Raw genomic sequence first — 57,671 nt, 5'->3', positions numbered from 1 at the left:
GAAAGCGCAATACGCAAGGAAATTCCTGAAATTTACGACATTGTAATCCATGTTGAGCCAAAAAATTCCGATTTGCATCAGCCCAAGGAAGAATTCGGCTTGAATCCTCAAAATTTGTGAGGAAAATTTAATATTCTTCTGGAAAATTCAATATTCTTGAGGAAAATTTAATATTCTTGAAGAATAGCTTATATTCTTGAATATTTATACAAAAAACTCAGGAATATACAATATTTTTCAAGAATATGCATAAAAATACAAGAATATCTCTTATTCCTGAAAAAAATTCCTTAAAATTGAAAATTCACACTTGAATGAAGCGTTCATGAGGCTGTTTTTGAAAATAATCACGAATTTCATTCCGGCTTTCTTCATTTGACTTGTAATTAAGCATTTTTGTCTGAAAATAATGGGCGAACTCGAACTGTGCGCAGTAGTATGAAAAAAATCTTTGAATCCGCGTCTTGTGGAATTCCTTTGGCTGGAATTTTTCAACATTGTCTATAAAATTCAAGGCAGTCTGCATTCTGTCAATGCTGATTTTTTCCGCTGAACCTTCAAGGTCTTTTTTTATTTGCGTGAAAATCCAGGGACGTTCGGCGGCGGCTCTTGCAATCATAATTCCGTCTGCTTCCGGGGCTTTTTGAATGGCAAATTTTGCGCTGGCGGTGTCCTTTATGCAGCCGTTTACGTAGACTTTGATTTTTTTTGCGTACCGCTGTGAAAGTTTTTGCGCGAACTCGTATCTTGGAAGTCCGCGGTATTTTTCCTTGATTGTGCGCGCGTGAAGCGTTATAAGCTCAACTCCGTTTTCTACAAGCATATCTGTAAAGTTGAAAAAACTTTTTTCCGTGAAGTTTTCATCTCCAAGCCTGCATTTTACGCTTAGCCTGAAGTGTTTTTGCATTTTTTCTTCTATCAAGCTCAGCGATTTTTTTACTTGAATGACCGCTTCTTTGGTTTCATTTAGCGGCTTTAGCATCCAGGCGATTCCGGCTCCTGTCTTGTAGATTTGCGGAGCGGAGCAGCCCATGTTCAAGTCGATTCCGATTCCGCCTTTTTCGCATACTGTTTCTGCCGCCTTTGCCAAGGATTCTGCAGAAGTTCCCGTTAGCTGCCACACGATTTTTTTTGGGCAAGGTCCGTTCAGAAGGTAATATTTTTCAAACGGTCCCATGTTCAAAAGCGAAGATGCGTTTATCATTTCTGTAAAATATTCGTCGCAGCCTCCGAATTCTTCCACGGAAATTCTGAATGCTTCGTGGCTCAAGGTTGCCATTGGCGCGCAGATAAGGTTCATTTTGTATTCAAGTATTCCGCAAAAAGTTCAGCGGCATCGGCGCAAAGTTCCGGGCAAGGGCGTTTTTTGTAGTATTCTTCTGTTCTTTTTTCTGAAACTGGAGAATCTGCTTTTCCTTCCACGGAATTTTTTCGCAGGTAGCTTTGAGATTGTCCGAGCGGCGAAAGTCCAAGAAGTTCCCGGCAGATAAACGAACCGTTCTTTTCCCTGAACTTTTCGCACAAAATTTGTCCGTCTTTGTAAACTGAATCTTTGGCCTCTTTGTCCTTTGGATCTGAACTACCGCTTTTTATGCTTAATGCAAGCAGCATTCCGTTTACCGCGCCGCACATTTCACGCAGCCTGCAAGTTCCGCCGCCAAATGCCTGGGCAGATTTTAATGCAAGCTCCCGGTCAATTCCAAGTTCTCCGCAGAAAACTTCAAGAACTGACTGGGCGCAGTTGAAGCCGCTTAGAAAATTTTCCTTTGCGCGTTTTTTTGCTTCTTCCGCGGAAATCATAAAGCCTCAACAGCTTTTGCAGCTTCTTCAATGAAAGGCGCGTCAAGAGATTCAATTTCGCCTTTGTCAACTGCAGCAGACATATTCTGTTCGATTGGAATGCGCGCAAGAACTTTTAAATTGAATTCTTCCGCGATTTTTGTGATGTTGCTTTCACCGAATACTTTTATTTCTTTTCCGCAGTCCGGGCATTTTACGTAGCTCATGTTTTCTACAAGCCCCAAAACTGGAATATTCATCATGTTTGCCATGTTTACGGCTTTTTCAACGATTACGCGCACGAGCTGCTGCGGTGAAGAGACAATTATAATTCCGTCTACTGGAAGCGACTGGAAAACTGTGAGCGGAACGTCTCCAGTTCCCGGCGGACAGTCAACAAACATAAAGTCAACGTCTTCCCAAAGAACATCTGTCCAAAACTGGCGCACTGCCCCGGAAATTACAGGACCACGCCAAACAACCGGGTCAGTTTCGTTTTGCAAAAGGAAATTCATTGACATAAGCTGAATTCCTGACTTTGACTTGACTGATTTTAAGTATCCGCCTTCGCTTCCGTCGCTGTTTTTTTCTGAAACACTTTCCGCGCGGACGTTGCCAAGCCCGAATGAAGTTGGAATGGAAGGTCCTGTAATGTCTGCATCAAGAATTGCTGTCTTGAATCCGTCTTTATTTACTTTGCAGGCTAAAAGGCTTGTTACAAGCGATTTTCCGACTCCGCCTTTGCCGGAAACAATTCCAATAACTTTTTTTACAGAAGAGCCTGAATGAAGATTTTCCTTTAAAGGCTTTTTTTCACATTTGTCTCCGCAGCTGGAGCAGCTTCCACCACAAGCCATTTTTCACCTCGATTTTTTTGTGTTTAGTTTGCAATGAATATAATCAAATTTCCGCAAAAATACAACAAAAGAGTTGCGCAATGATAGGGCAAATGTATTATAAATGTGTTCAGCATAAAACTGGCTTCCAGTCACGGTTTCGTGGTTCAAAATCGCGCAATAATGCGCTACACGCTGATTGTTGTAAAGTAACTATAGAATTGCCAGCTCATGCGGTTGCAACAATCAGAGTGTTTTTTCCCCAGAAACCGTTCCTTCGTGCAAACTTTACTTAAATTATTTATAATGCGTTTGCCCTGTATGCAATGATAATATGTGTTATATACAGCCGATATATTGAACTAAATATAAAAAAATGTTAATCTATAATTCACTCTCAGTAAAAAGCGGTAAAATAAACTTTTTAGTGGGGGGGGGGAGGTACTTGTTGATATTTTATTTTTCATTGCTGACTTTTGTTTTGAGCCTTTTGCTGACTTGGTTTATAATAAAAATTTGCAAAAGATACGAAATTTATGATGAAATAGATCCTCGTAAGATTCATAGCGGAAACATTCCTCGTTTGGGAGGAGTCGCAGTCTTTGTGTCTTTTTTTGTTTGCGCAGGAATTTTCGTCTGCCTTTTTCAGAAGGGAGCATTTAATTTTGCCTGGCAAGCATTTTTAGGTCTGCTTTTGATATTTGCCTTTGGATTTATTGACGACCTTGTTGATTTGCATGCGCGGTTTAAGTTTTTAGTTCAAATTGCGGCGGCTCTCTTGGTTGCGCTGAGTCCTGTTGGAATCAACAAAATATTCTTTGTCAACTTAAACCCAGTTTTGGGGAAAATTTTTACTTTCTTTTGGATTTTGGTTTGCGTAAATGCTTTCAATTTAATTGACGGAATTGACTGGCTTTGCTCTGGAATTTCATTTCTTTCTATTATAACGCTTGGCGTTTTAAGCCTGATTTTTAGAACTGATTCATTTTCGCTTTATTTTATTCTTGCGGGCGCGATTGCAGGCTTTATGGTTTTCAACAAGCCTCCGGCAAAAATTTTCCTTGGAGATTCTGGAAGCCAGACTTTGGGATTTGCAGTTGCAGTTTTTCCGCTTATTTATGAAGAATCGCTAAGCTTTGAATACAATAAGATGCTCATAATGCTTCTTATTGCGTCTATTCCGCTGACTGATGTTATTGCCGCCACTTGGAGAAGGCTTCGCGACCATCGTTCTATTTTCAGCGCGGACAGATCTCATATTCACCACAAAATGCTGAACGTCGGATTTTCCCGCGGTGCGACAATTCTGTTCCTTTTGTCTCTTCAGCTTCTTATTTGCTTTTCAGTTTTGATTTCGTACAAGCTTACTGTAAGAGTTGCGACTGCCGAACTTTGCCTGTTTTTGGCGATAGTTGAGCTTGTTTTTATTACTTTCCATTATCTGAATCATTCTGTGAATCTTAGAAAGACAGGGCATCTTCAAGACCATCCAATGGAAGAGCATTAACCATATATTTTTTGCTTCCTGTTGTAGGCGGAACGAGCTTCCTATTGGAACAGGAACGCTGTTTTTTCTTTAAGCGGAAAGCTCTTCCTCTTCTAATAGGAATGCTTCTTTTGTTTGAGCAGGAATTTAAAATTATATATTTTACTGTCATTATCGGGCTTGACCCGATAATCTATTGGATTGCTGTGTCAAACACGGCAATGGTACTTAATATGAGTATTCATTTTTCTTCAAAATTCCTGTGCTTTTCACTTTGTTTTTATTTTGTTATACTTTCTAAAAATAAATTGCTGTCCGCTTGATTTTTGGACAAAGAAAATTTTTAAGGAAAAATTATGTTAAGTCAAAAAGATTTGTTTAAATCCGCTGTGTTGAATGCTGTGAATCAGTTTAAAATTGAAAATAAAATAGATTGCCCTGAAATTGACGAAAAACTTGTGCGTGTGGAAAATCCGCCGCGCCCTGAAATGGGAGATTTGGGAAGCCCGATGTTTCCTTTTGCAAAAATGTTCAGAATGGCTCCTCCTGCAATTGCCGCCGCCGTTGCCCAGTCGCTTAAAAAATCCGCGGAAACTGATAAGGAGCTTGCTTCTCTTGGCGAATTTGACGCTGCTGGTCCTTATGTGAATGTAAAGCTCAACAAGGCTGCTTCTGCCGCAGGAATTTTGGCTTCGATTGTTTCTCAGGGAGAAAATTACGGCTCTTTTGATTCCGCAGGAAAAAAGCCTCTTGAAGGTCAGCGGATTATGGTTGAATTTTCTTCGCCGAACACAAACAAGCCGCTTCATCTTGGACATCTTCGCAATGACGCTCTTGGTGAAAGCGTGAGCCGGATTCTAAAGAAAGCTGGCGCAGAAGTTTTTAAAGTTGACCTTATTAATAACCGCGGAATCCACATCTGTAAATCAATGCTGGCGTACAAGCTTTTCCACGAGGCAAAAAACGAAACTCCTGAATCTCTTGGAATGAAAGGAGATCATTTTGTTGGCCAGTGCTATGTTGAGTTTGATAAGTATTCCAAGGAGCACCCGGAAGCCGTTCAGCAGGCGGAAGAAATGCTTGTAAAATGGGAACAGGACGACAAAGAAATCCGCGAGCTTTGGCAGAAAATGAACGGCTGGACTTTGGACGGACTAAAGGAAACTTACAAAAGAACTGGAATTGCCTTTGACAAATTCTACTTTGAAAGCGACACTTATTTAAAAGGCAAGGACGAAATCTTAAAGGGACTTGAAAAAGGCGTGTTCTTTAAAGCTCCAGACGGTTCTGTAAGAATCGATGTTACCGATGTTGTTGGAAAAGGCAAAGATGAAGACAGTCACGAAAAAGTTCTTTTAAGAAAAGACGGAACTTCTGTTTATATAACGCAAGACATTGGAACTGCAATCAGCCGCCACAATGACTGGCCTTTTAATCAGCTTGTTTACGTTGTTGCAAGCGAGCAGAACTATCACTTTAAAATTCTTTTCCATATTTTGAAAAAACTTGGATTCAGCTGGACTGAAAAACTGTTCCATTTGAGCTATGGACTTGTAAACCTTCCGAGCGGAAGAATGAAAAGCCGTGAGGGAACTGTTGTTGATGCCGATGACTTGATTGACAATCTTCATGCGCAGGCTTTAAAGGCAATTGAAGAGCGCGGCAGAGACAATTCAGTTGGAAGTCCTGATGATGTCGCTGAAAAAATTGCGCTGGCTGCCTTGGATTATTACCTTTTGAATGTTGCTCCGGTAAAAGATATGCTTTTCAACCCGGAAGAATCGCTTAGCTTCAACGGAAACACAGGACCTTATCTTCAGTACATGGGAGCGCGCATTGCTTCAATTTTACGCAAGGCAAAAGAGCAGGGACTTGAGCCTTCAGTTTCGGCGGAAGATTTTTCACTTTTAACTGCGGAAAGCGAATGGGCTTTGATAAAGGACTTGGAAAGATTCCCTTCCGTTGTTCAAAAATCTGCGGAAACTTTAGATCCAAGCGGAATGGCTTCTTACCTTTACGATGTAAGCAAAAGTTTCAGCGCGTTTTACCGGGACTGCCCGATTGTCGGAACTGCTTCTGAAAATGAACGCCTTGCAAAAGCCCGCCTTGCTCTTGCGCAATGCACTTTGACCGTTTTAAAAAGCGGAATGGAACTTGTTCTTGTTCCTTACTTGGAAAGAATGTAAAGAAAAAACTGCCTGCGTAAAAAGTTATGCGGGCGGAATTTTTGAATTTTAATAAAACTGAATTTTTGCAATTATTCTCTCTTATTGAATAAATACTTAATTTTTTGTATGCTGATATAGTTTTTATAAAAAAAAGTGCATATTTATACAAAAATGGAGGCTCGTCTATGAACGAAAACAGTCAGAATTCAAATTTTATCGACAAACTTTCAAAACTTACTGTGGACAACGATCCCATAGATCCAGCCCTTTATGAAAAATACAATGTCAAGCGCGGTCTTAGATATGCGGACGGACGCGGAGTTTTGGTCGGACTTACAAAAATCGGAGATGTTGTAGGCTATTACATCGATGATGACGGAAACAAAGTCGCCATTCCTGGAAAATTGATTTACCGCGGATATAATGTTGAGGATATTGTAAAAGACGCGGAACTTCATCATCAGTTTGGATTTGAGCAGTGCGTTTATCTTCTTTTGTTCGGGCAGCTTCCAACTCAGTCGCAGCTGGATGAGTTTTCAAGTTTCTTGGGAAGCTTAAGATCTCTTCCTGAATATTTTACAGAAGACATGATAATGAAAGCGCCTTCAAGTGATATTATGAATAAAATTGCGCGCGGAGTTCTTGCTTCTTATTCTTATGACCCGGATCCAGAAAACCGCGATGTTGCAAATATTCTTCGCCAGTGCATTGAACTTATTTCCCGCTTTTCAACATTGGCGGCTTATGGCTATCAGGCAAAACGCCGTTATTATGACGGAAAAAGCATGTACATTCATAATCCGCTTCCAGAGCTTAGCACTTCGGAAAATTTCCTGCGCCTTACAAGAAACGACAAAAGCTATACTCATCTTGAAGCTGAAATCCTTGACCTTGCGCTTATTCTTCATGCCGAGCACGGTGGAGGAAACAACTCTTCTCTTACAATTCACGTAGTTTCTTCCGCGGACACAGATACTTATTCCGCTGTTGCCGCCGCAGTTGGCTCTTTAAAAGGCCGTCGCCATGGTGGAGCAAATATCCGCGTTATAGAAATGATGGACAATATCAAGGAAAACGTAAAAGACTGGAGCAACGAAAAAGAGATAGAAGATTATCTTTATAAAATCGGAAAAAAAGAAGCTTTCGACCGCACAGGACTTATCTACGGACAGGGACATGCCGTTTATACAATCAGCGACCCACGCGCAATTCTTTTAAGAAACAAGGCTGCGGAACTTGCAAAAGAAAAAGGCTGCGAGGAAGAATTTAATCTTTACACTTCAATAGAACGTCTTGCTCCGGAAGTTCTTTATGAGCTTCACGGACAGAAAAAACGAATCTGCACAAATGTTGACTTTTATTCAGGCTTTGTTTATTCGATGCTTGGAATTCCGCGCGAGCTTTACACTCCGTTGTTTGCCATTGCAAGAATTGCCGGCTGGAGCGCGCATAGAATTGAAGAGATTGTCGCAGGAAAACGCATTTACCGTCCGGCATACAAAAATGTCGCGGAAGAGCGTGATTACGTTCCAATGGACGAGCGCAAATAAAAAATACATTATTGCATGACAAATTTCAAAAATTTGTTGACAACTCGATATAAATTTTATTATCTTTTTCATCAGATAGGAAAATAAAATGAGCAAAGAAAAACATCATCACCACGAGGAACACAAGCACGAAGAGCATGAAAATGTTCAGAATGCCGTAGCTCAGGAAAATGAAAAAAATGAAAATGCGGAAGTTCAGGAAGAAAAAACTCTTTCCGCGGAAGAAAAAATTGCAGAGCTTGAAAAGCAGATTGACGGGCTGAAAAAAGAAAACGCTGACTTAAAAGATCAGGTTTTGCGCCGCGCTGCTGATTTTGACAACTACAGAAAAAGAGCGATTCAGGAAAAACAGGAAGCCTTTGATTTTGCAAACACAAATTTGCTGAAGGATCTTCTTGAAAGCCTTGATAACTTTGACCGCACTGTTGAAGCCGCGGCTACTGCCACAGATCCAAAGTCTATTGCGGATGGCGTTACAATGATAAACAAAAGCCTCATCAGTATGCTTGAGAACAAATACAATCTTGTTTCTTACGGCGTTGCAGGCGATGCGTTTGATCCTGATATTCATGAAGCCATTGGCTCTTCTCAAGACCCGGTTGCTTCTCCTGTGCTGAAAGTAGTTTATCTAAAAGGCTACAAACTTAAGGACAGAGTTATTCGCCATGCAAAAGTAATGGTGAGCATGCCGGACGGAACTGTAAATCCGCCGTCAGAAGAAAAGAAAGAAACTGAAGAACAGAAATAATTTCTTCAGAAAAAATAAATTGAATATAAAAAGAGGTAAATATTATGGGTAAGATTATTGGAATTGACTTGGGAACAACAAATTCTTGCGTCGCTGTAATGGAAAACGGCGAGCCTGTTGTAATCCAGAACTCAGAAGGCGGACGCACAACACCTTCAATCGTTGGTTTTACTGCAAAAGGAGACCGCATTGTTGGTCTTCCTGCAAAAAACCAGATGGTTACAAATCCAAAAAACACAATTTATTCTATTAAACGTTTTATCGGACACCGCTACAATGAGCTTTCAGGTGAAGCAAAGCTTGTTCCATACACTGTAAAAGACCACGGTGAAGATGTCCGTGTTGAAGTTGAAGAAAACGGAGCAAAGAAGGAATACAGCCCGCAGGAAATTTCAGCGTTTATTCTTCAGAAAATGAAGAAGACTGCGGAAGATTATCTTGGCGAAACAGTTACAGAAGCTGTAATTACAGTTCCGGCTTACTTTAACGATGCCCAGCGTCAGGCTACAAAAGATGCTGGTAAAATCGCAGGTCTTGATGTAAAGCGCATTATCAACGAGCCTACAGCCGCATCTTTGGCATTCGGATTCAACAAGGATCAGAAGCAGGAAAAAACAATCGCTGTATACGATCTTGGCGGCGGTACATTTGATATTTCAATTCTTGAACTTGGCGACGGCGTTTTCGAAGTAAAATCTACAAACGGAAACACTCACCTTGGCGGAGACGACTGGGACCGCTGTGTTGTAAACTGGCTTATTGAGCAGTTCAAGGCTGATACTGGAATCGATCTTTCAAAAGACAGCATGGCTTTGCAGAGACTTCGTGAAGCTGCTGAAAATGCAAAGATTTCTCTTTCAAACCAGACAACAACAGAAATCAACTTGCCGTTTATTACAGCTGATGCCACAGGTCCAAAGCACTTGCAGAAAACTTTGACACGCGCCCAGTTCGAGCAGATGACAGACCATTTGTTTGAAGCTACACGCGAGCCTTGTATGAAGGCAATGAAAGATGCTGAAATCACACCAGATAAGATTGACGAAGTTCTTCTTGTCGGCGGTTCAAGCCGTATGCCAAAAGTTCAGGAAATTGTAAAGTCAATTTTCGGAAAAGAAGGAAGCCGTGCTGTTAACCCGGATGAAGCAGTTGCGATTGGTGCTGCAATTCAGGGCGGTGTTCTTGCAGGAGATGTAAAAGATGTTCTTTTGCTTGATGTTACACCGCTTTCTTTGGGAATTGAAACAATGGGCGGAGTATTTACACGCCTTATCAACCGCAACACAACAATTCCTACAAAGAAGAGCCAGGTTTTCTCTACTGCGGCGGACAATCAGACTGCTGTAAGCATCCATGTTCTTCAGGGTGAGCGCGAAATGGCAGCCCAGAACAGAACTTTGGGCAACTTTGACCTTACTGGAATCCCTGCGGCGCCTCGTGGAGTTCCTCAGATTGAAGTTACATTCGATATTGATGCGAACGGAATTGTCCATGTAAGCGCAAAAGATATGGGAACTGGCAAAGAGCAGCATATTCAGATTACTTCTTCAAGCGGACTTTCTGAAGAGGAAATCAACCGCATGGTAAAAGATGCCGAGGCAAATGCTGATGCTGATAAAAAGAAGAGAGAGGCAATCGATGCAAAGAACGAAGCTGACAGCCTTGTTTATGCAACTGAAAAATCTCTCAAGGATATAGGCGACAAGATTTCCGCTGACGAAAAGTCAAAGATTGAAGCTGCCATGAACGAGCTTAAAGAAGCTCTTAAGGGCGACAATATTGATGACATCAAGGCTAAGGCTGAAAACTTGAAGCAGGCTTCTTACAAGATGGCAGAAGAGCTTTACAAGTCTCAGGCTGCACAGCAACAGCAGGGCGCGGCAGGAGCACAGAACGCTTCAAATCCAAATCCTGATGAAGGAAAAGACGGAAATGCTTCTGGCTTCAAGGGCGCAAACAACGCTGATGATGTTGAGTACGAAGTAAAAAACTAAAATCTAATCTAAAGTAAGAGAAACGGGGTTGCCTTGAAAGAAATTTCGGGGCAACCTCGATTTTATAGGAAGACAGTATGTCTGCAAAACGTGATTATTATGAAGTTTTAGGTGTTGATAAAAGCGCGGATAAGGACGCAATAAAAAAAGCTTACAGAAAACTTGCCATTCAGTATCATCCAGACCGAAATCCGGGTGATAAGACCGCGGAAGAAAAATTCAAGGAAGCAACAGAAGCTTATGAAGTTCTAAGCGATGACCAAAAACGCCCGATTTATGACCAGTATGGCTTTGCCGGTTTGGAAGGAATGGGCGGCGGTGGAGCTGGCGGCGGATATAGCCATGCTTTCCATGACTTTAGCGATTTGTTCGGCGGCTCAAGCGGATTCAGCGATATTTTTGAAAATCTTTTTGGCGGCGGATTTGGCTTTGGCGGCAGTTCAGGCGGAAGAGGCAGAAGCAACAATGACGGCGCGAGCTTGCGTTATGATTTGCATATTGATTTTAAAGAAGCAGTTTACGGCTGCAAAAAAGATATAACTTTCAGGCGGGACGAGCAGTGTCCTGATTGCCACGGAACTGGAGGAGCGGCAGGTTCTTCTGTAAAAACTTGTCCTAGCTGCGGCGGAAGAGGTCAGGTTGGAAGAAGTTCAGGATTCTTTGTTGTTCAGCAGACTTGTCCTACTTGCCGCGGAAAGGGAACTGTAATCGACAAGCCTTGCGCTTCTTGCCACGGAACTGGAGTTTTTACAAAATCAACAACAATGAGCGTAAAAATTCCTGCTGGCGTAGAAAACGGACGGCGGCTTTCTATCCACGGAATGGGAAACGCTGGAACGAACGGCGGTGCTGCCGGAGACCTTATAATAGTTGTAAATGTAAGATCTGACAGATATTTTGAGCGCGACGGACACGATTTGTATTGCGCAGTTCCAATAAGCATATCACAGGCGATTTTGGGTGCTACTATAGAAATCAAGAATCTTGACGGAAAAACTTTGTCTATAAAAGTCCCGGCAGGAACTCAGCATGGAAAATTTCTCCGCGTGCGTGATGAAGGAGTTCCAGTTGAAGGCTCTTCAAGGAAAGGCGACCTTTATGTAAAGATTATGGTTCAGATTCCTTCAAAACTTTCCCGCCAGCAGATTGCCGCGATGGAAGCTTTTGCCGCATTGGAAAAGCCAACGTCTTCGCCGGATCTTTTGACAAGAGAATCCTTGGGCTGATAAAAAATTGTCTGTCTTGATTTAGGCTGCTGACAGGAACATTGTTATTGTTTGCCTTGCTCAAGTTTTCTGATAAAAAGTTGTCATGGGAATATTCTAAAAGTATTTTTTAACGATTGCCGTATCAAGTACGGCAATGACGTTTTGAACTTATTGAACAGCATTGTTATTCCCCGGCTTGTTCGGGGAATCTGTTTTATTGCATTTCCAAGTTTCATATAATTTTTTCTTAAATTTCTGCCGATAGTATGATATACTGTTGTATAAACCCAAGAGCGAGGTGCAGAAATGTATAAGACTAAAAGACATGCCGTTTTAATTGCAACGGGAGCCATTTTTCTTGTAATTTTAGCTTTCTTAGTTTCAGCCGTTTCTCCTGCTGTAAAAAATGCGCGTGAAAACGTTATATTCTTTGCCTTTATAACAGCTTCTGTTGTTTTTTCAATCATCTATGTTGTTGTTACGCGTGCAAAAAACGGAATTCTTGACATAATCCGAAACAAGGCGCTTTTTACAAAGGAAACTGGCATTTTAAGTGAATTTATCGATAAAATCCGTTTCTGCTATTCGCTGGATGATTTTTACGAGGCGATTTCTTCAGTTCTTGAAGTGAAAGGCGACTGTTCTGTTCTTTTTATTGACCGTGAAAAAGACTATGTTCTTTACAACAGCCCGGACAGAATTTCCTGCTCGGAATCCGTAATGGATGCGCTTAGGCTTAACTATCCTGTTACTTGGGGCGAAGGCTATTTCTTTATGGGAAATGAATTCGGCATTGTAACAAAGCAGAGTCAGGCGCGTGGCTTTATTCTTTCAAACAATAAAAAGCATCTTTATGTTTTCTGCCGGTACACAAAGCTTTTTGATTCTGAAATTTACAAGTTGCTTTATGATGAATTCGCACGTTTTCAGGCTAGAGCGCTTACAATCAGCAACTTGTCTGAAATTTCTTCGCTTTCAAGGGAATGGAAGCAGCTTGCGGACACACAGAAGTCGTTCCTGCCGCTGAATATGCCAAAAATTGACAAGCTTTCCGTTGCGGCATATTACCGTCCGCTTGTAAATGTTTCCGGAGACTATTATTCAGTTCTTCCGATTTCGCCGACAAAAACTCTTCTTATGCTTGGGGACGTTTCTGGAAAAGGTCTTGCGGCCGCGCTGGTCATGGGACTTGTTATGAACACTGTAAAAATTCTTGGCGACAAAGAAAATCTTCCTGCCATGATTAAGGCTGTTGACAAGGCGATTAAAGGCATGAAGCTTCAGGACAAATACACGGTTCTTTTTATTGGAATTGTTGACACTGAAAAAATGACAATCCGCTACGTAAATGCTTCAATGTCCGATCCTCTGATTATCACAAATTCTCCTTCCGGCTATAGAATCAAGCCGCTGACTTCTAACAGCTCGCTTGTTGGAATTATTGACATTGACGATGTTCAGGTTGATGAGCAGCGTTTGTTCCGCGATGATGTTATTCTCATGGCTTCCGACGGTGTTTCTGAAGTTATGAATGATGAAGGCGTGGAGCTTGGAGACACTGAGCTTTATCAAAAGACGATTAAAAAGAGCGCGGCCAAGTCGCCAAAAGAATTCATTGATGATGTTGTAAATCTTATTATGGACTACAACGGTGGAAAAAAACTCAGGGACGACGTTACAATGATGGTCGCCAAGGTAGAGAGGTAAAAAATGATTTTTGCTATTATAAATATTGTTATCTGCGCTGTTCTTGTTTATATTTCATTTAGCATTGATAAAAATGTAAAGGGAAATTCTTCCAACGCAAATCTTGTAAACCTGTTTTTGTTCCTGGGAGTTATATTTTTCTTTATGGCAGTTACAATTATGCTCTGCCTGCATAACTCTGTGCAACATACTTTGCTTTCCAATCCAGATGGAACGCAGTCTCTTCATGTTGAACAACGCAATTCATTTCCAGCTGCCTTGCTTTCAGGCAGATTCACTTACCTGATGATGGGCTGGTTTTCTGTTTGCGCTTGCAGCTATATGCTTGTTTTCCCGGATTATAAAAAGTACAAGGCTGTTACATTTTTTCAGGTTTTGCTTTTTATTCTTGCAGTTTACATGGTTTTCTTTGCTCCGAACGCATTTACTTCGGTTACGCTTGCAAAAGGAAACTTCCTGCGCATTTCTTCTGGAATCGTATTTAAAGGAAAACTGAGCGGCGCATTCAATGTTTCTTGGCTTACCTTGTATAACTTTCTTTACAGAGTTTTGATTCCGGCATTTGTCTGCATCATGGTTATTGTCCGCGCTGAAAACACAAATTCAAAGCTCAAACAGCAGAATATGCTTCAGATGGTTTTTGGAATCATGCTTTCCTGGGCAGTTTTCTGGTACATGAATCTTTGCTCTGAAATTCAGCCGGTTCTTAACAACTTTGCGCCGATTGGATTTATTCCGGGAATGTATTTCTTTGCACGCTCAAACGACAACGACGAAATTGTTGACGCAAGAATTCTTTTGATGGGCTTTGTGCGCCTTTTGATTGGATTTGTTGCGCCGATGCTTGTTTCCGCAGTGTTCTTTATTCTTCTTCTGCCGATTTCAAATGCGAACATTCATATTTTTGAGCTTTTGATTTATGTTGCGATTTCGTTTGTTTTCTTTGTGTTTATGCTTTTCCGCAGGAAGTTCAAGAATTCCGAGCTTTTTAGAAACAAAATGTATTCTGAGGATTTTGAGCGCGACATAACTTCAATCGATTTCAGCCTTGAACCAAACGAAATTACAGGAAGTGTTTTCAATGTTTTCAAAAAATACGTTGGCTCTTCTTCAATGAAAATTCTTATTGATGACGGCGTTGGCAACATGAGCTGCATTTATTCTTCTGACGGCGACAAGAGTTTTACAACTCCAATTGACCAGTCTGTTTCGGATGTTCTTTTGAACAACCATCATCAGATTGTTTTCCGTGAATTTGCACAGACCAACAATTCAGTTGCCTCTGTAAGAAGCAAAATTCTTGGAGTAATGGACAGCACAAATTCAGACGCAATGATTATGCTGAACGAAGGCCGCCAGTTTATCGGCTTGATTCTTCTTGGCAAAAAAATCAGCGGAAACATTTATTCCGAATACGATTATGAAGTCTTTAACAAGTTCTATTCAAATTTCTTTGTTGTAGGATATTACGTAAAGAACATCATGAATGAAGCCGTTGTTGGAACTGTAAACCGCGAAATCAGAATGTCCGGGCAGATTATTACTTCCATTCAGGAAAACATGGATTTAATAAAAAGCAAGAAAATTGATGCTGGCTATCTTATGGTTCCGGCGCACAACATCGGCGGTGAATTTGTTGACATGATTCGCCTTACAGACACGCGGCACATTTTTGTAATCGGAGCTTTAAGCGGAAAAGGAATCGCGGCTTCAATGGGAATGGTTATCTTAAAGTCCATTATCAGAACATTCCTTTCTGAAACCACAGACTTTAAGCTGCTTGTTGCAAAAGTGAATACATTTATCCGTGAAAATCTTCCAAAGGGAACTTTCTTTGCCGGAACTTTTGGAATTCTTGATTTCAACACAGACACAATGTATTATATCAACTGCGGAATTCCAGCGTTGCTTGTATACACTCGTGCCTACAACAATGTTATTGAAGTTCAGGGCGAAGGCCATATTCTTGGATTTGTAAAGGATGTTGCTCCGTACATAAAAGTAAAGAAAGTCAAGCTTTCCGAAGGCGATATTGTTATGATTGTAACAGACGGAATCATTGACACAAAGTCTTTGCGCGGCGATATTTTCGGAAAAACAAGAACACAGAATGCGCTTATGGAAAATTCCGGCTATCCTGCTGAAAAAATGGCGAAATTCACTTACGACGCTCTTGTTGAATTTACTTCAAAGGAGCTTGAAAACGACATTACAATGCTTGTTATGAAATATTTGGGAAATCAGGCTCAGGCTTAAGATTTTTATAAAAAGATTTTTAAAAGAGGCAAAAAATGGATCAGCTTGCGCTTAAAGAAAAAATTGGTGTTAACTATATGCTGCTTGAGCTTACAGGCTCTTTGAATTCCTACACGATTACCGAGCTTCAGGAAAAGCTTTTTGAATATATTGCTGACACAAACGTTGTCCTTGATTCAAGCCAGGTAACTCAAGTTGACTCTTCTGGTGTTGGGGTTATTCTTGCGGGACACAATGACGCGGAAAGCTCTGGAACTAAGCTTTTTATAATGAATCCTTCCGAGCCTGTAAAGCACGCTTTGGAGCGGACTGGATTTTTTGATATGTTCCATATAATTCATTCAGTTACTGAGGTTTCTGATGAATAAAAAAATGCTTTTGGCGGCTTTTGCAGTTGCAGGAATTTTTTGTTTTGCTGGATGCGCAAAAAAAGTTTATGCCCAGTCTTCAAAATCGGTTGTAAAAATTCCATCTGCGGAAGAAGAAAAATTCAACAGAGTTTTGCAAAAAATGTCCAGCAGGGCAAAAGAAGCCATTTGTGTTACAGAAGAAAACAAGACGGAATTTATAAAAGATCTTTATGCGATTCTTGAAGAAGAAAAAACGTTCCGCACAGATGACAAAAGCCTTTTCTTTTTAATTGACAAAAAGCACAGCGCGTCTTCTTCTTATGCGCCAAAAGATTTGATTTCTTTGGAAAAAAACAGTCTTTTTGACTTGAACAAAGCTGGAATGAAAATCCGCCCGGAAGCTTATTCTGCTTTAAATGAAATGGCTCAAGCCGCGTTGAATGACGGAATTAGGCTTTTGGTAAGTTCTGTTTACCGCTCTTATTCTTATCAGGAGAATCTTTTTAACTACTGGGTAAGCGTAGACGGACTTGAAGAAGCTGAACGTGAAAGCGCGAGAGCGGGAACAAGCCAGCATCAGCTTGGAACTGCGGTTGACTTTGGCTCAATTTCTGATGACTTTGACAAAACCCAGATGGGGCAGTGGGTCTATAAAAATGCCGCGGATTACGGCTGGTCGCTTTCATTTCCAAAAGGATATGAAGATGTTACTGGCTACCGTTGGGAATGCTGGCACTTCCGCTACATAGGAAAAAATGCCTGCCGTTTTCAGCAGAAGTGGTTCGGCGGAATCCAGCAGTTCATGCTTGAATTTATAGACTGCTGGAAAAACACGCTTTAGAAATTTAGACTAAATATTGAGTTTTATGTCATTATCGGGCTTGACCCTGCGACGTTTCTGAAAGAAACTCGGTTGATAATCTATGAGATTGCCGTATCAAGTACGGCAATGACACAGTAAATTGGAAAAACACAAATTAAATTTTTACGCCCAAAAGTTCGGCGACTTCTTCCGCGGTTGTAAACTGGATTGCGTGAATTCCAATTGAAGCGGCGGCTTCGCAGTTGTCCTTTCTGTCGTCAATGAATACGGCGTCTTTTGCAGGAACATTTTCCGCCTCAAGGATTATTTTCCAGAAGTTTGTGTCTGGCTTGGAAACTCCCATGTTGCATGAGCTATAAGTCTGGTCAAAAATCGCATAGTCGCCGCGCTCAAGGTGATTAAAGTAATGCGCAGAAACTGTGTTTGTTCCGCAAACAACTCTGTTTCCCTCCGAACGCAAAGCCTTTACAATTGCAACAGTTTTTTCGTTTCTTACAGGATGAAAAAGCCACCTGAACCAGTCTGTTTTTACGGCGATTCCGCTTCTCTTTGAAAATTCCGCCCAGAATTCATTTGTGTCGATTATTCCGTCGGAGCAAAGGCTGAACAATCCTAGGCTTTCAAGCTGACCTTTGTTTGCGCCGTCTGTTTTTTTTCCGCAGATTTTTTCAAATTCTTCAACTGAAATTCCAAGAACCTTGCACAATTTGTCATCTAAAACCGCGGAATTTGTTACAACGCCGCCCATGTCAAAAATATAAAGCATTTTTCCTCCAGTATTTTTATTCTGAAAATATTTTTTTTAAGTCGCAAAAGTTTTCAAGTTTTTCTATGTATTTTGAAGCTTTTCCGAATCCGTAGGAAGCCCAGATAAATGGAATTCCCGCCTGTCTGCAAGCGTCCGCGTCTCCCTGTGTGTCGCCGATGTAAACTGCGGAAGTCATTCTGTTTCTTGCCATCAGAATTTGAATATTTTCCGCCTTGGATTTTCCTGTGCGCCCGAAGCATTCAAAGTCTTTTATAAAAGGCGAAAGCCCGTTTTTTTCCATTGTCAGCTCAATGTATCCGTTTTGGCAGTTGCTTACAATGTAAAAGTTTTCCGAAGATGAAAGTTCCTTTATTGTTTCAATTACGCCGGGATATGTTATGTCGAATGTATTTTCCCGGATTGCAATCTGCTCTTCCGTGCAACAGTAGGACATGAGTTTGCTTTGTTCCGCCTTGCCAAGTTCCGGCCATAAGTCGTTTGCAATTGTGTCCATTGTTTTTCCGAATTCCTGCTGAAGAATCTGGGCGTTTACTTTTTTTGCCTTTAGCCCGGACATTTCAATTGCCTTGTTCCAGGCGACTGCGACAATTCCAGTTGTGTTCCAGATTGTGCCGTCTATGTCCAGAATAATTCCGTTAAAACCGCTGTTTTTCATATTTATATTATAGCGAATTTTGCACTGTGTAAAAAGTATGCGGTGAAATTTTAACATAAATGTCGGTTTTTTTCTGAATAGTTAAATTGAATAAGCGGAAAGAAAAAAAAGCGGCAACCGAGCCATTCTGAGCGATAGCGTAGTCTGATACCTTGTACGCTCAGCATGGCGAATTGACGCGCTTTTTCTTGTAGCTGATTCAATTTTTTTGTTGAATTTATATAAAATTTGGCATTTTGGGTAACAATAACGGCAATTATTATTGAAACGTTTCTATAAAAAATGATTTTTTTTGATTTTTTTTTGTTGCAAAACAAAAATTCTGATTTATAATAAAAATCACCTTAGAAAGAAAAAAGGTTTATGCATTACTAATGAAGGAGGCAATTGCATGAAAAAGTTAGTAGCTACAGTTTTGGGAGTAGCATTGGTTGCGTCAGTAGCAACATCAGCACCTTGGGGAAAGAAAAAGGCTAAAGGTAAAACAACTGGCGGAAAAGTATTGAACATCGCTGTTTGGAACGATGAATTCCCAGCACGTTTCGAAAAATACTACAAATCAAAAGTTCCAGCTGGTGTAAAAGTTAACTTTATCCAGACTCCAAACCAGGGAAACGCTTATCAGAACAAGCTTGATGAAGCTCTTCTTGCACAGAACTCAGCTGCAGCAGACGAAAAGATTGATATGTTCCTTGTTGAAGCTGACTATGCATTGAAGTATGTTGACACTCCATATACTCTCGATGTAGTTAAAGACATCGGTCTTACAAAGGCTGATTTGGCCAACCAGTTCAAGTATACAAAAGACATCATGACAGACTCTAAAGGAGTTCTCAAAGGTGTTTCTTGGCAGGCTTGTCCGGCTGGATTTATCTATCGCCGCTCAATCGCAAAAGCTGTTCTTGGAACAGACGATCCAGCAAAAGTACAGGAAGCTCTTGCTAACTGGGACAAATTTGACTCAGTTGCTGCAAAGGCAAAAGCAAAAGGATACTTCATGCTTTCTGGATTCGATGATGCATTCCGTGTATTCTCTGACAACGTAAAGACAAAGTGGGTTGTAGGAAACAAAATCAAAGTTGATCCGATGATTCAGCGCTGGGTTGACATGACAAAGACATACACAGACAAGGGCTACAACAACAAAGCTAACCTTTGGTCAGCAGAAAGCTTCCAGGGTGCAAAGAAAGACGGAAAAGTATTCGGATACTTTGGACCAGCTTGGTTCATTGACTTCTGTCTTGCTCCTAACACTCTCGATGATCCTGCAAAGGGAAATGTTGCTGGAAACGGTTCTTATGGCGACTGGGCATTCTGCAAAGGACCTATGGGATTCTCATGGGGTGGAACTTGGATTTGTGGTGCAGCAGGTTCAGACAATGTTGACTTGATTAAAGACATCATGCTCACACTTACTTGCGAAAAAGACACAATGGTTCGCATTGCTACAGAAATGGGCGACTTCACAAACAACGCTCCTGCTATGCGCGAAGTTGCAGCATCTGACTACCAGAACCCATTCTTGGGCGGACAGAACCATATGGCAGTATTCATCGATTCTGCTGATTCTATCGACAAGAGCTGCATGTCTATGTACGATCAGGGTATGACAGAAAAACTTATGGCTGCTATGTCTGACTACTACAACGGAAAAGTTTCACAGGATCAGGCTTGGAACAACTTCTATACTTCTGTTATCGAACTTTATCCAAACTTGTCTAAATAATTGATGTAATTCTTATCACTGAAACCATGGTTGCATGGTTTCAGTCTCAAGGTTGCAGAAAGAAAGTGCCGCCTTTTTTTAGAGGTGGCATTTTTTTTACCCGTTTTTTCAATAGAAATACTTCCCTCTATGATGTGTTGCTATTATTTCTGAGAGGATTTAATGAAAAATAATGTTAAAAAAAGTGCAAATAGAAGGCATACCATCCAGTATGATAATTGGGGATATGTTTTTATTGCGCCATTCTTTGTAATTTATATTATATTTTCGCTCATTCCGCTTTTGACAACTTTTATTTTCAGCTTGTTTGAGTATTACCGTGTAGGACTTCTTACTGTTGGACCTACTTTTATTGGTTTGGAAAATTTCAAGGCGATATTTACAGCTGGCGACAGCTTGGGAAAATATTTCCTTAATACACTTATAATGTGGGTCATGGGATTTGTTCCGCAGATTATAATTTCTTTGCTTCTTGCTGTTTGGTTTACAAATACAGAGCTTAACCTTAAAGGCCAGGGATTCTTTAAGACAGTTATTTATATGCCTAACTTGATTATGGCGGCGACATTCGCAATGCTGTTCTTTACTTTGTTCTCGCCTAACGGTCCTGTAAACGGCATGATTCGCTCTATTGTTGACAAGACAAATGAAACAGCAATTGGACTTGGTGCGGCTGAGCCAATGAAGCCAATCTACTTCTTTACTTCTACGGCTTGGACAAGAACTCTTGTTGCTACAATGAACTTCCTTATGTGGTATGGAAACACAACAATTTTGCTTATGGCTGGCGTTATGGGAATTGATAACAGCCTCTTTGAAGCAGCCCGCATAGATGGAGCTTCTCCTTCACAGGTATTCTTCAAAGTTACAATGCCATTGCTTCTTCCGATTTTCGTTTATGTTTTCATTACTTCTTTGATTGGTGGTATTCAGATGTTCGATGTTCCACAGATTTTGACAAATGCTGCTGGTACTCCAGACAGAACAACAATGACTATTATCATGAAGCTTAACAATCATCTTCAGAGCAAAAACTACGGACCTGCAGGAGCTATTTCTGTACTTCTGTTTGCAGTTACTGGTGTTTTGAGCGGACTTGTTTATAAGATTACTATGAGCAAGTACCAGAATAAAAGATAGGAGATAATTTTATGGAGAAATTAAAAAGTCAGGCAAAAATGCTTTCTACCAGAAGATTTATCTGCTATGCAGTTCTGGTTCTTCTGGCGATTCTTTCATTGTTTCCATTCTATATAATGGTTATCAATGCAACTCGCTCACATCCGCAGATTCAGAGTGGTTTCTCTGCTATTCCTGGAACTCAGCTTTGGCTTCATATCAAGCAGTTTTTAAAGAGCGAACGCTGGTTTGATGTTGTTGCAGGTCAGCAGGTTGAACGCAAGGTTTACGGAACAAGCTATCCTATTTTCCGCGGACTTGGAAACAGCTTCCTTGTTGCTCTTTTTACAGCTGCGTTTACAACTTACTTTAGCGCAATGACTGCCTACGGAATTTATATGTACAACTTCAAAGGCAAAAAGAGCGCATTTAAGTTCATCATGGCAGTTATGATGGTTCCAACACAGGTTTCTACACTTGGATTCTTGCAGTTGATTACAAAGCTTGGAATTATGAATTCTTACATTCCGCTTATTATTCCTTCGATTGCGGCACCGGTTGTTTTCTTCTATATGTATCAGTCAATGGAAGCAACTTTGCCTTATTCAATTGTTGAAGCAGCCCGCGTAGACGGAAGCAATGAGTTCTATACTTTCAATGCGATTGTTTGTCCTATGCTTAAGCCTGCTTTTGCGGTTCAGTCAATCTTTGCATTCGTTACTTCTTGGAACAACTACTTCATTCCGGCTCTCGTAATCAGCGACAAAAAACTTTGGACAGTTCCGATTGTTATTGCCAACGCTCGTTCAGCTGACTACATGATGTTTGACTTGGGTGTTAACTATACACTTATGACTGTTGCTATTCTTCCTTTGATTGTGATTTACTTCTTCCTTTCAAGATACATTATTGGCGGTGTAACTGCTGGTGGTGTAAAAGAGTAGGGCTTTAATTTGCCAAGCTTTATGCCGGATTGCATTTGCAGTCCGGTTTTTTTTATTCCAAAGCCATATTCTTAATTGCCCAGTTGCTGAATATATTGTATATTATCGATATAGCAAAATTTCTACTTGAGGTAAAAATGAACGACAAAAAAGATGACGACAAGAAGCAGACTAAAAATGATCCTTATGATTTTTTCAAGCTTTCTATAGACAATGAGAAGGGAGACAAAAAGCCTTCTGGCAATGGTCCGCAGAAAGGCCCGCCTTTTTGGACAATACTTTTAGTTCTTGCCGGTGTTCTTATAGCCGTGAATATGATGTTTTCTTCCAAGCCAACTGATTTGATTGATTTTTCAGAATTCAGAAATCTTATAGATCAAGGGCAGATTGTCCGTGTTGAGCTTGGTGAAAATTATTTTACTGGCTATACTTCGCATTCTGCAGGCGCTTCTCAGCCTTCACGCTTTGGCTTTATGGGAATGCCTCTTGGAACTGAAAGCGGCGGTGTCTACAGAACTTCTGGCGTTCTTATGGAAGGCTTTATTGAATTCCTTGATGAAAAAGGCGTGGACTACAAATTTGTAACGCGGCAGAACAATTATCTTATTCAGCTTTTGCTTAACCTTGTGATTCCGTTTGGCTTTATTTTCTTAATGTATTTCTTTATTTTCAGGAAAATGGGCGGCGGAATTGGCGGAATGGGGTCTATTCTTGGCGGCGGCGGAAGATCAAAGGCTGTTGATGAAGGAAAAGTTAAGACACGTTTTCAGGATGTGGCAGGCGTTGACGAAGCAAAAGAAGAATTGATGGAGCTTGTTGACTTTTTGAAACAGCCAAAAAAATATACTGATATAGGCGGAAAAATTCCAAAGGGCGCGTTGCTTGTAGGACCTCCGGGAACAGGAAAAACTTTGCTTGCGCGCGCTGTTGCAGGTGAAGCTGGCGTTCCATTTTTTAGAATTTCAGGTTCTGATTTTGTTGAAATGTTTGTTGGTGTTGGTGCAAGCCGTGTGCGCGATTTGTTCCGTGCTGCCCGGGAAAAAGCTCCGTGCATTATTTTTATTGACGAGCTTGACGCAATAGGCAAGAGCCGTGTAAATAATCTTGGCGGAAACGATGAGCGCGAGCAGACCTTGAATCAGCTTTTGGTTGAAATGGACGGATTCGACAATGAAAAAGGATTGATAATTCTTGCTGCTACAAACCGCCCTGACATTTTGGATCCTGCGCTTTTGCGTCCTGGAAGATTTGACCGCCAGATTGTTGTTGACAAGCCTGATGTAAAAGGCCGTGAAGAAATTCTTAGGCTTCATGCGAAGAATGTAAAAATAGATCCGAGCGTTGATTTTTCTGCTGTTGCCCATGCTACAAGCGGATTTGCTGGCGCAGATTTGGCAAATATTGTAAATGAAGCGGCTCTTCTTGCGGTTCGCGCTGGAAGAAAAGTTGTCCTTATGGATGATTTTGACGAAGCCATAGAAAAAACTTTGGTCGGTCTTAAAAAGAAATCCCGAGTTGTAAAAGAAAATGAGCGCAAGATTGTGGCTTACCATGAAACTGGCCATGCTCTTGTTGCGGCGTTTACTCCGGGAAGCGATCCAGTTCATAAGATTACGATTATTCCGCGTGGAATGGGCGCTTTAGGTTATACTTTGCAGCGTTCGGAAGATGACCAGTTCTTGTACAGCAAAAAAGAGCTTATGGGACAGATTGATGTTCTTTTGGGCGGTCGCGCGGCTGAGCAGATAATTTTTGGTGAAATAAGTACTGGCGCTTCAAATGACATTAGCCGTGCAACCGATATTATCAAACGCATGATTACTGATTATGGCATGAGCGAAAAATTCAAGAACGTTACTCTTGGAAAAAGCGGCAGAGGTTATGGAACTCAGGAACCAGAACTTGTCCGCGAATTTTCAGAAGATACGCAAAAATATGTGGACGAGGAAATTGCCCGTGTTATGGAGGAACGTTATCAGTTTGTTCTGAAAACTTTGAAAAAACACGGAAATCTTCTTGAATATATTGCGCAGCGTCTTCTTGAAAAAGAAACAATGGATGGCAAGGAATTCCAAGAAATCGTAAAGGCTGAAGATCATTGCAATGAACTTGAAGCAACAGCGGTAAAAAATTCTTCTGAAGAAAAGCCTAAACGAACAAGAAAACCTCGTGCCAAAAAGACTTCAACAGAAGAAAAATAATTTCATTAAGCTCTGGTTATTTGCCAGGGCTTTTTTTTTGAAAGTTAAATAGTCTGAATGTCGAGTTTTGAAAAAATAGTCGTTTAACTGTCATTCCCGTGCTACGACACTGCGATGTTTACGCAGTAAACTCGGTCAGGAATCTGTTGTAAAAATTTTATAGATTATCGGGTCAAGCCCGATAATGACACCAAATTGTAAAATTTGAAATTAGGAGTGGAGGGATTTTACTAATTTTCTCCGAGTGTGAAGCCGTAGTAATTATGTCCGGGAAACACTTTTGTGTCGTCTGGAAGTTCTGTGTAAATTCTGTTCAGGCTGTGTTTCATATCTGCATCGCTTCCGCTGAAAAGATCTGTGCGTCCCCAAGAACGGTGAAAAACAGTGTCGCCGCTTATCAGAATTTTTTCAGTTTGATTATATAGGCAGCAAGAGCCTTTTGTGTGTCCGGGTGTGTGAAGGATTTTCCAGTTTTCAAGGAGCGGAATATTCTGTATATATGAAGAAAGAGTTGTGTTGTCAGAAACTAAAAAATCTGCTTCTGGAAGATTTGAAACAAACGGCAAAAACTCAAGGAAATTCATTGGTTCAAGCGAGATTCTTTGCAGAATTTCACTTCCGTTTCCTATAAAGTGCGCGTCGTTTGAATGAATAAGGATTTTTGCATCGGGAAACTTTTGCTTTATTGCATTCATTCCTGCCACATGGTCAAAATGTCCGTGGGTTAAAAATATAACTTTTGGAACAAGATTATTTTCTTTCAAATAGGAGAAAAACTTGTCCTCGTCATTTGAGAATTTGCAGCAGGCTGGATCTACAATCAATGCGTCAGAACCTTTCAGGCTTACAATGTAAGTGTTAACGCTGAAAGGTCCTGTTTGTATGGCATGAATCAATATGCTTCACCGTTTCCAAAGTGAGATTTTACCTGACCGTCATCAGTTGTTTCTGAATATGGCTTGTCTTCAACTGGCTGATTGTCCATTGAAGCCGCGAATGCGCTCTGTTCCGCCGCAATTTTTGCTTCTTCTGTGTTTGCCGATGTGTCTGCGTGCGCATCATTTACAACGTTTGCAGGTATTGTATCTTCTGAAACGGCAGGCTCTGTTGAAGCAGATTCTGCATTTCCAGAAGCTTCATTTTCATCCTTTTTGCGTGAATAGCTTACGCTCAATTTTCTTCCGCGGTATTCATATTCGTTCAAAGCCTTGATTGTCTTATCGCAGTCTTCCGCAAAGAGTGTTATAAAAGAATAGTTTGAAAGAACTCTGATTTCTCCGATGCGCGAGCGTTCAAGACCTGCAACGCTTACAAGAAGTCCGACTAAATCTCTTGGGAAAACTCCGCGGCTTCTTCCAACGCTTATAAAAATTGTATCTGCAACTGAAGGGTCGATTGTTACGCGTGGAGATTTTTCTGCGCGCTCCTTGCGTTCTTCTGAATTTCTTTCTGACTGGCGGCTTTCATTTCTTGAAAAACGTTCGTTTCTGTCTGAGCGTCCGAACTTTTCTGTTTTTTCTGTGCGGCTGAAGCGGTTGCTCTTGAAGCCTGAATTTGCATTTTTGATGAGCAATGCTGCTACATAGCTTCTGCGTGAAAACGGAACATTCTTTTTGAAAAGCTTTTTAATCTGCTTTAATGTTTCAATTTCTGCATTGCTTGCTTTTTCCACGCGGTTTACTGCATCTTTTAAAAATGATGCGATGTTTTCTTCGTTCAATTTAAAACCTTCACGGTTATTGTTGTATGCCATAATCAAACTCCTGTAAGTAAGGCTCTTTCTTTTCTGAAGTTGCCGCTGCATGGCTTTTCAGAATAAAAAATTAATCTTTTAATAAATCTACAATATAGCCGGATCCTAGCTTTTCAAAAGAAAATTGGCTTAATAAATGCTCCATGGATTCCGGAATAATTGTATTTGAAAATAAAACCCACTGAATTCCGTTGTTTTTTGCTTTTTCCAGACATTTTTGGAAAAGTTCCTTTCCTATGCCTAAGCCACGGTAATTCTGAAAGACAAAAAAATCAGTAACTACAGCTGTTCTTTTTGCCGAGGACGGACATGATGAAAATAAAATGCAGCCCAAAAATTCTTTTAAGTGGGAATAGCAAACAAAACCATACTTATTCTCACTTTTAGAAAAAGCTGACTGGTAACGCCACATTGCAGCAATGGAAATTCCAATCTCGCCTTCAAGGCTGTTTTTATATTCTTCTGCCATTATTTCAACTGCACGATCAACGCATTCCTTGTCCCTGGCAGAATCGTATTCCTTGAACTCAAAATCATTCCGAACAAGGTCTTCCGTTTCATCTGCGGAATCTTCTTCAAGAAGCTCAAGTCCCCAAGTCTCGCGCAAGTCATTGTACCATTCGTTGATTTTGGAAAGCATTTTCTTTGTTTTGAATGCAAACCATCTTTTTTCAACATCTGGATACGCTTTTAGAATATTCTTAAAATTTCTGAACACCCCCCTTCTGCTTTGCAAGCATCTTTTTAATTCATTCCTCGCTAAAGGTGAACGGCAGTTTTCTGAAAAGGCTTCCATAAGATCAAAACCATCATCGCTTGTCCAGTTTGGCAAGGAATAAACTTTGTTTTCATCTATTTTTAAGTCTTCTGCCGGATTGTCAAAGTTTTTTACGAAACTTACAACCTTGTTTTCCGCAGCATCAAAAGCGCTTTGGGAATTTTGGTCTTCCATGGCAAACATAATGTCATTTTTAATGGAATCTGTAAGCTCGAATGTCATTTTGAAAAAATCAGCCTAAGTCTTTGCGGTTTGTAATTACTTTACAGATAAGTCCATATTGAACCGCCTCTTCTGAATTAAGCCAGTAGTCGCGGTCAGTGTCCTTTGAAACTTTTTCCAATGAAGTTCCTGTCTGCTCTGAAATTATCTCATTTATTTTTGTGCGTGTCTTTGCAAGTTCTGCGGCATGAATTTCAATGTCTGTCGCAACGCCTTTCATTCCGCTTGAAGGCTGATGAATCAGGTAGCTTGAATGCGGAAGACCAAGCCGGCGTTCTTTTGGCACAGAAAGAAGAATCAATGCTGCCGCACTTGCAATAAGTCCTGTTCCAATTATATAAACTGGCGCATTTATAAAGCGGATTGTGTCAAAAATTGCGAATCCTGCGTAAACATCTCCGCCAGGACTGTCAATATAAATGTAAATTGGCTTGTCGTTGTCTGCTTCAAGAATCAAAAGCTGTCTTATAATTTTTTCTGCAAGTTCTTCGCAGATTTCGCCGCTTAAAAGGATTTGTCTTGTCTTTAGAAATTTTTCTGCAAGAGGATCTGGAGCTGCGTTTTCAGCCTTTTTTTCCTCTTTTTCATCTTCCAGAACGATGCCATCAATTTTTTTGATCATTTTTACTCCAAAAAAGACTGCAATATAAGGAACAGTCATGCTAAAAATATACTATAAATCTGCTGTATTTTCAATAATCTTTGCCGATTTCCAAAATTCCATCATTTTATTGTCATTTTCGGCTTTCATTTCAAGATTTTCCTGCTTCATGTTTTTTTCAACAAACTTGAATCTTGCGCTGAACTTGTTTATGGCTTTTTCAAGCGCAACTGACGGATCTACGTTAAGTTTTCGGCTTAAATTTACACATGACAAAAGCAAGTCGCCAACTTCTTCTTCTGTGTTTTCAGACAAGGATTCCTTTACTTCAGTTAATTCTTCCTTTACTTTGTCATAAGCCTGTTCGGTTTCACGCCAGTCAAAGCCTTCTTTTGCAGCTTTCTTTAAAATTTTAAATGCTTTTAAAAGCGGCGGAAATCCTTTTGGAACAGAATCAATTGCGCTTTCCTGTTTTCTGCCTTCCACATTGTCTTTTATTTTGTCCCACTGCGCTTTTACATCTGATGCGCTTTGAATTTTTGCTGAAGTTTTGGATTCGCTTGTATTTTCAAAAATATGCGGATGCCTTCGGATAAGTTTTTCGCAGACTTCATTTAAAACCTGATCAATTGTAAATTCGTTTTCTTCTTCAAAGCATTTTGCAATGAAAATAAGATTGAAAAACACATCGCCGAGCTCTTCGCGCACGTGGCTTGGGCTTTTTTCTGTTATAGCATCAACGGTTTCAAATGTTTCTTCTATTAATGTGCTTCTTAATGTCTGTGGAGTTTGAATTTTATCCCAAGGGCATTCTTTGCGCAGAATATTTGCAAGTTCAAAAAGCCTGTTGAATGAAACCGCTGGCACTGAAAGATTTTCTATTTTCTTTGTAAGTTCTGATTTTTCCATAAAATAACTTTTCTTTTATTTTGTTTCTGGAATAACTTTTTTCTTTCCCCATTCAGGAATAAGTTTTTCTGGCTGTGATGAAGTCAAAATTTTTGAAAAAAGAATATTTGCCTGTGAAAAAACTTGTGAAAGCACTATTTTTTCATCTTCTGAAAATGAGCCTAGCACAAAATCAGCGACGCTTCCGTGGACTGGCTTTCCAACTCCGAATCTTAGCCTCCAAAAATCCGCAGTTCCAAGATGTTCCTTTATTGAGCGAAGTCCGTTGTGTCCTCCAAGTCCTCCAGACCACTTTAAACTGAGTGTTCCAAGCGGAAGTTCAATTTCATCATGCAGAATGAGAATGTTTTCAGGCTTTATTTTAAAGAAACGGGCAGCTTCTCCAACTGCCTCTCCGCTTAAATTCATATAAGTTAAAGGCTTCATAAAGTAAATTTTGTCTGGAGCATTTGAAGCAACTGGCAAAGTTCCGTCTTGTCTTGGTTTTATAAGTGAAAAATCCTTTAGCCAATTTAAAAAGTCCGCATAGTCAACACAAGAAAACTCTGACTTATGCTTTGTCTGCCAAGAAATTTTTGATGCAAACGGAAGATGGTCTTCAAAAATCCAGGGAACATTATGCCTTGTGCCTGAATATTCTCTTCCGTAGTTTCCTAAAAATGCAATTAGCTGAATCATGCGTGCATTATAGGCTATAAAACTTTTGAATTCAATAATCTGAAAATTTTTTAAAGTAAAATGAGATTGTTAAAAAGCAGTTGCAGATGAAAGTCCTTCTTTTCTTACTGTTCCGGGAGAAATTCCAAATCTTGCGCGGTAAGAATTTATAAAATACGCCGGGTTCGAAAATCCGCATTCCTTTGCAATATCCTGAATTTTCATTCCTGTAAGTGAAAGAAGCTTATGTCCTTCTTCTAATCTGAAAAGACTAAGATATGCGGAAATTCCAATTCCCATTTCCTTGTGAAAAATGCGTGTAAGATAATCCGGGTCAACTCCAACTTGGTCTGCAAGTGTGTTTCTACTGATTTTTTTAGAAAGATTTTTGTTCATATAAAGAATCGCGTACTTTACAATAGAACCTGTTCTTGACGGCAGAACTGGCTGTTTCTTTGACATAAGATTTTTCAGCCGCTCAACAAACTGGCTGCATTGAGAAACAGACTGGTTGCAGATAATTACATTTGAAAAATCAGAAATTGAATTTAGATTGTTAAGTTCTTTAAAATTTTCTGCTGTAATTAGAACTGGAACAAATATTAGTTTTTCAGTTTTTCGCACTTCAAGAATGTCCGCGTCCTGTATGCTATCAAAAACAATCAAATCCGGAACAAACCTTGTGGCAACAGTGGAAAGAAAACTGACAGATGAAATTACTTCCGTTTCATTTTCTTTTGCAAGAATCTTTAAAAGAGGCGTCTGGTTGCCTATAAAAATTATTTTCCGTGGTTTCCATTGAATCATAGAAACTCCGCGCAGCCAAATTTTGCGTCATTGAAGTGCAAAAACTGTTCTATTATTTCTTTTGCTTCTTTGTTTATTTCTGAAATTCTTTTTACGCCGTTTTTTGTTTTGACGAGCGGATTTATATAGCGTCTTTTTACTTGCAAATCGACACAGTAAAAGCCTTGCATTTCGTTTTCTGAGCGGAAAATCTTTTTCATTCCGCGGAATGTCCTGAAATATTTTGAAAATTTCCAAGAAGGATTTTCTTCTGCTGATTTTGTAAATATTTCTATAAGTTTTTTTTCAGAAAGTGTAAAAAGTTCGTTTGGTTTTATTATTTTGCTTTCTTCTGCAAGTGTTAAAATGTCCGCCATAAGTTGCATTGCGATTTTGTCTTCATTCCGCTGAAGAATCATGCTTGTCTGAATGAACTTTTTTGTGTAAATCAGACATTCATTTTCTTCTGAAAAGCCCAGCTCTGGAATTCCTTTTTCATTTTCCAAGACATTTATGTGATTGTAGCTGTTTTCTATTTCAGTTAAAGTCCAGATTGAATCCAATGCCGCTCCGCTCGGATACATATATTCCAAACGGTCTGCGCTTAAGCCCGGAATTTCGTTGTCGGCAACAGGATAGATGTGATAGTCGTTTACTTCTGCAACATTTATTCCGTCTTGCTTTAAAAATTCAAGAAGCTTTGAATCATTTTCTATTAATTGCGCATTTAAATTTTCTGTGCTGCTTTGTGTAAGAGCATCTCCGTTCTTAAAATCAGAAACGTGGCTGAATGCAGGTGTTGAAACATCATGAAGAAGGGCAGATATAGTTTGCTTTTTATCTTTTGTAAAGTTCCAAACAATCAGAGCAGTTCCTATTGAATGATCAAGCCGTGAATAAAAGAATTTGTTGTGAAAAAGAGGTGTCCAGTCAGTTCCGCATAAAAGTCCCACACCTTCAAGACGCTTTAAAATAGGCAATGAAATATATTTACTTAGAAAATCCGGCGTTTTTTTGCATAGAATTTTGTGATATTTAGCTGCAAAATCTTCTTTCATAAATATATTCCATGTAGTTTCAGCAGCCTAAATGCAATAAACTGCTGAATGTGTTTTTATTTTGCAAGGCATTTGTCAAGTTCTGCGGAAATTTTTTCCTTGTCCAGATTCTGACCGATTATACAGAGCTTAATCATTCTGTCGCCTACATCTTTGTCCCATTCATCCTTTATCTTTGGATTTTCTTCAAGGATTTTTTTCTGCTCGGCAGGTGAACAGGCCGCAACCCACTGTCCGGAATATCCAGCTTGAATCTGTCTACCGGAAGTTTCAAACACCCAAGCCATCTCTGGCTCATCTGCAAACCACATAAGACCTTTGCAGCGGATTATATTGCGAGGCCAAGTGTTTGCGTATTCGTCCAAAAGCTGGCGGTCAAACGGTTTTCTTCTATAATAGATGAAAGTTCCTATTCCATATTCGTCTTCGCTTTCTCCTTCGTGGCGATGCTCATGATGATGGTGATGCTCGTGTCCTTCATGGTCATGCTCATCATGTTCGTGGTGATGATGTTCCTCATGCTCATCGTGTTCTTCTTCATGGTGATGGTGCTCTTCGTGATGTTCATCTTCAACTTCGTCTTCTTCAAGATGCTTGCACCAGCCTGCGCTTGCATAAACGCTATCAAATTCAAATGAATTTGTTCCCATGATTTCTTTTACATCTACATCGCCGTGGCTTGTTTCAATTATCTTTACACCCGGGTGAAGAACTTCAATAACTTTGCGTACTTTTTTGAATTCTTCATCAGAAACCAAGTCTTTTTTGTTGATTACGAGAGTTGAACAGAATTCAATCTGCTGAACAAGAAGGCTTTCTACGTCTTCTTCCTCTATGGAATCCTTTTTCAAGAGCTTGTCTCCGCCTGCAAACTCGTCAACAAGACGCGCCGCGTCAACAACGCCTACAACATTGTCAACTTTGCCGTTCTTTATTGTTTCAAGTTCCTGAACAATAGGCATTGGCTCGCATACGCCGCTTGCTTCAATCATAATATAGTCGAATTTGCCGCTCTTTATGAGGTTTTCGATGTTCTGGGCAAGCTGAGTTTTGAGTGTGCAGCAGATACATCCGTTTGTCAAAGGAACAATGCTTGATGTGTCTGTTATTTTTGCTCCGTCGGCAATAAGTTTCTCGTCAAAATTTACTTCGCCAATGTCATTTACAATAACTGCGACTTTATATCCTTCCTGATTCGAAAGAACTTTGTTTAGAAGAGTTGTTTTTCCTGCTCCAAGGTAACCGCAGAGGAGTGTTATAGGTGTTAATTTCTTCATAAATGCCTCTATAAATATGTTTTGGGCATCTCTAAAACTCACTTTATAGTTCATTACAGTTCATTTTTAGAGATGCCTGCGAGTTTTAATTTGTTATAATAGCACAAATTAAAACATCGCATTTTCAGAGTTGTTTCTAAAAACTGAAGTTTTTAGAAACTTCCTTTGTGTAAAAGATAATACTAAATTTTAGATAAAAAGACAAATTCAAACAGAAACAATAATCTTTCAAGGTATTGAATTCTTTGATTTTTTACCAATAAAGATTTATAATAATATAACATATTGGAATATTTTATAGGTGAAAATATGAAAAAAGGAAAACTTTCAGTCTCGATTGGAATTCAGACATCTCTTATTATAACGTTTTTAGTTGCCATTCAGCTTGTTGTTATTGTAAATTTAACAAGAAAAGATTTGCTGGAAGATGCCTATTCTAAGTATTTAGAGCTTGCAAGGTCTTATTCTTCTGAAATATCTTCAGTTCTTGAAAAATCTAAGATTGGAATGGATGTGTATGTCAATGCCGATGTTTGCAAAACTGAGAATCCGGCTGAAATAGTTTCTTGGCTGCAAAACCATTCATATTTAAGAAGATCTTGGTTTGATTATGTAGCTTTTGTTGATCAAGATGGAAACTTTAAATCTGATATGGGAACTCACACTGTTGTAACAGACCGTGATTATTTTAAAGCGATAATGCAAAATGGAGCGGATTCATTTGTAGACAATCCTAGTCCTTCTAAAGTTTCTGGAAAACTAGTTATTCACATTAACCGCGCGCTTAAAGTAAACGGAAAAACAATCGGATTTTTCTCTGGAGTAACAACTTCGGAACGGTTGAGCCGCTTTGTAGAAAATACAGAACTTGGTAATACTGGGGTTTCTGCCCTTATTTCTGGAACTGGACTTATGATAGCTTCTTCTGGAAATTCTAATGAGGTTGATAAGCTTTTTGAGACAGAAGATGCAAAGAAAATTCTTTCAAATTCAAGTGTAAACGGCGACGGCATTATAAATACTGCCAACGGAAAATATTATCTTTTCTATTCCATAGTTGAAGGAACTGACTGGCGCAACTGCATTGTTATTTCCGAGGCGGAAGTTCTTAGCATTTTTAGAAAAATTGTTTCTATTATAGTTATTTCAAACTTTATCATTGGAATTGCTGTAATTTCCGGCGTGATTGTCAATTTAATCCGCAAAACGCAGCCTCTTATTGTTCTTGAGCAGTCTATAAATAAAATTGCTTCAGGAAATGCAGATTTGACCAAGCGTATTGAACTTAAGAAAGTAAGCAATGATGAAATAGGCGGAATTATAACAAGCTTCAATACTTTTATGGAAAAACTGCAAAGCATAATTATTGTTATTAAGCAACTGAAAGATGAGCTTCTAAAAGTTGATTCAGACTTGGATGCAGGAACTCAGGATACAGCAACTTCTATAAGCCAGATAATTTCAAATATCAAAAATGTTGTAAACGGCATAAACAGCAATTCCGAAAGTGTAGATCAGACAACAAATGTTCTTGATAAAATTTCCATTGGAATTGACAATCTGAACAATATGATTGAAAGCCAGTCTGCCTGTGTTACAGAAGCATCTGCGGCTGTTGAGCAGATGATTGGCAATATAAATTCTGTAAATTCTTCTGTTGGAAAGATGGCTGATTCATTTGAAAGTCTTGAAAAAAAATCTTCTGAGGGTGTGCAAAAGCAGGATGATGTGAATTCAAGAATTCTTGTAATTGCAAGCGAGTCTCAGTCTTTGCAGGAAGCGAATGCCGTTATTTCAAGCATTGCGGAACAGACAAATCTTCTTGCCATGAACGCTGCAATCGAAGCCGCTCACGCGGGTGAAGCCGGAAAAGGATTCAGTGTTGTTGCAGATGAAATCCGCAAGCTTTCTGAAACTTCATCTGAACAGTCAAAAACAATTGGAGACCAGCTGCAGAAAATAACTGATGGAATTGAAGAGATTGTTTCCGCCTCAAAGATTGCATCCGAAACTTTTTCCGCTGTTTCAAATGAAATGGTAGAAACAAACAATCTTGTGTCTCAGATAAAAAATGCTATGCAGGAACAAGGCGAAGGTTCGCGTCAGATTTCTCTTGCGCTTACACAAATGAACGACAGCACTGTGCAAGTAAGAGAGTCTTCCAAGCAGATGTCGGAAGGCGGAAAGGCAATTCTAAATGAAATAAAAACTTTGCAAGATTCAACTTTGAGCATGAAGCAAGGAATGAGCGAAATGTCTGCCGGTGCAAGAAAAATAAATGAAACCGGAAATGCGTTGTCTGGAATTTCTAATCTTATGGCGCAGTCTATAAAGAAACTTGGAAACGAAGTTGATTTGTTCAAAGTATAAAAGAATGCAAAAAATTTATTGCTGAATAATTTTCTTAAGCTGGAAAATGACATTGTTTGTTTTCCAGCTTTTGTAATTTATTAGAAAAAACACTTGTATCTGCATAAAAAACATCTAGTTTATGACTAAATATATGTGTTTTTTCTCTAAAAACAGATGTTTTTTGTGAAAATTCATGTGTCTTTAGAGAAAAACCATCTAGTTTTACACTAAAAACAAGTATTTTTCTTTAAAAGACAGATGAATTTGAGCTGGAAACAAGTGTTTTTAATAAAAGTCAAAGTGTTTTGGCTTTAAAAATAGTTAATTCTTCTGAAAATTCGGATAATTCTTCTTCAGTTTGTTCTGCAATTGCCTCTTTTAATGCAGATTTTTTTATTTTGTAATTTTTAATTGCTTTTTTAAATAAATTTTGATTTTTCCTTGAAAATTCCTAAAAGTTTTTTTACCTTTTTATTATCGGTTTCTAGGTTGAAATCTAAGAAAGGAGAGTAAATGGAAATTGGCAGAACTTCTGTTGATTTTAATCCTTTAAAGTTTGCGTTGCAAACTATTTATCAACTTATGCTTCGCAAAATATTTTTCGAAGCGGCTTAAAAAATTAATTCTAAAGAGAGGTCTTTGTTTTAATTTTTTAAAGGAGAAGAACAATGGGCAATACGTTTGCGCAGAAAATGAGCGACGCACGGCTGATGTCGGCTGGCATTAAGGCTCACAAAGAGGAGCTTGCAAGTGTAAGCTTAGGAGAAGAGAAGGCTTTGGAACTTGATAGCATTGTTGCAAATCTTCAAAATCTTGACAGCAAGCAGGAAAAACTAAAGTCTGATCTAAAAACTTGTACTTTGGACATTGCTGAAGAAACTAGAAGACTGGATTTGCATATCAGGGATGCAAGAAAACGTGTAAAGCTGACTATTCCACAGACGGGATGGCAGGAATTTGGAATAGCTGGCAAGAAATAGCGGTTATTTAAAACTAAGCAGCAGACTGTCTATGAGAACAAGTTTTTAGGCAGCCTGCTTTATTTTATAATGCATTTATTTTTTTAGTAAAAAATCACTTTATCGAAAAAAAATTCTATCAAAAATTTAGTTTTTGTCTAAAAATAAGAAATTATGTGCTATATTATTAGTCTATGAATTTCAGCGAAGAGAAGATTTCAGAAATTATTGCGGCAAATATAAAGAATATTGATTCACTTTTTGTTTTTCCAACTGATGTTGTTCAGACAAGCTGGATAAACTGGGCTGTAAAAAATCCGGATGAATCTGGTGTGCGGGCTTTTAACCTTGACCAGTTTACGGCGTGGGATAAATTCAAGTCTGATTATTTAAAAGCTGCCGATGAAAATCTTATTTGTATTCCTCCTGCTGTGCGGAAAGTTTTTGTTCAGAAAATTCTTTCAGAAAATAATGAGCGACATTTCTTTAAAAGGATTGTTTCTTCTGCGCCAGAGTTCAAGGACAATGTTTTTAGCTTTACAGACTGGATTGCAAAGATTCTTCCGTCATTAAAACTTTGGAATGAGCAGTTTAAAAAATATTGCGCCACAGGAAAAATTCCTGATGATGAAGATAATGACTATAAAAAACTTTTTGAGCTTTACAAAGAATTTTTGAAGCAAAACAATTTTTACGAGCCTTCTTATCTGGATTCAAATTTCAAGAAGAATGAAAAGCAAATTTTTATTTTTTATCCAGAAATTCTTGAAGACTTTGCGGAATTCCAAAATATTCTTTGCACAGAAAAAAATGTAACGTTGGTTCGTATTCCCAAGAATGCGCAGAGTGGCAAGTGTGTTTTTTATAATGATGCGCGGAAAGAAATTAGAATGCTTGCTCTTAAGCTTAGACAGTTGTATCTTGAAAAAATTGACTTGCGTACTGTGGCTGTCAATGTTCCTGACTTAGAAAATATCAGGCCTTATTTGGAAAGAGAACTTTCAATTTATTCTGTTCCGTTCACTGTGCGCGCCGGAGTTCCGTATACAAAAAATTGCGGAGGAGATATTTTTCAGAAAATAAAAGACTGCGCTTCTTCCAACTTTTCTTATGACAGTGTGCGTTCGTTTTTGCTTGATGGATATATTCCGTGGAAAAATTTTGATTTAAATGAACGTCTTGTAAGAGCAGGAAATGAAAAAAGATGTGTGTGCTGCTATGAAGAAGATGAATCCATAAATGATATATGGCTTTCTTCGCTTGGTGATGAAAGCGTGGAAAAAGAATTTTATCTAAAAATCAAAGATGCTGTTTTGCAATTTGAAAATGCAACTAGTTTTCAAAAATTGAAATTTGCATGGGACAATTTTAAAAGCAAATTTATTGATGAAAAAAAATTTAGCGAAGAGCGTTATGCAACAACAGATAAAATTTTAGGACGAATAATTACTGATTTAAATAACCTTGTGTCTATTGAACATGATTATCTTTCAAAAATAAATTACAAATTAAATTCTACATTTGATTTTTTTATAAATGAAATTAATCAGAAAACATATACGCCTAATGAAAAAAAATATGGAGTTAATATTTTTCCTTATAGACTTTCTGTTTGCGCGGATTTTGAATATCAATTTGTAATAAATGCGACTCAAAGAGATATTTCAGTTCCTTTTAGAAAACTTGGATTTATAAATGATGTTGAAAAACGTGCATTGCTTGAATTAAATGAAAAAGATGCTTCTGTTGATTTTATAAAACTCTATTGTGCTCAGCAAAGAAATTTAAAAAACAAGCAGGTGTTTTTTTCTGCGTCAAAAAAATCATTTTCTGGTTCTGCAATCATGCATACTGCGCTTGAATCTTGTGAGCAGGAAGGTGAAAAAGTTCTTGAACAATTTGATTTTATTAACAATGAAAAAAATGACTTTAAAGATGGAGTTGTTTCGGAACGTGTTTTTTCAGAAATGCAGCAGAAATCTTTTTATAACTGGAAAAATATTTTTGCATCAGGTGATTCTTCTTGCATATCTGATTCACTAAAAAATAAAATCAATGCTGAGCTAAAAGATAAAGGAAAAAATTCAAATCCTGAACGAGTAAAAATTTCTCAGACTGAATTAAAAAGTTTTTTCCCTTGCCCAAGAAAATTTATTTTTACAAAAGTTTTAAGTTTAAGAGAAGATTCTTTAGATGTAGACCTTATAAAAAATTACGAAGCCGGCGTTCTTATTCATAAAATAATTGAACTTGTATGCAAAAATTTTCAGGATAAAAATGGAATTTACAAAGGAAAAATTCCTGTCTTCAATGAAGAAACTTCCGGGCAGATAGAACAGTTGATTTTTTCTGCTTTTGATGAAGCTAAGCTTCATGCAGGTTTTTCAAGGAGTCCGCTTGCTCTAAAAATTATTGAAAGCCAGAAAGAACTTATCTGTAAAAATGTATTTTTGTTTTTTAAACAATTTTGCGCATTGCCGGATTATTCCAGTAAAAAAGGAAATAAAAGTTTCGGCGGATATTTTATTGAAGGCGTTGAGCTTGAAAAAGAAGTTCCTTGCAGTTCAGATCAGTTTGACTTCTTTGGAAAGATTGACTGCGTGCTTTTAAATCCTGATGAGCCTGATGAACTTTTTATTATTGATTATAAAACTGGTTCTGCGCCTTCTATAAAAGACTGCATTTTTAATGCGGATTCAATTCCGGTTTTGGGCGATTTTCAAATGGCTTCGTATGTGAAACTTTTGGAAAGCGACGAAATGAAAGTTTGCTCTGCTATGTTCTATAAAATAAAAAAAGATTCTGCAGACAACTTTGATGTTGTGCAAATTATTTCAAAAACGCCGAATGCAAGAAGCCATAACACAGATAGAGAAGGCTTCGAAAAAACTTTGTCCGAGTTTGAAATTTTTGCAGAGTACTTTTATGAAAAATCTACTGAACTTGATTTTGAGCCTAAGAATTTTCAAGTGGACAAAGAGCATGGCGTAAATGTTTACAAAGACTGCATGAAGTGCGGACTTAATTCAATTTGCAGAACATCATTTAATATTGCAAAAAAGGAAATTTTATGAATGTTAATTATAATTTTTTAAACGAACCTTTAACTGAAAATCCTGCTAACTCAAAATTACCTGATATTTTTCAGATTAAGGCAATAACAAAAAAAGATAACGCAGTTGTTTCCGCAGGCGCAGGTTCTGGTAAAACTGATGTTCTTGCTTTGCGTTATGCTTTTTTACTTATGACTGATGAAAATATACATGTAAAAAATATTCTCGCTCTTACTTTTACAAAAGAAGCTGCTTCTGAAATCTATGATCGAATATATAAAAAGCTTAACGCGTTTGTAAAATTTCTTGACAAGGAAAAATATCCAAATCAGGTAAAACTTGCAAAAAGAGCATTGGATGAATTTGCAGATGCAAAGATTCAAACACTTGATGCTTACAGCGGTTCTCTTGTAAGAATTGCCGCTAGCCGCTATGGAATTCGTCCGGACTTTACAACTGGCTCTTCATCTTGCGACCGTGCAGTTGAAGATGCGGCTCTTCCGTTTGTTTTAAAGCATAGAACAGAAGAATGCTTTAATGTTTATTCTATGCCGGGAAAAATTGAAGACTTTGCGGCGAGTTATTTTGCTGCTCCAGTGCTAGAATGTACTTCTGTTGCTACTCGTAAAAATTTTTTCTCGGATAATTTTCAAATACAAAAGGCGCAAATAATTGATGCATGGAATTCTTTTTTTGCTGAAAATGAAACTTCTATAAAATCACAGTTTGAAAATATAAAATTACTTTTAAACGAAGCTGATGAAAAGAATGCTTTTGTAAGTGAATTGAAAGGATTAATTGAAAAAAATGATTTTACAGAAAACAAAAATAATTTTTCACTTGATTCTTTAAACGAAGAAAATGTAAATTCTTTTTCTGCCGTTGCGCAAGATTTTTGTTTAAGTGTAAATTCCCTTTGTTCAATAAGCATGAACAAAGGCGGAAGCAAAGAGCCGATAAAAGAAATCAAGGAAACTATAAAAAGAATAAGAGAAGCAATTCCTATTGTTGTTTCTGTTGTGAATTTTATAAAAAACTTTTCCGCGCAAAAAAGAATGTTCGAACTTCTTGATGAATTTCTTGAAGAGGTAAATAACACCAAGCGCATTTCTGGAAATCTTTCTTTTAAGGATGTTGGCGATTTGGCTTTGAGGATTCTTATTGAGCAGCCGGACATCAGAAAACAGCAGAAAAATCTTATAAAGAAAATAATGATAGATGAGTTTCAGGATAATAACAAAAAAAACAAGGAGCTTTTGTTTCTTATTTCTGAAAATGACGGAAAAGAACTTTTAATTGAAAATAAGACTGAAGCGGAATTTTTTGCTGAGTTTGAAAATAATATTTCCGCAGAAAAACTTTTTTTCGTTGGAGATGAAAAACAATCAATTTATAAATTCCGCGGAGCTGATGTAAGCGTGTTCAATGAGCTGAAAAAATCTTTAAAAGACAATTCTGGTTCTGAAGAAAATGTTAACTTGAATATGACAAACAATTACCGCTCTTCTGTTCCTTTACTTTATTCTTTTAATCTGATGTTTGGAAACTGCAATGATAATCAGCCGTTGAACGAAACAGAAATACCTTCTTTGTTTTATTCAGAAGAAAATGGAATTGCAAATGTAAAAAGTTATGAAGCTGAATACAAGCACAATGCTCTCAAAAAAAACGAACTTCCAGCTTCTGTTGATGCAAGCAATGTTCCCGTTCATTTGTGCCTTTTAAATACAGGAGAAAATGAAGACGGAAATAATTTTGCTGATTTTGTAAACTACGGAAAGTGTCTTAGCGAAAAAGAAACAGAAGCGTATTTTATAGCTAGAAAAATTTATGAACTTTCAAAAACTGATTCTAACTTTAACAATTACGCAATTCTGGACAATTCTCGTTCAGAAAGATTTTATTTGCAACGGTATCTTTCCCTTTTCAATATTCCTTACACGGTTGACCGTCAGACAAATGTTTTTTCGGAAGGAATTGTAAACGACTTTTACAGCTTTTTAAGATTTTGTGTTTATCCTTCTGATTCAAATGCGTTTGCGGCTTTTCTTGCTTCACCGTTTGCCGGAATAAGCATGCAAGGTGTTCAAAATATTTTGTCAGCATCAGTTAAAAAAACAAAAAATTCTGAAATTATTTTTTCCGCGTTTGAAGAAAATGACGAGCTTTCTCTTTCTGATTCCGATATGAAAAAATATTTAGCTGCAAAAAGTTTTTATGAAGAACTGCGGGATGATATTCTTTCTCAAAGCCTTACAAAATCACTTGAACTTTTGTGGTACAAAATGGGATATTACTTTGAAACAATTCTAAACAGAAATCTCTCTCTTTACTCAGAGCAGTTTGACTTGCTTTATGAAACTGCGCGTCAGTCTGAAAACGAAGGCAAAAGCATTTCCTGGTTTGTTGATCAGCTTGGAATTGCAAAGAAAAAAGAAATTTCATCTTACATGAATGATGAAAGTGTTGAGCTTGAGCTAAAAGAAATTTCTTATCCACTTGAAAAACCAGACGCTGTAAAAATTATGACAATTCATCAGAGCAAAGGCTTGCAGTTTAAGCATGTCTTTGTTATTGGAATCTGGGGAAATCCTAAAACGCAGACAACAGGAACTTTCTTTTTTGATGAAGACGGATTTGACGAAAAAAATGCGACTGGAGTTTCCTTATGCGCTTTGGGCGAAGGCGGAAATTATTTTTCTGTGCGCCAAAAGGAAGATTCTGCTTTAAGAGAACTTGCTGAGCAAAAAAGAAAAATTTACGTTGCCATAACACGCGCAGAAGAAGATGTGTATTTGATCGGAAGCCTTTCAAGAAGCAAGGAGTTAAAAAAGTTTGATGATTCCGACAATGCTGAAAAAAAGTATGACGGTTCGATTTCCTTGATGCACAAACTTTGCCGCTTTTATTATCAGAAGGAACTTTATGCCGACAACGATTTTTCTTTTAAATCTTATTGCAATGAGCCTGTGTTTAACAAAAATGGCGCGCCGTTTGATTTTATAAAAATTAATCCTGTTTCTACAAAAGTCCGCGCGGATGAAAAAATAAATTTGGATGAGCATAGACAGAAAAAAATAAAACTGTTTTCTGCTTTTTATTACAAACTTCCATTTGAAAAAGACATTGATTTTCCTCAGGAATTTTCTGACAAAACTCAAACGCCAAGCGGCCTTGAAAAATTGCTTCCAAAAACAACTGTAAAAATAAATTCTGAATTTAAAATAAACGAGGAATATTCTTCTGTTGATTTGGTTTTAAAGTCCGCCTCTGATATTTTGGAAGACAATGAAGAGGATTCTGCTTCTGCTGAATTCAATTATGCTGACTTTGGAAAACTTGCGCATTCTTATCTTGAATGTTTTGTTTCTACTGGGAATATTTTGAATGCTGAAAACTTCGTTGACAGAATTGTTGTAAAAAAATTTTCTGAAAATCAAAAAGCCAAAGAAATTCTTTTAAAGGCTGTTGTGTCTATGTGTGAAGCTTTTGGAAAAAGTGAACTTGGAAAAAAAGTTTCAGATGCGAAAAATTCCGGCAGGCTTTGCAAAGCTGAAAACAAATTTAAATTTCTTATGGACGATACGATTTTTACAGGTTCAATGGATTTGATTTTTCAAGTTTCAGACCAAAAGCTTTTTATTGTTGACTACAAAACTGATCGTGCCGCAAAGCCGGAACTTTATATTGAGCAGCTTTCTTGCTACCGTAAAGCCGCCTCTGAAATTTTCCATGTCGATACAAAAGATATAAAAACTTTTCTTTATTATCTTCGCTACGACAAGGAAATTGATATTTCAGATTATACTGTATGATTTTTTTTAGTACGAAATGATTGCTTCAAAAGAAACTGATTCTGGTGTTTTGCCAAGGAACGTTATTTTGTTTTCCTCTTTAAAGCCGAAAATTTCCACTTTGTCATTCAGCATCGCTTCCTTTGCGAAATTTATTTTAAAGTCCTTTGGTTTTCTTCCGCGGAATTCTTCTGGAATCGCATCTTCAACAAACGCCGCATATCTTGCATTGTTTGTGTGTCCGTTTGCATCCAAGTCTGAAAATTTTATTGTCCGTGTGTCCCAAAGTTCGCTTTTTTCAGGCTGAAGAATTTTATCCGGCTTGTCGCAGTCAAGTTCAATGGAAAATTCTGGAGGAGTTCTTAACGTGAATTTTTTTAGCGGAAGAATTCGGCGTTCATTTATATCGACTAAAATCCAAGACGATTTTCCAGAAACTAAAACATTTTTATTTTCATCAAGAATTTTATAGCCGCGCATAAACTGAAGTGCCTGCGGTTTTTCTTCCCAAGTTTCAACTTCTATAAACTGATTTTCTTTTGGCCACTTGTGAATTCTATATGAGCATCTTGAAACAAGAATTCCAAATCCGTTGTCTTTTAAAATTTCGCGCGACATTCCGCGTTGTCTGTAATCTTCAACTGCAATATCAGAAGTTATTTTCAAAAGCTCGTGCAGGCTCAAGTCTTTGTTCGCGTTGCATTGACTGAAATAAATATTTGACTGAGCATGAAAAATTTTTTTGTCTTCTTCAAAAAATGATTTGTATTCCATAAAAAAAGTTTAATGAATTTTATGCAAAAATGGAATCACAATGCAATTTTTTTTATTTTCAAGTAATAAAAATACAAGAGTGCTTTGTGCATTAAAAAAAATATCAGGAGTGTTTATGAAATTAAATCAGTTTGTAAAAAAATTAGGTCAGATGATTTTTGTTTCCGCAGGGCTTTTGTTTGCTGTTACTTTTTCTGTTTGCCCAATGTCGTGTCGTTCTTCTGTGGAAAGCCTTGAGCTTTTGTCTGGGGATTTTTCTGTTCCCAAGATAACAAATTTTTGCGCCACGTCTTCTAATTCTGCGCGCATAGATTTTTCAAGAGAAGTTGAGCTGAAAAACACGGAGCTTTTTTGGTCAGATGAAATTTCAAGCTTGGGAAATGTAGAATGTAAATATGAAGAAAATTCAGTTTTGCTTGAATTTCAAAATGAAACTGCAATTGGAATTGATTACAAAGTTGAAGGCATGGCTTTTGATTCAGCTGGAAATTCCTTGACGTTCAGCGTGCCGTTCAAAGGCTTCAACAGCAATCCTGCAAAAGTTATAATCACGGAACTTAGAAATGCCTATGGAACAAAAACTTCAAAAGGAGAAAAAGTTCATCGCAGCGAGTTCGTGGAACTTTATGTTTTAAAAGACGGAAATCTTTCTGGGCTTGAAGTTGTAAGCGCGGCGAATGGCGATAAGACAAAATTTGTTCTTCCTGCAGTTGAAGTAAAAGAAGGAGACTATGTTACCTTGCACATGAGAACGATTGTTGCAGAAGGTCTTGACGGCGAAGGAATGCACAATGAGCTTGGCGACAATTTAAAGATTTCTACGCATGAAGATTCTTGCGATACTGCCAGAGACTTGTGGAGCGAATGCACAAAAAAGCCGTTTGCGGCTAGCGATATAGTTGTCTTAAGAAATTCCAATAATTCTGAAATTCTTGATGCTGTTGTTTTTGCAAAGTCAGATTGCACAGAATGGAAAAAAGGAATTTCTGATTTTGCTTCTATTGTTTCAGAAAGCGGAATATGGCAAGGAGGTGCTTCTATTGAAAATGCGGTTTGCTGCGACAATGTTTCTGCAACAAGAAGTCTTTCGCGCAAAAATTTAAAGGAAGCTATTTCATCTTATAAAAAAGGTCAGCCTATAGTAAACGGAAAAGACTGCTGGATTGTCGCAAAAACTGCAACTCCGGGCTATAAGAACTCAGATATTCCGTATATGAAAAAATAAAAAAAAATCGGCTGCTAGAAGTTTGGAATTTCTTTTTTGCGTGTGTATTTCCAGTCTTTTGCATGGCTATTTGGAAGTTTGCCTTCTATGCGGTCGTTTTCTTTTTGAAGCTGAAATTTTATCATCTGCTTAAAAACTGTCATAAGAGGCTCTGGCGAAATTTCTTTGTCCACAATTCCTGTTGACTGCAATTCTTTTATCAGATAGTAGCAAGTTTCAATTGTCGAAACGCAATATTCCTGTGGCTCGTGTTTAAAAGTGAAAATGCTTTTGTAATTTCCAGTGAACGAAAATTTCGGAAGAGAATTTATATTTGTGCTGAACCGCAATATTTTCTTTGAGCAGAACCAAGTTGAGTCCACAATTATTGCAAGCAGTTTTTTTCCTTGTATTGTTTCTTTAAATCCTTCTTTGCTGCAAGTCCAGGCGTCTGGTGAAGGGTAGAGCAAAACAGGATAATACTGTGGGTCATTTAAAAGTTCTTCAAGGCGTTTGTTTTTTGTAAAATCGATTCCCATAAGAATTTCACTTTCGGGAAGACAAAGAGAAGCTAAACGTCCTGTTCCAGTGCGCTGTTTTTTCGCTTCTTTTGGATGCATTAAAAAAACAAATTTAATTCCGCAGTTTATTGGAGCTGTGTATTTGCAGTAGCATGAAGAAACCGGCCGCATACATTTAAAGCAAAGCTGCCTGTAATTTTCATTGTTGTCTTGAATTTTCATAAGCTCCTCTTTTTGAAAAACTGAAATTTTATTTGCTTGTTTTAAAATGTAAAAACCCCGGAGATTTCCAGGGTTCCAATCACAATTAGTAAGCTGATTTAGAATCATGCGGCTTGTGGTTTTTTTTCAAAAGCTTACGAGCCAATGATTTGTTTTTGCGATTGAGGATTGTAGAAGGCTTTTCATAATATTCGCGCTTTTTGTATTCACGGATAATACCTTCTTTTTCAACCATTCTCTTGAAGCGTTTGATTGCCTTTTCGAGGTTCTCATTCTCATCAACATTGATTGTTGCCATGTCTTTGTTCACCATCCTCACCAACGAAATATCGCAGGGAACTAAATTATGAACAAAAAACTGAATTATGTCAATGCGAAAAATGATTTTCACTCAAATTCCGCATTGTTTTTTTTCAGCTGTCCAAAACGCTTGTGTCTAGCAATTCAAAGCCTGAAACAAGTTCCTTTGCTATTTTTACAATTTCGTCTTTGTCTTTTTGAGTTTTTCCTTCAATGTTGAGCGGCATTACAGGGTCGTGAAGTGAAAGACGCAGCAAAAGCCAGCCTTCTGCATTTTTGTCATGGAACGAAATTCTCACGCCTTCAAAATTTTCAGGAAGATCGAGATTGTTTTTTATTGCGCGTGATTTGAACTCTTCAAGGACTTTTTTTCCGTATTGCTTGAAATCTTCTGCCTTGATTTTAAATCTATATTCCGCTTCAATTCCAGCCGGTGGAAGTTCTGAAATAAAACTTTCAATTTTTTTGTTTTCCTTTGAAGCCTTTGCAAGTGAAGCAATTAGTTTTACTGCAAGAAATGCGCCGTCATCAAGATAGTAGTTGTCTTTTAATGCTCCATGCCCGGAAGTTTCCATTGCAAGCGGCGAAACAATTCCTTTTTCGTTAAGCTCGCGGCATTTGTCGATTACATTTTTATATCCGCGCATATAACGAAGATGCTTTAGACCAAGCTTTTTTTCAAGGAAGAAAGTCAGGCGGTCGCTTGTTACAGAATCGGTTACAATTGTGCTGCCCGGAAAATCCGGCGCAAGTATAGCTGAAAAAAGCGCGATTATAGAATCACGGTTGGCTTCTTCTCCTGTGTGAAAAACCGCGCTCATTCTGTCAACGTCTGTGTCAAAAACCAAGCCAAGGTCTGCTTTGTTCTGGACTGTGGCTTTTTGAATTGCCTGCATTGCCTGCTTGTTTTCTGGATTTGGAATGTGATTTGGAAACATTCCGTCCGGCTCAAGAAATTCGCTTCCTTCTGTGTTTGCTCCAAGCGGAATTAAAATTTTTTCTACAAAAAATCCAGCGTCTCCGTTTCCTGCATCGACAACAATTTTTAATCCTGCAAGCGGCTTTTCCGATTCAGTTGAATTCAGCTCTTTGCAAATTGTCTGCTTTAAATATTCCGCATAAACTGAAAGCAAGTCAAAATTTTCAGCGAATGGAGAATTGTTTTTTTTCGGATTTAAATTTTGCGCGGTCTTTAAAATTTCCTCAATGTCTTCATGCTCAAGTCCGCCGTCAGAATTAAAAAATTTTATTCCATTTCTGTTGAACGGCAAGTGGCTCGCAGTAATCATAAGTGAACCGTCAAACTTTGTTTTGTCAAAAACAATCGACATGAACATTGCCGGCGTTGTCGCAAGACCGCAGTTTACAACTTTTGCACCAGTTGAAGAAATTCCTTCCGCAGCGGCAAGCGCAAGTTTTTCTCCCGTGATGCGAGCGTCGCGTCCAATTCCGATTTTAAGTTCGTCTGCTTTTTTTCCGCATTTTTTTTCAAGCCACAAAACAAACGCTTGTCCTATTAAGTTTGCGGCTTCGTCTGTAAGATTTACGTGTTCGCCTTCAACGCCTTCTATTGCAATTCCGCGCACATCGCTTCCGTTTTGCAGTTTCATCAAATTAAGTTCGGACATATTTTTCCTCTGTAGAAATTTCAAAATATTTTTTATTCTATATATTTTTTTTGCTGTGGTCAAACTCTGATTTTTCAGCTTTTAAAAATTCCATTTATCAGATTCCATGCTACAGAACCGGGACGCGGCAATTGTGATTCTGGCGGAAGTTCAGTTCTTTTAAACCAGCGGGCTTCAAGAATTTCAGACTCTTGAATTTTTATTTCGCCGCTTTTGTATTCCGCCGTGAACGCTAGCATGAGCTGATCTGGAAACGGCCAGGCTTGGCTTCCGCAGTATTTTATGTTTTGAACTTCGATGTTTGTTTCTTCTTTTATTTCACGCGCGACGCATTGCTCAAGAGTTTCGCCTTGTTCAACAAAACCTGAAACGCAGGCGTAATTTTTGTATGCGGAATTTTTATTTTTCACAAGAAGAATTTCATCTCCATTGGAAACGAGCGTTATTGTCGCAGGCTCTATCCGCGGAAAAAATTTTGTTTTGCAGTCCGGGCATTTTCTTGCTGATTCGGTTTCGTCATCGATTAATTTTCCTTTGCATGAAGGGCAGAATTTGAATGCGCTTCTTTGCTTTAAAATGCTTGAGGCTCTTGAAGCGAGGAATGCGGTTTCTTTATGCTCAAAGCAAAATTGCCGCACGGAAATAAATTTGCAATTTTCAGGAACTAAAGAATTTTTTTTTGCAACGGCTGCGGCGCACGAAAGATTTTTTTCTATGTACCAGTCATCTGAAAAAGTTTCATTTGCAAAAAATTCAAATTCCTTTTTTGAAATTAAAGAATTGTCTTTTACTAAAATTTCATTACCTTTGCAAACAAAAAAATAATCTGCGTCAAAAGAATTCGGCTTTGTAATAATCGGCATAAAAATTCTCCAGTCAATTTTTAAAACGGCAGCAACAAAAAAGACCGCCACAAAAAATGACGGTCTTAGTCTAGCAAAAGATTTTGCAAAAGTTCAAGTGTGAAAGAGCTTTGCAATAAATTACAAACCCGCTAATTTCAGTTTTACTGAAACTAGCACCAGTAATTTAATCTATGATTAAATTACTGCTTTCATGCTTGTCATGTAGCTTCTAAGTTTTCTTCCGACAACTTCAATTGGATGGTTGCGGATTTCTGCGTTTACTTCGACGAGCTGAGTGTTGTTCACGCTTGTGTCCTTGAGGTCGAGTCCTTTTCCGATAACGTCTGTGTGGAGTTTCGGCATAAGGTCTTTCGCCATCATCGGGGCTGCAACGCGGCTGAACAGGTAGCATCCGTATTCCGCTGTGTCTGAAATTACGCGGTTCATCTCGTAAAGACGTTTGCGGTCAATCAGGTTTGCGATGAGCGGAACTTCATGGAGAGACTCGTAGTAAGCTGATTCAGGTTTGATTCCTGCGTCAACCATTGTCTCGAATGCAAGTTCGCAGCCGGCTTTTACCATTGCAACAAGCAAGATTCCCTTGTCGAAATATTCCTGCTCTGTGATTTCTTCTTTCGACTCTGGTGTTGACTCAAACGGAAGTTTTCCTGTTTCTTCGCGCCAAGTGAGCAAGTCGTGGTCTTTGTTTGCCCAGTCCTTCATCATTGTGCTGGAGAATTTTCCAGAAATGATGTCGTCCATGTGCTTCTGATAAAGCGGTGTCAAAAGTTTTTTGATTTCCTTTGAAAGCTCGTTCGCGCGGATTTTCGCAGGGTTAGAAAGACGGTCCATCATGTTTGTGATTCCGCCCCATTTCAAAGCCTCTGAAATTACGTTCCAGCCGTGCATCAAAAGTTTTGTGGCATATTCAGGAGCGATTCCCTCGCTTACCATTTTGTCAAAGCAAACGATTGTTCCAGCTTGCAACATTCCGCAGAGAATTGTCTGCTCGCCCATAAGGTCAGACTTTACTTCCGCAACAAAGCTAGACTCAAGAACGCCGGCCTTGCTTCCGCCCATTCCTACTGCTAAAGCCTTTGCATAAGCCCAACCTTTTCCTTCCGGGTCGTTTACAGGGTGAACCGCGATAAGGTCTGGAACTCCGAATCCTCTCTGGAACTCGTGCCAGACTTCCGTTCCCGGTCCCTTAGGCGCGCACATTACAACTGTGATGTCCGGACGGATCTGCATTCCCTCTTCAATCATGTTGAATCCGTGAGAGTACCACAAAGCCGAGCCTTTCTTCATTCTCTTCATAACTTCTGTGATAACTGCTGTGTGCTGCTTGTCCGGAGTAAGGTTTCCAACAAGGTCAGCAGTTGGAATCAATTCATCGTAAGTTCCGACTTTGAATCCGTTTTCTGTCGCGTTTTTCCAAGACTGGCGTTTTTCAGCGATTGCAGATTCGCGCAAAGCGTAAGAAACATCAAGTCCAGAATCGCGCAAGCAAAGTCCCTGGTTCAAGCCCTGCGCGCCGCATCCTACGATTACGATTTTTTTGCCTTTGAGGGCGTTTACTCCGTCAGCGAATTCCTCTTTTGCCATTGAGCGGCAGTGTCCGAGCTGCAGGCGAGCCTCGCGCCACGGAATAGAATTGAAATAATTGTTTCCCATAAAAATCTCCAAGAATTAAGATAATGATTTGATTTTAACACTGAAAATAAAATGCGTAAAGTGCAATATAAGCAAGTTTGTGTTGCATCTTGTGCATTATTTTGCTTGTATGGTTTTAACATTTGAAGAAAACACGCAATTTTGGGTTGCGTTATTATAACGTTTGAGGAAAGCACGTAATTTCAGTTTGCGTTATTTTAATGTTTGCGGAAATTACATACTTTCAGTTTGCGTTATTTTTTCTTGCCCAAGATTTTTCCGGCGGCGATTGTTACGGCGAAAATTATGAGCATTACCGGCAGCGTGTTTCCGAGGATGAAATTCCAGCTCAATGAAATTCTATAAAGCGCGAATCCCAGAACCCAGATTACGGCTTTTTGCAGGTCGATGCTTTTTGCGGAACTGTCATTTTTCAGGATAAAGAAATCTGCAATTTGAATTGAAATCATCGGGGCAAAGACCGAGCCGATTAAATACAAAAAGTTCGTGATGTTGTCCATCGGAAGGAAAACTGCTCCGATTGTGCCGAGCGCAGTTACAATCAGCGCGACAGTTTTTCCGCTTGGCTTTGAAGAAATTGTTTCAAAAGAAATTCCGGCTGAAAATGCGTCAAGGAAAGTTGTTGTTACAGTTGAAAGAATTACGATTACAAGAGCCGCCCATCCAAGCCCGGACTTTAAGAGAATGAGCGAGATGTCTGTTTCCGAAGTGAAGATTGCCGCTCCCATTCCAATCAGGTACATCCAGCAGCTAGTTGCTCCGTAGACAAGGCTGCTCAAAAGCGAGGACACGACAGGCTTGTTGCTTTCTTTTGTGTAGTCGCTGATTAACGGAAGCCAGGACAACGGCATTGCGGCCGCGAGTTCTACTGCCGCCCCAAAGCTCATAGCTTCTTCCTGTGTGGAATTTACAACTGAATTGTCTCCGCTGAAAAAAATTATTTTGCACAAAACGACTGTAAGAATGAAAAGGGCAGACAACGCGGCGATGTTCAGTTTGCTTACATTTTTTATTCCAATCAAAATCCAGGCGGCTATTAAAAGTCCGATTACGATTGCCCAGAGCCACGCTCCGTTTTTAAAAATTCCGTTTATAGAAAGCGCGCCGTCGTAAATCATAATTCCTGTCCAGCCTGTAAGCTGAAGAATATTCAGCAACGCAAAAAATTTGCTTCCGAGAATTCCAAAGCTTCCCTTGGTTGTTTCCATTGAGCTTCTTTTTGAAAACGAGCCTATGCTTCCGGCAAGAAACAAAAGCGCGCATCCGATTACGTGTCCTGAAAGAATTGCAAGTATTCCTTTTGAAAATCCGAGCGGCGCAAAATATGTTCCTGTTATAATTTCAGCGATTGAAACTCCGGCACCAAACCAGATTAACGCCATGTTTACTTCTTTTGACTTTATGTTCATTTTTAGTATTCTCCGTTTATTTTGAATGCGTGGTTCATTGGACCGCTTCCTTTGCCAAGGTCTAGCATTGCTCCAAGACAGCCTGAAATGTAGTCCTTTGCTTTTTCAACTGAAAGCTCAAGAGATTTTCCTTTTGCAAGATTTGAAGCGATTGCGCTTGAAAGTGTGCAGCCAGTTCCGTGAGTGTTGCTGTTGTTTATTTTTTTGCCCTTGAACCATTTTGCTTTTCCAGCCTGAAAGAGCAAGTCGTTTGCGTCGTTCAAGTTGTGTCCGCCTTTTAATAAAACTGCGACATTGAATTTTTCGCTGATTGATTTTGCGGCTTCTTCCATTTGTTCTTCTGAAGAAATTTTTTTGCCGCAAAGAATTTCAGCTTCCGGGATATTCGGAGTGATTACGGTTGCCAGCGGAAAAAGTTCTTCGCACAATGTTTTTACAGCGTCGTCGGAAATCAGTTTGAATCCGCTTGTTGAAACCATGACCGGATCAATGACGATGTTTTTTGCGTTGTAGAATTTCAGGCGGTCCGCAATCACTTTGATGAGCGGCACAGAAGAAACCATTCCTGTTTTTACAGCGTCCGGGAAAATGTCCGTGAACACGCAGTCCAGCTGGTCCTTTAGAAATTCGGGCGTGGACTCCAAAATTGATTTTACGCCAGTTGTGTTTTGGGCAGTCAAGGCAGTAACAGCGCTCATTGCGTAAACTCCGTTTGCTGTCATTGTCTTGATGTCTGCTTGAATTCCGGCGCCTCCGCTAGAATCAGATCCAGCGATTGTTAATGCAGTTTTCATTTTTACCTCCATGGTTTGAAAACAATCATTATTTTTTATAGCGGCAAAAGTGGTGCTCCCAGTTGCCGCTTTGTTTTTGAAATTCGAGTTTTATAATTTAATGTCATTGTCGTAGTTGATACTGCGATGTTTTGATACAGATTTCCGGGTCAAGCCCGAAAATGACAGACCTTTTAGCACGGGAATGACAAACCTTTTATTCCGAAAATGACAGAAAAAGTTTTTCTGCGGAAGACTTGAGTTCCTTTGTTGCGCCGCGTATATCTTGCTGTGCGAAAATTGCGCTTATAACTGAAACTCCTGCGATTCCGCTGCCTTTAAGCTGGCTCATGTTTTGCAGAGAAATTCCTCCTATTGCGACAACAGGAATTTTTACAGACTGGCAAATATCTTTTAGAGTTGAAATGGAAACATTGCCTGCGTCCGCTTTTGTTGACGTTGAAAAAATTGCTCCAACTCCAAGATAGTCCGCTCCGTTTTTTTCAGCTTGCAAAGCCTGCTCAACTGTCTGGCACGAAACTCCGATGATTTTTTCAGCGCCCAAAATTTTTCTTGCTTCCTTTAATTCCATGTCGCTTTGCCCGATGTGAACTCCGCAGGCGTCTGTTTCTTTTGCGATTTTCACATTGTCATTTATGATTAAAGGAATTTTTTTTGAAGCGCAAATTTCTTTTATGCGGAAAGCTTCGTCTAAGAATTCTTTTTCTGGAATTTCTTTTTCCCTAAGTTGAATCAAAGTTGCGCCGCCTTCAATTGCCTGCAAAACTGCATCGCTTAAAGTTTCGCAGCAGAAAGTTTTCCCAAGCCAAGCTCTGTCTGTAACGGCATAAAGCAAAAGGGATTTTTTTAGTTCAGCGGATTTCATATTTTGCGCCTGCTTCAAGTTCTGTTCCTGTCATGTTAAAAAGCGCGTCTATGATTCTGTTTCTGTAAGTTGAATTTCCGTCGCCTTCCTGCATTTTTTGCCATGCGGTTTCACCGGCAAGTCCCATTGCGCAAACTGCCGCCGCGCTAGATTCCAGTACACTTTTTCCTGCGCAGATAAAAGCTGTCATAATTCCGCTTAGCTGGCAGCCAGTTCCCGTTATGCGTCCCATCTGCGGTTTGCCGTTTCTGATGACGTAGCATTTTTTTCCATCTGAAACTAAATCGATTGCGCCTGTGATTGCGACAACGCAGTTTTGTTTTTCCGCGAAATTTTTTGCAAACGCGACGGCGGCTTCAAGGTTGCTTTCTGAAACTGCGTCTTCAATATTTGCGTCCACGCCTTTTGTTTTTCCGCTTCCTGTTGCGAGAGTTTTTATTTCTGAAATATTTCCGCGGATTACATCAAACTTGATTTTGTTTATAAGTGAAAGGGCGGTTTTTGTTCTAAGCGCGCTTGCTCCAGCTCCAACTGGGTCTAGCAGAATTTTGTGATTCAGGCTCTGCGCTTTTTTTCCGGCTGAAAACATGGAGCTTATTGTGTTACGGTTGAGCGTTCCAATGTTTATGTTCAGACCGTTGCAAATTGAAGTGATTTCCGCGGCTTCTTTTTTTTCGTCAGCCATTATCGGACTTGCGCCCACTGCGAGAATTACGTTTGCAACATCGTTGACTGTTACGTAATTTGTGATGTTGTGGATGAGCGGGGAATTTTCTCTTACTGAATCAAGACATTCTTTAAACATATCGACCTCTTTAAAAATTTGATTTGAATGATTCCGCGGTGAATTTAAAGAGGTTTGTTTTTGGCAAGTCCCTACGTTGGCATTATCCAAATCAGGTTGCGGGTCAAGGAACACATCCTACTCTCAGCAAGCTTTGCGCAAGCTCCCCGTGCATTAGCTATTATAAAAAAATTGCGGATAATTTCAATATGCTTTGCTGTCATTATCGGGCTTGACCCGATAATCTGTTGAAAATTTACGATAGATTGCAGTGTCCAGCACGGCAATGACAGTTGCTAAAAAAAATTAAATTTCTTTTGCAAAAAGTTGACATTCGCAAATAAACTGAATCATAATGGTATATATGTATTGTAGGTAAAATTTACTGGAGGTATTTTATGAAGAAATTTATTTTTCCTGCTTTATTTGCATTTTTATTTGTGTTCGCTTCGTGCATGAATATGTCAGGCTCTTCTGGTGAAAGCGGTTCTGTGCGTGTTGTTTTGCCGGGAAGCGCGCGCTATTCTTTTAGTCAGGACAAGGCAGATAAATTTGTTGTAACTATAAGTTCCGGCTCTAAGCTTGTTGACGAAAAAACTGAGTTTTCGGGGGGGGTAATAGAATTTGATGAACTTAATCCCGGAGGACTATACAATAGAAGCAAAAGCATTTGATTCTGATAATGACCTTGTTGTTGGCTGGGGAACTGCCGACGCAACTGTAAATGCAGGAGAGAGCACTGAATGCACATTGGCTTTGGCTCTTACAAAATGCATTTCTACATTTGATTCCGTTCCTTCTAGTTCTAAATATAAATATCTTGCCGTTGCTTCTTCCTCTGACATGGTAAAACTTGGTGAATGGGTAAAGTCTGGAATCGACATGGAAGGAATTACAATTACGCTTGCGGATGATTTGGATCTGACCGATTGTACTGAATTTGACTGTATGGGCGTGACTAAAGCTGACAGCACTGGAGATATACAGGGAAACGCATTTAAAGGTGTTTTTGATGGAGCTGGACATTCGATGACTCTTGCAATCACACCGACAGATCCGCAGCCGATGGGACTTTTCTGGCAGAATGACGGAATAATAATGAATGTAATAATAAAACAATATTCGTCTAATTGTCAGATTGGCTCTACGCAGGCTTTGAATCTGAGCAAAGGTGGTATCATTTGCTCAGTGAACAACGGAACCATAAAAAACTGCGTTGTCAATGCAAGTGTAACTTCCTGGTCTGTGGCAGAAATTGCCGGCATAACACGTGAAAATTCATCCTCAGGAAAAATTTTAAACTGCTTTGTTACTGGCAATATTACAATGAACTGTGATGGTGCTCAATGGAAAGATGATTATGGCAAATCTGCAGGAATTGCCGCAGTGAATAACGGTTCAATAGAAAACTGTGTCTATACAGGGAAAATCACAACTAAAAAAGTTACTGACAGCTCAATGTATTTGAGCAATATCTCCGGCGCAATTTCCGCATATACAGAAGGCTCAATAGCAAACTGCTACTGGCTCAAAGACAATATAGATCGGACTGAAGAAGTTGTTAATCAAGTTGCGTATATAAACAAGGAAAGCGGCGGCTATGGAAAAATCTGCATTTCAGACCCATCAAAAATCACCGGTTGCGGCTACTTTGAAACAAACAGTCCGTCCGCTTCTGTTACTGCCGGAACTACATCAGAATGCAAAAGCGAGCAGACTCTTGCGTACAGCGGCACTCTGCTTGAAATGCTGAACGCTTATGTTTCTGCAAGTTCTGATTCTGGGCTTAAAAAATGGAAGGCAGGTGCAGATGGTTCGCTTGCATTGGATTTTTAGTTTTAAGATTACCGTGTCAAGCACGGTAATGACAGAAAATCGCTTTGTCATCTTCGGGCTTGACCCGGAGAGCTTCGGCTGTTGATTCCTCTTTCTTTTCTATATAAACTGTCTGCATGATAAAAGAAGTTTCCATTGCGATTCAGCCTGAAAAAGAAAAAGACGAAAATTTCATACAAGAAGAAATCCGCCTTGCATTAAAAAAGCAAGGAGTCAGTTTTGAAGAAAAAGACATTTCAACTGTATTTGTAAAAAAATCGATTGACGCGCGCCATAGAAACATAAAATTTTTTTTGCGCTACAAAGTTTACATCGGGGAAAATCCTGCTGACGAATTTTCTTTGCCTGAATGGAAAACTGCGGACGGAAAAAAATCTGTCGCCATAATCGGTTCTGGACCAGCAGGACTTTTTGGCGCACTGAAACTTTTGGAGCATGGAATAAAACCGGTTGTCATTGAGCGTGGTAGCGAAACTTCAAAACGAAAACGCGACATCGCCATGATAAGCACAACTGGAATCGTCGATGAAAATTCGAACTATTGTTTTGGCGAAGGCGGAGCTGGAACTTTCAGCGATGGAAAACTTTACACACGCAGCAACAAGCGCGGAAACATAAATGGCATTTTAAAAATCTTTGAGCATTTCGGGGCGGACAAAAAAATTCTTACTGACGCTCATCCTCACATCGGCACAGACAAGCTTCCGGCGATTGTAAACAACATTCGGAATTTTATTTTGCAGCAGGGCGGAGAATTTCTTTTTGACACTGAATGCGTTGATTTCATTTTGGAAGAATCCGGCGATGAGAAAATTGTAAAAGGCGTTGTTGTAAAAAATCAAGGCGAAACAAAAAATATTTTTGCGGATGCTGTTCTTTTTGCAACAGGACATTCTGCGTCTGACATTTACACTTTGATTGCAAAAATTTCCCCAGAGTCTCTTGAAGCAAAAACTTTTGCAATGGGCGTTCGTGTTGAGCATCCAAGAAGTTTGATTGATTCAATTCAGTTTCACGGAGAAAAAAAACAGGAGCTTGGAGCTGCGGAATACAGGCTCACTTCGCAAATTGACGAACGCGGCGTTTACAGTTTTTGTATGTGCCCGGGAGGTTTTGTTGTTCCAAGCAGCACCGGTCCTAACGAAATTGTCGTAAACGGAATGTCTGCCGCAGGACGCAACAGCAAATGGAGCAACTCGGCAATTGTTGTGGAAACTCGCCCGGAAGATATTCCTAATGAATTTGTTGATGAAGCGAAATCGATTGGAACTGAAAAAATTGCGGGACTTCTTTTTAGAAAATTTATTGAGCAGAAAACTTTTGAAAATGGAAAAGGTCAAAAAGCTCCGGCTCAGCGTCTTGTGGATTTTTTGAATCACAAGGCAAGTGAAAATCTTCCGCCTGCAAGCTATGCTCCCGGAATTGTTGCAAATCGTTTGGATGAATGGCTTCCTGCTCAAATTTCAAATCGCCTTGAAAAAGCTTTTGTAGAATTCAACAAGCTGATGAAAGGCTTTGTCTGCAATGACGCGCTTTTGATTGCTTCGGAAACACGCACAAGCACTCCTGTAAGAATTCTGCGTGGCAAGGAAAATTTTGAATGCATTGGGCTGCGGAATCTTTTTCCGGCTGGAGAAGGAAGCGGATATTCCGGCGGCATTGTAAGTTCTGCAATGGACGGCGAAAATGCCTGTGAAAGGATTGCGCTGAAATGGAGCAAATAGTTTTAGCGGGTGCTTCTTTTATTTTTGGCTTGGACGAAATAAGAGAAGCTTTTTTGAACATTGGAATTGAAGCTTCGTTTGCGGAAGTTCCTTATATGCTCAAGTATCAGAAAATTCCAGAAAAAGAAAAAATAGAATTTACTGAAAAAATTCCAAAAAATAAAATTGTTGTTCCGCTGTCTGAATATTGGATTTCTGAATGTATAAAAAGTAATAATTGCAGAATTTCAAAAAACGCATTGCTGGCTTCACGCTCGAAAAAAAAACTTTATAATTTACTGAGCAGTTTTAAAGTTCCAAAAATTTTTGATTCGATTCAGCAGGCAAAAAAATTTGTCAATCAAAATGGGAAAAATATTATTGTAAAGCCCGACGGACTTTTTTCTGGCTACGGAATAAAAATTGCAGGCAAAGAAAATATTGATGAAGTCGAAAAATTTATTTTTAATGCCCGCAATGTGAATAACCGCGCGCTAAAACTTTTTGAAATTGAAAACAACAACGCTCTTGTTTCAGAATATATTTTTGGAGAAGAATACAGCGCAGACATTTTTTATTTTAAAGGAAAAATTT

General features: G+C 39.0%; 48 protein-coding genes and 1 riboswitch (2 of these 49 cut by a window edge). Of the genes, 24 read left to right on the top strand and 24 right to left on the bottom strand.

Going from position 1 to position 57,671, the window contains the following annotated elements; translation table 11 throughout:
- Window positions 1-120, top strand: the 3' portion of a protein-coding gene (locus tag Q0H92_RS07580) for a cation diffusion facilitator family transporter (RefSeq protein WP_296013542.1). Its footprint begins 813 nt before the window's first position; only the last 120 of its 933 coding nucleotides appear in the window; the start codon falls outside the window, past its left edge; the stop codon is at window positions 118-120.
- A 184-nt stretch (window positions 121-304) separates the two neighbouring features.
- On the opposite strand, the gene Q0H92_RS07575 is transcribed toward Q0H92_RS07580, so the two are convergent.
- Genes Q0H92_RS07575 through Q0H92_RS07565 form a run of 3 tightly spaced genes read right to left on the bottom strand, consistent with a single transcriptional unit; the run spans window position 305 to window position 2,636 of the window.
- Window positions 305-1,300, bottom strand: coding sequence for a tRNA-dihydrouridine synthase family protein (locus tag Q0H92_RS07575; protein ID WP_296013538.1), 996 nt, complete (start codon window positions 1,298-1,300; stop codon window positions 305-307).
- Window positions 1,297-1,800, bottom strand: a complete 504-nt coding sequence (locus Q0H92_RS07570; RefSeq protein WP_296013536.1) for a C-GCAxxG-C-C family protein — start codon at window positions 1,798-1,800, stop codon at window positions 1,297-1,299. The genes Q0H92_RS07575 and Q0H92_RS07570 overlap by 4 nt, the downstream gene beginning before the upstream one ends.
- Entirely contained in the window at window positions 1,797-2,636 is an 840-nt protein-coding gene (locus tag Q0H92_RS07565; RefSeq protein WP_296013533.1) for an Mrp/NBP35 family ATP-binding protein, read from the bottom strand. Before Q0H92_RS07565 ends, Q0H92_RS07570 begins: the two co-directional genes overlap by 4 nt.
- 427 nt (window positions 2,637-3,063) lie before the next feature.
- Between Q0H92_RS07565 and Q0H92_RS07560 the strand changes: the two genes are divergently transcribed.
- The 10 genes from Q0H92_RS07560 (at window position 3,064) to Q0H92_RS07515 (ending at window position 16,923) form a co-directional block, all read left to right on the top strand.
- Window positions 3,064-4,122 (top strand): MraY family glycosyltransferase, encoded by a 1,059-nt coding sequence (locus Q0H92_RS07560; RefSeq protein ID WP_296013532.1) that lies wholly within the window; start codon window positions 3,064-3,066, stop codon window positions 4,120-4,122.
- Between the two features lie 335 nt (window positions 4,123-4,457).
- Window positions 4,458-6,287 (top strand): arginine--tRNA ligase, encoded by a 1,830-nt coding sequence (gene argS / locus Q0H92_RS07555; RefSeq protein ID WP_296013529.1) that lies wholly within the window; start codon window positions 4,458-4,460, stop codon window positions 6,285-6,287.
- 167 nt (window positions 6,288-6,454) lie between these two features.
- The gene (locus tag Q0H92_RS07550; RefSeq protein ID WP_296013526.1) at window positions 6,455-7,819 is read left to right on the top strand and encodes a citrate/2-methylcitrate synthase; all 1,365 of its coding nucleotides are present in this window, start codon (window positions 6,455-6,457) and stop codon (window positions 7,817-7,819) included.
- Window positions 7,820-7,907: 88 nt separating this feature from the next.
- Entirely contained in the window at window positions 7,908-8,567 is a 660-nt protein-coding gene (locus Q0H92_RS07545; RefSeq protein ID WP_296013523.1) for a nucleotide exchange factor GrpE, read from the top strand.
- Window positions 8,568-8,611: 44 nt separating this feature from the next.
- Window positions 8,612-10,561 carry a molecular chaperone DnaK gene (gene dnaK / locus Q0H92_RS07540; protein ID WP_296013519.1) on the top strand — a complete coding sequence of 650 codons (1,950 nt, stop codon included), beginning with the start codon at window positions 8,612-8,614 and terminating at the stop codon, window positions 10,559-10,561.
- 77 nt (window positions 10,562-10,638) lie between these two features.
- A complete protein-coding gene (gene dnaJ, locus Q0H92_RS07535; protein WP_296013516.1) occupies window positions 10,639-11,787 on the top strand; it encodes a molecular chaperone DnaJ in 1,149 nt (382 codons plus the stop codon).
- Window positions 11,788-12,075: 288 nt separating this feature from the next.
- The gene (locus tag Q0H92_RS07530) at window positions 12,076-13,476 is read left to right on the top strand and encodes a SpoIIE family protein phosphatase (RefSeq protein WP_296013513.1); all 1,401 of its coding nucleotides are present in this window, start codon (window positions 12,076-12,078) and stop codon (window positions 13,474-13,476) included.
- 3 nt (window positions 13,477-13,479) lie between these two features.
- Entirely contained in the window at window positions 13,480-15,732 is a 2,253-nt protein-coding gene (locus tag Q0H92_RS07525; RefSeq protein WP_296013510.1) for a PP2C family protein-serine/threonine phosphatase, read from the top strand.
- 35 nt (window positions 15,733-15,767) lie between these two features.
- Window positions 15,768-16,100: an STAS domain-containing protein gene (locus Q0H92_RS07520; RefSeq protein WP_296013507.1), complete on the top strand. Its 333-nt coding sequence runs from the start codon at window positions 15,768-15,770 to the stop codon at window positions 16,098-16,100.
- A complete protein-coding gene (locus Q0H92_RS07515; RefSeq protein WP_296013504.1) occupies window positions 16,093-16,923 on the top strand; it encodes a M15 family metallopeptidase in 831 nt (276 codons plus the stop codon). The genes Q0H92_RS07520 and Q0H92_RS07515 overlap by 8 nt, the downstream gene beginning before the upstream one ends.
- Window positions 16,924-17,059: 136 nt before the next feature.
- On the opposite strand, the gene Q0H92_RS07510 is transcribed toward Q0H92_RS07515, so the two are convergent.
- Window positions 17,060-17,671 carry an HAD family phosphatase gene (locus Q0H92_RS07510; RefSeq protein ID WP_295798884.1) on the bottom strand — a complete coding sequence of 204 codons (612 nt, stop codon included), beginning with the start codon at window positions 17,669-17,671 and terminating at the stop codon, window positions 17,060-17,062.
- 16 nt (window positions 17,672-17,687) lie between these two features.
- Window positions 17,688-18,329: an HAD-IA family hydrolase gene (locus tag Q0H92_RS07505; protein ID WP_295798882.1), complete on the bottom strand. Its 642-nt coding sequence runs from the start codon at window positions 18,327-18,329 to the stop codon at window positions 17,688-17,690.
- 391 nt (window positions 18,330-18,720) lie between these two features.
- Here Q0H92_RS07505 and Q0H92_RS07500 point away from each other — a divergent pair, with 391 nt between their 5' ends.
- From Q0H92_RS07500 to ftsH, 4 genes are all read left to right on the top strand, one after another.
- Window positions 18,721-20,055 carry a carbohydrate ABC transporter substrate-binding protein gene (locus tag Q0H92_RS07500; RefSeq protein ID WP_295800621.1) on the top strand — a complete coding sequence of 445 codons (1,335 nt, stop codon included), beginning with the start codon at window positions 18,721-18,723 and terminating at the stop codon, window positions 20,053-20,055.
- A gap of 162 nt (window positions 20,056-20,217) precedes the next feature.
- Complete coding sequence (locus Q0H92_RS07495; protein WP_295800618.1) at window positions 20,218-21,195, top strand: sugar ABC transporter permease; 978 nt, start codon at window positions 20,218-20,220, stop codon at window positions 21,193-21,195.
- 11 nt (window positions 21,196-21,206) lie between these two features.
- Window positions 21,207-22,118 carry a carbohydrate ABC transporter permease gene (locus tag Q0H92_RS07490; RefSeq protein WP_295800614.1) on the top strand — a complete coding sequence of 304 codons (912 nt, stop codon included), beginning with the start codon at window positions 21,207-21,209 and terminating at the stop codon, window positions 22,116-22,118.
- A 137-nt stretch (window positions 22,119-22,255) separates the two neighbouring features.
- Entirely contained in the window at window positions 22,256-24,319 is a 2,064-nt protein-coding gene (ftsH, locus tag Q0H92_RS07485; protein ID WP_295800612.1) for an ATP-dependent zinc metalloprotease FtsH, read from the top strand.
- Between the two features lie 230 nt (window positions 24,320-24,549).
- On the opposite strand, the gene Q0H92_RS07480 is transcribed toward ftsH, so the two are convergent.
- The 9 genes from Q0H92_RS07480 to Q0H92_RS07440 all read right to left on the bottom strand — a co-directional run bounded on the left by Q0H92_RS07480 (window position 24,550) and on the right by Q0H92_RS07440 (window position 32,360).
- Window positions 24,550-25,215: an MBL fold metallo-hydrolase gene (locus Q0H92_RS07480; protein ID WP_295799894.1), complete on the bottom strand. Its 666-nt coding sequence runs from the start codon at window positions 25,213-25,215 to the stop codon at window positions 24,550-24,552.
- The gene (locus tag Q0H92_RS07475; RefSeq protein WP_295799897.1) at window positions 25,212-26,072 is read right to left on the bottom strand and encodes a DbpA RNA binding domain-containing protein; all 861 of its coding nucleotides are present in this window, start codon (window positions 26,070-26,072) and stop codon (window positions 25,212-25,214) included. Before Q0H92_RS07475 ends, Q0H92_RS07480 begins: the two co-directional genes overlap by 4 nt.
- A gap of 70 nt (window positions 26,073-26,142) precedes the next feature.
- Window positions 26,143-27,072, bottom strand: a complete 930-nt coding sequence (locus Q0H92_RS07470; RefSeq protein ID WP_295799900.1) for a GNAT family N-acetyltransferase — start codon at window positions 27,070-27,072, stop codon at window positions 26,143-26,145.
- 10 nt (window positions 27,073-27,082) lie between these two features.
- Window positions 27,083-27,694 carry an ATP-dependent Clp protease proteolytic subunit gene (locus Q0H92_RS07465; RefSeq protein ID WP_295799903.1) on the bottom strand — a complete coding sequence of 204 codons (612 nt, stop codon included), beginning with the start codon at window positions 27,692-27,694 and terminating at the stop codon, window positions 27,083-27,085.
- A 51-nt stretch (window positions 27,695-27,745) separates the two neighbouring features.
- Window positions 27,746-28,582, bottom strand: a complete 837-nt coding sequence (gene mazG, locus Q0H92_RS07460) for a nucleoside triphosphate pyrophosphohydrolase (RefSeq protein WP_295799905.1) — start codon at window positions 28,580-28,582, stop codon at window positions 27,746-27,748.
- Window positions 28,583-28,597: 15 nt separating this feature from the next.
- A complete protein-coding gene (gene pth, locus Q0H92_RS07455) occupies window positions 28,598-29,260 on the bottom strand; it encodes an aminoacyl-tRNA hydrolase (RefSeq protein ID WP_295799908.1) in 663 nt (220 codons plus the stop codon).
- 69 nt (window positions 29,261-29,329) lie between these two features.
- Window positions 29,330-30,046 (bottom strand): AraC family transcriptional regulator, encoded by a 717-nt coding sequence (locus Q0H92_RS07450; RefSeq protein ID WP_295799911.1) that lies wholly within the window; start codon window positions 30,044-30,046, stop codon window positions 29,330-29,332.
- On the bottom strand, window positions 30,043-31,083 hold the full coding sequence (locus tag Q0H92_RS07445; protein WP_295799913.1) for a hypothetical protein: 1,041 nt from the start codon (window positions 31,081-31,083) through the stop codon (window positions 30,043-30,045). Before Q0H92_RS07445 ends, Q0H92_RS07450 begins: the two co-directional genes overlap by 4 nt.
- A 56-nt stretch (window positions 31,084-31,139) precedes the next feature.
- Window positions 31,140-32,360, bottom strand: coding sequence for a GTP-binding protein (locus tag Q0H92_RS07440; RefSeq protein WP_295799917.1), 1,221 nt, complete (start codon window positions 32,358-32,360; stop codon window positions 31,140-31,142).
- Between the two features lie 309 nt (window positions 32,361-32,669).
- On the opposite strand from Q0H92_RS07440, the gene Q0H92_RS07435 reads away from it, so the two are divergent.
- From Q0H92_RS07435 to Q0H92_RS07420, 4 genes are all read left to right on the top strand, one after another.
- Window positions 32,670-34,730, top strand: a complete 2,061-nt coding sequence (locus tag Q0H92_RS07435; protein WP_295798428.1) for a methyl-accepting chemotaxis protein — start codon at window positions 32,670-32,672, stop codon at window positions 34,728-34,730.
- A 650-nt stretch (window positions 34,731-35,380) separates the two neighbouring features.
- Window positions 35,381-35,692: a hypothetical protein gene (locus tag Q0H92_RS07430; RefSeq protein WP_295798431.1), complete on the top strand. Its 312-nt coding sequence runs from the start codon at window positions 35,381-35,383 to the stop codon at window positions 35,690-35,692.
- A 173-nt stretch (window positions 35,693-35,865) separates the two neighbouring features.
- Window positions 35,866-38,745 carry a PD-(D/E)XK nuclease family protein gene (locus Q0H92_RS07425; RefSeq protein WP_295798434.1) on the top strand — a complete coding sequence of 960 codons (2,880 nt, stop codon included), beginning with the start codon at window positions 35,866-35,868 and terminating at the stop codon, window positions 38,743-38,745.
- The gene (locus Q0H92_RS07420; protein WP_296013499.1) at window positions 38,742-42,539 is read left to right on the top strand and encodes a UvrD-helicase domain-containing protein; all 3,798 of its coding nucleotides are present in this window, start codon (window positions 38,742-38,744) and stop codon (window positions 42,537-42,539) included. Before Q0H92_RS07425 ends, Q0H92_RS07420 begins: the two co-directional genes overlap by 4 nt.
- A 6-nt stretch (window positions 42,540-42,545) precedes the next feature.
- Here Q0H92_RS07420 and Q0H92_RS07415 read toward each other — a convergent pair whose 3' ends face one another.
- Complete coding sequence (locus tag Q0H92_RS07415) at window positions 42,546-43,292, bottom strand: acyl-ACP thioesterase domain-containing protein (protein ID WP_296013496.1); 747 nt, start codon at window positions 43,290-43,292, stop codon at window positions 42,546-42,548.
- A 115-nt stretch (window positions 43,293-43,407) separates the two neighbouring features.
- Here Q0H92_RS07415 and Q0H92_RS07410 point away from each other — a divergent pair, with 115 nt between their 5' ends.
- Window positions 43,408-44,517 (top strand): hypothetical protein, encoded by a 1,110-nt coding sequence (locus tag Q0H92_RS07410; protein ID WP_296013492.1) that lies wholly within the window; start codon window positions 43,408-43,410, stop codon window positions 44,515-44,517.
- Window positions 44,518-44,531: 14 nt separating this feature from the next.
- Here Q0H92_RS07410 and Q0H92_RS07405 read toward each other — a convergent pair whose 3' ends face one another.
- The 9 genes from Q0H92_RS07405 to thiM all read right to left on the bottom strand — a co-directional run bounded on the left by Q0H92_RS07405 (window position 44,532) and on the right by thiM (window position 53,559).
- The gene (locus tag Q0H92_RS07405; RefSeq protein WP_296013487.1) at window positions 44,532-45,239 is read right to left on the bottom strand and encodes a tRNA-uridine aminocarboxypropyltransferase; all 708 of its coding nucleotides are present in this window, start codon (window positions 45,237-45,239) and stop codon (window positions 44,532-44,534) included.
- Window positions 45,240-45,324: 85 nt separating this feature from the next.
- The gene (gene rpsU, locus Q0H92_RS07400) at window positions 45,325-45,537 is read right to left on the bottom strand and encodes a 30S ribosomal protein S21 (protein WP_013700886.1); all 213 of its coding nucleotides are present in this window, start codon (window positions 45,535-45,537) and stop codon (window positions 45,325-45,327) included.
- 115 nt (window positions 45,538-45,652) lie between these two features.
- Window positions 45,653-47,167: a phosphomannomutase/phosphoglucomutase gene (locus Q0H92_RS07395; protein WP_296013481.1), complete on the bottom strand. Its 1,515-nt coding sequence runs from the start codon at window positions 47,165-47,167 to the stop codon at window positions 45,653-45,655.
- A 74-nt stretch (window positions 47,168-47,241) separates the two neighbouring features.
- Window positions 47,242-48,030 carry an NAD(+) diphosphatase gene (nudC, locus tag Q0H92_RS07390; protein ID WP_296013476.1) on the bottom strand — a complete coding sequence of 263 codons (789 nt, stop codon included), beginning with the start codon at window positions 48,028-48,030 and terminating at the stop codon, window positions 47,242-47,244.
- A 177-nt stretch (window positions 48,031-48,207) separates the two neighbouring features.
- The gene (ilvC, locus tag Q0H92_RS07385; protein ID WP_296013472.1) at window positions 48,208-49,686 is read right to left on the bottom strand and encodes a ketol-acid reductoisomerase; all 1,479 of its coding nucleotides are present in this window, start codon (window positions 49,684-49,686) and stop codon (window positions 48,208-48,210) included.
- A gap of 233 nt (window positions 49,687-49,919) precedes the next feature.
- Window positions 49,920-51,095: a putative hydroxymethylpyrimidine transporter CytX gene (gene cytX / locus Q0H92_RS07380; protein WP_296013469.1), complete on the bottom strand. Its 1,176-nt coding sequence runs from the start codon at window positions 51,093-51,095 to the stop codon at window positions 49,920-49,922.
- A 2-nt stretch (window positions 51,096-51,097) separates the two neighbouring features.
- Window positions 51,098-51,889, bottom strand: coding sequence for a bifunctional hydroxymethylpyrimidine kinase/phosphomethylpyrimidine kinase (gene thiD, locus Q0H92_RS07375; protein WP_276752384.1), 792 nt, complete (start codon window positions 51,887-51,889; stop codon window positions 51,098-51,100).
- Window positions 51,890-52,085: 196 nt separating this feature from the next.
- Window positions 52,086-52,754 carry a thiamine phosphate synthase gene (thiE, locus tag Q0H92_RS07370; protein ID WP_296013454.1) on the bottom strand — a complete coding sequence of 223 codons (669 nt, stop codon included), beginning with the start codon at window positions 52,752-52,754 and terminating at the stop codon, window positions 52,086-52,088.
- Window positions 52,741-53,559 carry a hydroxyethylthiazole kinase gene (gene thiM / locus Q0H92_RS07365; protein ID WP_296013451.1) on the bottom strand — a complete coding sequence of 273 codons (819 nt, stop codon included), beginning with the start codon at window positions 53,557-53,559 and terminating at the stop codon, window positions 52,741-52,743. Before thiM ends, thiE begins: the two co-directional genes overlap by 14 nt.
- A 49-nt stretch (window positions 53,560-53,608) precedes the next feature.
- Window positions 53,609-53,718, bottom strand: a riboswitch (TPP riboswitch).
- A 218-nt stretch (window positions 53,719-53,936) separates the two neighbouring features.
- On the opposite strand from thiM, the gene Q0H92_RS07360 reads away from it, so the two are divergent.
- The 4 genes from Q0H92_RS07360 to Q0H92_RS07345 all read left to right on the top strand — a co-directional run.
- Window positions 53,937-54,212 (top strand): hypothetical protein, encoded by a 276-nt coding sequence (locus Q0H92_RS07360; RefSeq protein ID WP_296013445.1) that lies wholly within the window; start codon window positions 53,937-53,939, stop codon window positions 54,210-54,212.
- Window positions 54,166-55,374: a hypothetical protein gene (locus Q0H92_RS07355; protein WP_296013440.1), complete on the top strand. Its 1,209-nt coding sequence runs from the start codon at window positions 54,166-54,168 to the stop codon at window positions 55,372-55,374. Before Q0H92_RS07360 ends, Q0H92_RS07355 begins: the two co-directional genes overlap by 47 nt.
- A 116-nt stretch (window positions 55,375-55,490) precedes the next feature.
- A complete protein-coding gene (locus Q0H92_RS07350; protein ID WP_296013434.1) occupies window positions 55,491-57,098 on the top strand; it encodes an FAD-dependent protein in 1,608 nt (535 codons plus the stop codon).
- Window positions 57,086-57,671: the 5' portion of an ATP-grasp domain-containing protein gene (locus Q0H92_RS07345; RefSeq protein ID WP_296013430.1), read on the top strand. 566 nt of this gene lie beyond the right edge of the window; only the first 586 of its 1,152 coding nucleotides appear in the window; the start codon lies at window positions 57,086-57,088; its stop codon lies off the right edge, out of view. The genes Q0H92_RS07350 and Q0H92_RS07345 overlap by 13 nt, the downstream gene beginning before the upstream one ends.

The sequence above is a fragment of the uncultured Treponema sp. genome (assembly GCF_934725225.1).
Lineage (GTDB): Bacteria > Spirochaetota > Spirochaetia > Treponematales > Treponemataceae > Treponema_D.
Note: the sequence above shows the minus strand (reverse complement) of the source record. Positions and strands in the feature narration are given on the sequence as shown.

What these genes read in the sequence shown, in the direction of transcription:
- Q0H92_RS07575 (WP_296013538.1), bottom strand. Translation starts at nt 1,300, where the DNA reads ATGAACCTTATCTGCGCGCCAATGGCAACCTTGAGCCACGAAGCATTC.
- Q0H92_RS07570 (WP_296013536.1), bottom strand. Translation starts at nt 1,800, where the DNA reads ATGATTTCCGCGGAAGAAGCAAAAAAACGCGCAAAGGAAAATTTTCTA.
- Q0H92_RS07565 (WP_296013533.1), bottom strand. Translation starts at nt 2,636, where the DNA reads ATGGCTTGTGGTGGAAGCTGCTCCAGCTGCGGAGACAAATGTGAAAAA.
- argS (WP_296013529.1), top strand. Translation starts at nt 4,458, where the DNA reads ATGTTAAGTCAAAAAGATTTGTTTAAATCCGCTGTGTTGAATGCTGTG.
- Q0H92_RS07550 (WP_296013526.1), top strand. Translation starts at nt 6,455, where the DNA reads ATGAACGAAAACAGTCAGAATTCAAATTTTATCGACAAACTTTCAAAA.
- Q0H92_RS07545 (WP_296013523.1), top strand. Translation starts at nt 7,908, where the DNA reads ATGAGCAAAGAAAAACATCATCACCACGAGGAACACAAGCACGAAGAG.
- dnaK (WP_296013519.1), top strand. Translation starts at nt 8,612, where the DNA reads ATGGGTAAGATTATTGGAATTGACTTGGGAACAACAAATTCTTGCGTC.
- dnaJ (WP_296013516.1), top strand. Translation starts at nt 10,639, where the DNA reads ATGTCTGCAAAACGTGATTATTATGAAGTTTTAGGTGTTGATAAAAGC.
- Q0H92_RS07530 (WP_296013513.1), top strand. Translation starts at nt 12,076, where the DNA reads ATGTATAAGACTAAAAGACATGCCGTTTTAATTGCAACGGGAGCCATT.
- Q0H92_RS07525 (WP_296013510.1), top strand. Translation starts at nt 13,480, where the DNA reads ATGATTTTTGCTATTATAAATATTGTTATCTGCGCTGTTCTTGTTTAT.
- Q0H92_RS07520 (WP_296013507.1), top strand. Translation starts at nt 15,768, where the DNA reads ATGGATCAGCTTGCGCTTAAAGAAAAAATTGGTGTTAACTATATGCTG.
- Q0H92_RS07515 (WP_296013504.1), top strand. Translation starts at nt 16,093, where the DNA reads ATGAATAAAAAAATGCTTTTGGCGGCTTTTGCAGTTGCAGGAATTTTT.
- Q0H92_RS07510 (WP_295798884.1), bottom strand. Translation starts at nt 17,671, where the DNA reads ATGCTTTATATTTTTGACATGGGCGGCGTTGTAACAAATTCCGCGGTT.
- Q0H92_RS07505 (WP_295798882.1), bottom strand. Translation starts at nt 18,329, where the DNA reads ATGAAAAACAGCGGTTTTAACGGAATTATTCTGGACATAGACGGCACA.
- Q0H92_RS07500 (WP_295800621.1), top strand. Translation starts at nt 18,721, where the DNA reads ATGAAAAAGTTAGTAGCTACAGTTTTGGGAGTAGCATTGGTTGCGTCA.
- Q0H92_RS07495 (WP_295800618.1), top strand. Translation starts at nt 20,218, where the DNA reads ATGAAAAATAATGTTAAAAAAAGTGCAAATAGAAGGCATACCATCCAG.
- Q0H92_RS07490 (WP_295800614.1), top strand. Translation starts at nt 21,207, where the DNA reads ATGGAGAAATTAAAAAGTCAGGCAAAAATGCTTTCTACCAGAAGATTT.
- ftsH (WP_295800612.1), top strand. Translation starts at nt 22,256, where the DNA reads ATGAACGACAAAAAAGATGACGACAAGAAGCAGACTAAAAATGATCCT.
- Q0H92_RS07475 (WP_295799897.1), bottom strand. Translation starts at nt 26,072, where the DNA reads ATGGCATACAACAATAACCGTGAAGGTTTTAAATTGAACGAAGAAAAC.
- Q0H92_RS07470 (WP_295799900.1), bottom strand. Translation starts at nt 27,072, where the DNA reads ATGACATTCGAGCTTACAGATTCCATTAAAAATGACATTATGTTTGCC.
- Q0H92_RS07465 (WP_295799903.1), bottom strand. Translation starts at nt 27,694, where the DNA reads ATGATCAAAAAAATTGATGGCATCGTTCTGGAAGATGAAAAAGAGGAA.
- mazG (WP_295799905.1), bottom strand. Translation starts at nt 28,582, where the DNA reads ATGGAAAAATCAGAACTTACAAAGAAAATAGAAAATCTTTCAGTGCCA.
- pth (WP_295799908.1), bottom strand. Translation starts at nt 29,260, where the DNA reads ATGATTCAGCTAATTGCATTTTTAGGAAACTACGGAAGAGAATATTCA.
- Q0H92_RS07450 (WP_295799911.1), bottom strand. Translation starts at nt 30,046, where the DNA reads ATGATTCAATGGAAACCACGGAAAATAATTTTTATAGGCAACCAGACG.
- Q0H92_RS07445 (WP_295799913.1), bottom strand. Translation starts at nt 31,083, where the DNA reads ATGAAAGAAGATTTTGCAGCTAAATATCACAAAATTCTATGCAAAAAA.
- Q0H92_RS07440 (WP_295799917.1), bottom strand. Translation starts at nt 32,360, where the DNA reads ATGAAGAAATTAACACCTATAACACTCCTCTGCGGTTACCTTGGAGCA.
- Q0H92_RS07435 (WP_295798428.1), top strand. Translation starts at nt 32,670, where the DNA reads ATGAAAAAAGGAAAACTTTCAGTCTCGATTGGAATTCAGACATCTCTT.
- Q0H92_RS07430 (WP_295798431.1), top strand. Translation starts at nt 35,381, where the DNA reads ATGGGCAATACGTTTGCGCAGAAAATGAGCGACGCACGGCTGATGTCG.
- Q0H92_RS07425 (WP_295798434.1), top strand. Translation starts at nt 35,866, where the DNA reads ATGAATTTCAGCGAAGAGAAGATTTCAGAAATTATTGCGGCAAATATA.
- Q0H92_RS07420 (WP_296013499.1), top strand. Translation starts at nt 38,742, where the DNA reads ATGAATGTTAATTATAATTTTTTAAACGAACCTTTAACTGAAAATCCT.
- Q0H92_RS07415 (WP_296013496.1), bottom strand. Translation starts at nt 43,292, where the DNA reads ATGGAATACAAATCATTTTTTGAAGAAGACAAAAAAATTTTTCATGCT.
- Q0H92_RS07410 (WP_296013492.1), top strand. Translation starts at nt 43,408, where the DNA reads ATGAAATTAAATCAGTTTGTAAAAAAATTAGGTCAGATGATTTTTGTT.
- Q0H92_RS07405 (WP_296013487.1), bottom strand. Translation starts at nt 45,239, where the DNA reads ATGAAAATTCAAGACAACAATGAAAATTACAGGCAGCTTTGCTTTAAA.
- rpsU (WP_013700886.1), bottom strand. Translation starts at nt 45,537, where the DNA reads ATGGCAACAATCAATGTTGATGAGAATGAGAACCTCGAAAAGGCAATC.
- Q0H92_RS07395 (WP_296013481.1), bottom strand. Translation starts at nt 47,167, where the DNA reads ATGTCCGAACTTAATTTGATGAAACTGCAAAACGGAAGCGATGTGCGC.
- nudC (WP_296013476.1), bottom strand. Translation starts at nt 48,030, where the DNA reads ATGCCGATTATTACAAAGCCGAATTCTTTTGACGCAGATTATTTTTTT.
- ilvC (WP_296013472.1), bottom strand. Translation starts at nt 49,686, where the DNA reads ATGGGAAACAATTATTTCAATTCTATTCCGTGGCGCGAGGCTCGCCTG.
- cytX (WP_296013469.1), bottom strand. Translation starts at nt 51,095, where the DNA reads ATGAACATAAAGTCAAAAGAAGTAAACATGGCGTTAATCTGGTTTGGT.
- thiD (WP_276752384.1), bottom strand. Translation starts at nt 51,889, where the DNA reads ATGAAAACTGCATTAACAATCGCTGGATCTGATTCTAGCGGAGGCGCC.
- thiE (WP_296013454.1), bottom strand. Translation starts at nt 52,754, where the DNA reads ATGAAATCCGCTGAACTAAAAAAATCCCTTTTGCTTTATGCCGTTACA.
- thiM (WP_296013451.1), bottom strand. Translation starts at nt 53,559, where the DNA reads ATGTTTAAAGAATGTCTTGATTCAGTAAGAGAAAATTCCCCGCTCATC.
- Q0H92_RS07360 (WP_296013445.1), top strand. Translation starts at nt 53,937, where the DNA reads ATGAAGAAATTTATTTTTCCTGCTTTATTTGCATTTTTATTTGTGTTC.
- Q0H92_RS07355 (WP_296013440.1), top strand. Translation starts at nt 54,166, where the DNA reads ATGAACTTAATCCCGGAGGACTATACAATAGAAGCAAAAGCATTTGAT.
- Q0H92_RS07350 (WP_296013434.1), top strand. Translation starts at nt 55,491, where the DNA reads ATGATAAAAGAAGTTTCCATTGCGATTCAGCCTGAAAAAGAAAAAGAC.